The organism is Brevundimonas sp. (assembly GCF_041911375.1).
Taxonomy (GTDB): domain Bacteria; phylum Pseudomonadota; class Alphaproteobacteria; order Caulobacterales; family Caulobacteraceae; genus Brevundimonas.
On record NZ_JAYRPA010000013.1, the window covers coordinates 1 to 57,671 of the forward strand.

42 protein-coding genes (1 of these 42 running past the window's edge) are annotated in these 57,671 nt (G+C 67.5%); 27 read left to right on the forward strand and 15 right to left on the reverse strand.

The annotated features are described in order from the left end of the window. Both ACE3PU_RS01900 and ACE3PU_RS01905 read right to left on the reverse strand, forming a co-directional pair. On the reverse strand, window positions 1-1,050 hold a 1,050-nt coding region (locus ACE3PU_RS01900), incomplete at its 3' end, for an AAA family ATPase (protein WP_374386077.1). Window positions 1,051-1,102: 52 nt separating this feature from the next. Beyond that, window positions 1,103-1,957, reverse strand: coding sequence for an outer membrane protein assembly factor BamD (locus tag ACE3PU_RS01905; RefSeq protein ID WP_374386079.1), 855 nt, complete (start codon window positions 1,955-1,957; stop codon window positions 1,103-1,105). 189 nt (window positions 1,958-2,146) lie between these two features. Between ACE3PU_RS01905 and ACE3PU_RS01910 the strand changes: the two genes are divergently transcribed. Beyond that, window positions 2,147-3,082, forward strand: a complete 936-nt coding sequence (locus ACE3PU_RS01910) for a ribose-phosphate pyrophosphokinase (protein WP_374386081.1) — start codon at window positions 2,147-2,149, stop codon at window positions 3,080-3,082. 83 nt (window positions 3,083-3,165) lie between these two features. Then, window positions 3,166-4,251 carry a hypothetical protein gene (locus tag ACE3PU_RS01915; protein ID WP_374386083.1) on the forward strand — a complete coding sequence of 362 codons (1,086 nt, stop codon included), beginning with the start codon at window positions 3,166-3,168 and terminating at the stop codon, window positions 4,249-4,251. Window positions 4,252-4,302: 51 nt separating this feature from the next. On the opposite strand, the gene ACE3PU_RS01920 is transcribed toward ACE3PU_RS01915, so the two are convergent. Further along, a complete protein-coding gene (locus ACE3PU_RS01920) occupies window positions 4,303-6,087 on the reverse strand; it encodes an IlvD/Edd family dehydratase (protein ID WP_374386085.1) in 1,785 nt (594 codons plus the stop codon). A gap of 66 nt (window positions 6,088-6,153) precedes the next feature. After that, entirely contained in the window at window positions 6,154-6,894 is a 741-nt protein-coding gene (locus ACE3PU_RS01925) for a FadR/GntR family transcriptional regulator (RefSeq protein ID WP_374386087.1), read from the reverse strand. A gap of 148 nt (window positions 6,895-7,042) precedes the next feature. On the opposite strand from ACE3PU_RS01925, the gene ACE3PU_RS01930 reads away from it, so the two are divergent. The 3 genes from ACE3PU_RS01930 to ACE3PU_RS01940 are packed head-to-tail and all read left to right on the forward strand — an operon-like array spanning window position 7,043 to window position 14,246. Then, window positions 7,043-9,469, forward strand: coding sequence for a glycoside hydrolase family 3 N-terminal domain-containing protein (locus ACE3PU_RS01930; protein WP_374386089.1), 2,427 nt, complete (start codon window positions 7,043-7,045; stop codon window positions 9,467-9,469). 5 nt (window positions 9,470-9,474) lie between these two features. Further along, window positions 9,475-11,406 (forward strand): sialate O-acetylesterase, encoded by a 1,932-nt coding sequence (locus ACE3PU_RS01935; RefSeq protein ID WP_374386091.1) that lies wholly within the window; start codon window positions 9,475-9,477, stop codon window positions 11,404-11,406. After that, entirely contained in the window at window positions 11,406-14,246 is a 2,841-nt protein-coding gene (locus ACE3PU_RS01940) for a glycosyl hydrolase 115 family protein (RefSeq protein WP_374386093.1), read from the forward strand. Before ACE3PU_RS01935 ends, ACE3PU_RS01940 begins: the two co-directional genes overlap by 1 nt. 36 nt (window positions 14,247-14,282) lie before the next feature. Here ACE3PU_RS01940 and ACE3PU_RS01945 read toward each other — a convergent pair whose 3' ends face one another. Next, window positions 14,283-15,974 carry a glycoside hydrolase family 43 protein gene (locus tag ACE3PU_RS01945; protein ID WP_374386095.1) on the reverse strand — a complete coding sequence of 564 codons (1,692 nt, stop codon included), beginning with the start codon at window positions 15,972-15,974 and terminating at the stop codon, window positions 14,283-14,285. 83 nt (window positions 15,975-16,057) lie between these two features. Here ACE3PU_RS01945 and ACE3PU_RS01950 point away from each other — a divergent pair, with 83 nt between their 5' ends. From ACE3PU_RS01950 to ACE3PU_RS01985, 8 genes are all read left to right on the forward strand, one after another. Continuing rightward, window positions 16,058-17,197, forward strand: a complete 1,140-nt coding sequence (locus tag ACE3PU_RS01950) for an endo-1,4-beta-xylanase (protein ID WP_374386097.1) — start codon at window positions 16,058-16,060, stop codon at window positions 17,195-17,197. 86 nt (window positions 17,198-17,283) lie between these two features. Beyond that, window positions 17,284-18,444, forward strand: coding sequence for a fumarylacetoacetate hydrolase family protein (locus tag ACE3PU_RS01955; RefSeq protein ID WP_374386099.1), 1,161 nt, complete (start codon window positions 17,284-17,286; stop codon window positions 18,442-18,444). Then, window positions 18,441-19,199, forward strand: coding sequence for an SDR family NAD(P)-dependent oxidoreductase (locus ACE3PU_RS01960; RefSeq protein ID WP_374386101.1), 759 nt, complete (start codon window positions 18,441-18,443; stop codon window positions 19,197-19,199). Before ACE3PU_RS01955 ends, ACE3PU_RS01960 begins: the two co-directional genes overlap by 4 nt. A 52-nt stretch (window positions 19,200-19,251) precedes the next feature. Further along, window positions 19,252-20,685 (forward strand): sugar porter family MFS transporter, encoded by a 1,434-nt coding sequence (locus ACE3PU_RS01965; protein ID WP_374386103.1) that lies wholly within the window; start codon window positions 19,252-19,254, stop codon window positions 20,683-20,685. A 75-nt stretch (window positions 20,686-20,760) separates the two neighbouring features. Next, on the forward strand, window positions 20,761-22,203 hold the full coding sequence (locus tag ACE3PU_RS01970; protein ID WP_374386105.1) for an aldehyde dehydrogenase family protein: 1,443 nt from the start codon (window positions 20,761-20,763) through the stop codon (window positions 22,201-22,203). A 6-nt stretch (window positions 22,204-22,209) separates the two neighbouring features. Further along, entirely contained in the window at window positions 22,210-23,064 is an 855-nt protein-coding gene (locus tag ACE3PU_RS01975) for an SMP-30/gluconolactonase/LRE family protein (RefSeq protein ID WP_374386107.1), read from the forward strand. Beyond that, window positions 23,061-23,924 (forward strand): aldose 1-epimerase, encoded by an 864-nt coding sequence (locus ACE3PU_RS01980; protein WP_374386109.1) that lies wholly within the window; start codon window positions 23,061-23,063, stop codon window positions 23,922-23,924. Before ACE3PU_RS01975 ends, ACE3PU_RS01980 begins: the two co-directional genes overlap by 4 nt. Window positions 23,925-24,011: 87 nt before the next feature. Next, window positions 24,012-25,103 (forward strand): LacI family DNA-binding transcriptional regulator, encoded by a 1,092-nt coding sequence (locus ACE3PU_RS01985; protein WP_374386112.1) that lies wholly within the window; start codon window positions 24,012-24,014, stop codon window positions 25,101-25,103. Between the two features lie 236 nt (window positions 25,104-25,339). Here ACE3PU_RS01985 and ACE3PU_RS01990 read toward each other — a convergent pair whose 3' ends face one another. After that, window positions 25,340-28,561 (reverse strand): TonB-dependent receptor, encoded by a 3,222-nt coding sequence (locus tag ACE3PU_RS01990; RefSeq protein ID WP_374386114.1) that lies wholly within the window; start codon window positions 28,559-28,561, stop codon window positions 25,340-25,342. Between the two features lie 183 nt (window positions 28,562-28,744). Here ACE3PU_RS01990 and ACE3PU_RS01995 point away from each other — a divergent pair, with 183 nt between their 5' ends. From ACE3PU_RS01995 to ACE3PU_RS02015, 5 genes are all read left to right on the forward strand, one after another. After that, window positions 28,745-30,259 (forward strand): tryptophan halogenase family protein, encoded by a 1,515-nt coding sequence (locus ACE3PU_RS01995; RefSeq protein ID WP_374386116.1) that lies wholly within the window; start codon window positions 28,745-28,747, stop codon window positions 30,257-30,259. Further along, entirely contained in the window at window positions 30,259-31,764 is a 1,506-nt protein-coding gene (locus tag ACE3PU_RS02000) for a tryptophan halogenase family protein (protein WP_374386118.1), read from the forward strand. The genes ACE3PU_RS01995 and ACE3PU_RS02000 overlap by 1 nt, the downstream gene beginning before the upstream one ends. Next, window positions 31,761-32,780 carry a cupin-like domain-containing protein gene (locus ACE3PU_RS02005; protein WP_374386120.1) on the forward strand — a complete coding sequence of 340 codons (1,020 nt, stop codon included), beginning with the start codon at window positions 31,761-31,763 and terminating at the stop codon, window positions 32,778-32,780. Before ACE3PU_RS02000 ends, ACE3PU_RS02005 begins: the two co-directional genes overlap by 4 nt. 71 nt (window positions 32,781-32,851) lie before the next feature. Next, window positions 32,852-33,436, forward strand: coding sequence for a hypothetical protein (locus ACE3PU_RS02010; RefSeq protein WP_374386122.1), 585 nt, complete (start codon window positions 32,852-32,854; stop codon window positions 33,434-33,436). Next, entirely contained in the window at window positions 33,433-35,283 is a 1,851-nt protein-coding gene (locus tag ACE3PU_RS02015) for a glycoside hydrolase family 9 protein (RefSeq protein ID WP_374386124.1), read from the forward strand. The genes ACE3PU_RS02010 and ACE3PU_RS02015 overlap by 4 nt, the downstream gene beginning before the upstream one ends. On the opposite strand, the gene ACE3PU_RS02020 is transcribed toward ACE3PU_RS02015, so the two are convergent. The 6 genes from ACE3PU_RS02020 to ACE3PU_RS02045 all read right to left on the reverse strand — a co-directional run bounded on the left by ACE3PU_RS02020 (window position 35,259) and on the right by ACE3PU_RS02045 (window position 41,275). Then, complete coding sequence (locus ACE3PU_RS02020) at window positions 35,259-36,776, reverse strand: tryptophan halogenase family protein (RefSeq protein ID WP_374386126.1); 1,518 nt, start codon at window positions 36,774-36,776, stop codon at window positions 35,259-35,261. The genes ACE3PU_RS02015 and ACE3PU_RS02020 overlap by 25 nt on opposite strands. A gap of 76 nt (window positions 36,777-36,852) precedes the next feature. Continuing rightward, window positions 36,853-37,710 (reverse strand): 2,3,4,5-tetrahydropyridine-2,6-dicarboxylate N-succinyltransferase, encoded by an 858-nt coding sequence (dapD, locus tag ACE3PU_RS02025; RefSeq protein ID WP_374386128.1) that lies wholly within the window; start codon window positions 37,708-37,710, stop codon window positions 36,853-36,855. Next, on the reverse strand, window positions 37,707-38,369 hold the full coding sequence (locus tag ACE3PU_RS02030) for a pyrimidine 5'-nucleotidase (protein ID WP_374386130.1): 663 nt from the start codon (window positions 38,367-38,369) through the stop codon (window positions 37,707-37,709). Before ACE3PU_RS02030 ends, dapD begins: the two co-directional genes overlap by 4 nt. Continuing rightward, on the reverse strand, window positions 38,366-39,295 hold the full coding sequence (argB, locus tag ACE3PU_RS02035) for an acetylglutamate kinase (protein WP_374386132.1): 930 nt from the start codon (window positions 39,293-39,295) through the stop codon (window positions 38,366-38,368). The genes ACE3PU_RS02030 and argB overlap by 4 nt, the downstream gene beginning before the upstream one ends. Before the next feature lie 99 nt (window positions 39,296-39,394). After that, a complete protein-coding gene (gene galE, locus ACE3PU_RS02040) occupies window positions 39,395-40,384 on the reverse strand; it encodes a UDP-glucose 4-epimerase GalE (RefSeq protein WP_374386134.1) in 990 nt (329 codons plus the stop codon). 102 nt (window positions 40,385-40,486) lie between these two features. After that, window positions 40,487-41,275, reverse strand: coding sequence for a sulfotransferase family protein (locus tag ACE3PU_RS02045; RefSeq protein WP_374386136.1), 789 nt, complete (start codon window positions 41,273-41,275; stop codon window positions 40,487-40,489). A gap of 498 nt (window positions 41,276-41,773) precedes the next feature. On the opposite strand from ACE3PU_RS02045, the gene ACE3PU_RS02050 reads away from it, so the two are divergent. Further along, the gene (locus tag ACE3PU_RS02050; RefSeq protein ID WP_374386138.1) at window positions 41,774-42,883 is read left to right on the forward strand and encodes a methyltransferase domain-containing protein; all 1,110 of its coding nucleotides are present in this window, start codon (window positions 41,774-41,776) and stop codon (window positions 42,881-42,883) included. A 683-nt stretch (window positions 42,884-43,566) separates the two neighbouring features. Further along, window positions 43,567-44,439 carry a hypothetical protein gene (locus ACE3PU_RS02055; protein WP_374386139.1) on the forward strand — a complete coding sequence of 291 codons (873 nt, stop codon included), beginning with the start codon at window positions 43,567-43,569 and terminating at the stop codon, window positions 44,437-44,439. A 6-nt stretch (window positions 44,440-44,445) separates the two neighbouring features. Here ACE3PU_RS02055 and ACE3PU_RS02060 read toward each other — a convergent pair whose 3' ends face one another. Further along, window positions 44,446-45,177 carry a hypothetical protein gene (locus tag ACE3PU_RS02060; RefSeq protein ID WP_374386141.1) on the reverse strand — a complete coding sequence of 244 codons (732 nt, stop codon included), beginning with the start codon at window positions 45,175-45,177 and terminating at the stop codon, window positions 44,446-44,448. Next, window positions 45,177-47,633 carry a glycosyltransferase gene (locus ACE3PU_RS02065; RefSeq protein WP_374386143.1) on the reverse strand — a complete coding sequence of 819 codons (2,457 nt, stop codon included), beginning with the start codon at window positions 47,631-47,633 and terminating at the stop codon, window positions 45,177-45,179. Before ACE3PU_RS02065 ends, ACE3PU_RS02060 begins: the two co-directional genes overlap by 1 nt. Window positions 47,634-47,746: 113 nt before the next feature. Here ACE3PU_RS02065 and ACE3PU_RS02070 point away from each other — a divergent pair, with 113 nt between their 5' ends. Next, the gene (locus ACE3PU_RS02070; RefSeq protein ID WP_374386145.1) at window positions 47,747-50,233 is read left to right on the forward strand and encodes a glycosyltransferase family 2 protein; all 2,487 of its coding nucleotides are present in this window, start codon (window positions 47,747-47,749) and stop codon (window positions 50,231-50,233) included. A 62-nt stretch (window positions 50,234-50,295) separates the two neighbouring features. Here the strand turns inward: ACE3PU_RS02070 and ACE3PU_RS02075 are convergent, their stop codons facing one another. Next, window positions 50,296-51,030: a sulfotransferase gene (locus ACE3PU_RS02075; RefSeq protein ID WP_374386147.1), complete on the reverse strand. Its 735-nt coding sequence runs from the start codon at window positions 51,028-51,030 to the stop codon at window positions 50,296-50,298. 410 nt (window positions 51,031-51,440) lie between these two features. Between ACE3PU_RS02075 and ACE3PU_RS02080 the strand changes: the two genes are divergently transcribed. The 6 genes from ACE3PU_RS02080 to ACE3PU_RS02105 all read left to right on the forward strand — a co-directional run. Further along, a complete protein-coding gene (locus ACE3PU_RS02080; RefSeq protein WP_374386149.1) occupies window positions 51,441-52,853 on the forward strand; it encodes a hypothetical protein in 1,413 nt (470 codons plus the stop codon). 104 nt (window positions 52,854-52,957) lie between these two features. Continuing rightward, complete coding sequence (locus tag ACE3PU_RS02085) at window positions 52,958-53,650, forward strand: hypothetical protein (RefSeq protein WP_374386151.1); 693 nt, start codon at window positions 52,958-52,960, stop codon at window positions 53,648-53,650. Continuing rightward, a complete protein-coding gene (locus ACE3PU_RS02090; protein WP_374386153.1) occupies window positions 53,647-54,561 on the forward strand; it encodes a glycosyltransferase family 2 protein in 915 nt (304 codons plus the stop codon). Before ACE3PU_RS02085 ends, ACE3PU_RS02090 begins: the two co-directional genes overlap by 4 nt. Before the next feature lie 46 nt (window positions 54,562-54,607). Continuing rightward, entirely contained in the window at window positions 54,608-56,383 is a 1,776-nt protein-coding gene (locus ACE3PU_RS02095) for a GspE/PulE family protein (protein ID WP_374386155.1), read from the forward strand. Continuing rightward, a complete protein-coding gene (locus ACE3PU_RS02100) occupies window positions 56,380-57,585 on the forward strand; it encodes a type II secretion system F family protein (protein ID WP_374386157.1) in 1,206 nt (401 codons plus the stop codon). Before ACE3PU_RS02095 ends, ACE3PU_RS02100 begins: the two co-directional genes overlap by 4 nt. Beyond that, on the forward strand, window positions 57,585-57,671 hold the start of the coding sequence (locus ACE3PU_RS02105; protein WP_374386159.1) for a prepilin-type N-terminal cleavage/methylation domain-containing protein. It continues 333 nt past the right edge of the window; 87 of the gene's 420 nt are visible here — the first part of the coding sequence; the start codon lies at window positions 57,585-57,587; its stop codon lies beyond the right edge, outside the window. The genes ACE3PU_RS02100 and ACE3PU_RS02105 overlap by 1 nt, the downstream gene beginning before the upstream one ends.

Here is a 57,671-nt window from a genome sequence, read left to right on the forward strand (position 1 = left end):
CCCCGCATCGAGGTCCGCAAGATCGGCAAGCATGGTGTCCCGCAGCATGGCAAGGTCGTCGACAGGCACGGAGAATTTCCGCGCCGCCGCGCGCAGGGCGAACAGCCGCTCCTCGGCCTTGTCCAGCCGGCCCGGCTCGTATTCGAAGGCGTCGGCCGCGGCGTCCACGGCGGCCACGGCCTCGGCGGCCTCGACCATCGTGCGGTCGATGGCGTCGACGGCGGCGGACAGCTTCTGGATCACCGGGTGGTCGCCCTCGGCGCCGGCCTGGCCGGCCCGCTGGCGGGCGTGTTCGACGGCGCGCAGGGCGGCGCCCAGCTTCTGGCTCAGCTTGTCGCCGCCCAGCTGGGTGCGCGCGTCGGCCAGGTCGGCGATGGCCTTCTCGGCCGCGCCCAGCAGGGCCCGCTCGCCGGCCAGCTCGGTCTCCTCGTCGGCGCGGGGGTCCAGCGCGTCCAGCTCGGCCAGGTTCAGGGCGATCTCCTCAGCGCGGGCCGCCGCATCGGCCGCCTCGGCCTTCAGCTCGGCCAGCCGCGCCTCGGCCGCCTTCAGCTTGGCCGACGCCGCCGCGACCCCGTCCAGCTGCGGCTTCAGGCCGCCATAGGCGTCCAGCAGGCCGCGGTGAGTGCGCCAGTCCAGCAGGCCGACGGTCTCGTGCTGGCCGTGCACCTCGACCAAGGCGGCGCCGATCTCGCGCAGGGCCGTCACGCCGGCCGGCTGGTCGTTGACATAGGCCCGGCTGCGGCCGTCGGCCGACAGCACCCGGCGCAGGATCAGCTCCCCGCCGGGCTCGACCTCGAAGCCCCGCTCGGCGATCAGGGCCATCAGGTCGGGATCGTCGGGGGCGGTGAACACCGCCGTCGCCACGGCCTGCTTGGCCCCGCTGCGCACCAAGCCCGCGTCGCCCCGCCCGCCCAGCGCCAGGCCCAGCGCATCCAGGATGATCGACTTGCCCGCGCCCGTCTCGCCGGTCAGCACCGTGAGTCCGCCCTCGACCTCGAGATCGAGCGCGTCGACCAGGACGACGTCACGGATGGATAGGGCGGTCAGCATGGGCTCGAAACGATTCGCTTGGCCCGATCCTAGCGGGGTTCGCCCGCCGGCATCAGCCCGGGATGATGCGCTGCAGCCAGCTTTCGCGCCGGGCTTCCGGCGCCGTCTCCGGCCGTTGGCCGTTCTCGGTCAGCAGGGCGTAGGCCTCGGCGTACCAGGGGCTGCCGGGGTAGTTGTAACCCAGCACCGCGCCGTTGCGCGTCGCCTCTTCCTTCAGCCCCAGCTGCAGGTTGACCTCGACCAGACGGTACAGGGCCTCGGGCGTGTGCGAGGTGCGCTGGAAGTCCGGGTTGGCGATGACGGCCTTGTAGCGGTTGATGGCCGCCAGCGGCTGGTTGGCGCGCTGGTAGTAGCGGCCGATGTTCATCTCCTTGCCGGCCAGCTGGTCGTTGACCATGTCGATCTTGACCGCGGCGTCGGTGGCGTAGGGCGTGTTCGGATAGCGGCGGGCCACGTCGCGCAGGCCGGTCAGGGCGGCGTTGGCGTAGCCCTGGTCGCGGCCCACGTCGGTGATCTGCTCGAAGTTGCACACCGCGCGCATATAGAAGGCGTAGGCCGCCGACGGATTGCCCGGGAACAGCTGGATGAAGCGGTCGGCCGCGGCGATGGCCTCGGCGTAGTTGTTGTTCTGATAGTAGGCGTAGACCTGCATCAGGATGGAGCGGCGGGCCCAGTCCGAATAGGGGTGCTGGCGCTCCACCTCCTGGAAATAGTCCACGGCGTCGGCCCAGCGGTTCTGCTGCAGCCGCTCGTAGCCGGTGTTGTAGAGCGCCTCCACCGGGCGCTCCTCATAGGCCAGGCGCGGCCGCTCGCGGCCGGCGCAACCCGAAATCGTCAGAGCGGCGGTCGCGGCGGCCAACAGCACCAGGCCGGAACGAAACTTGGAAGCGAACAAGGACGACCTCATGACGAGCGTACGGCGCGCACCCCGGCGGCCTCTGAAACGAACGCGGCGATCTCTAGCACCCGTGACCGGGACGCGCCATGCCGACAAAAACACCGTCCATGACTTGCCCCGCCCGGCCTCGCTGGTAAAGAGCGCGCCAACCGACGTCCGTCATTGGGGGTTGGATGACGGCGAAAGGATGACCGGCCGATGAAGCTGCTCTCAGGCAACTCCAACCGCGCGCTGTCCCAGGCCATCGCCGACCACCTGGACGCCCCCCTGACCAAGGCCCAGGTCAAGCGTTTCGCCGACAACGAGGTCTTCGCCGTCATCGAGGAGAACGTCCGCGGCGAGGACGTCTTCATCCTTCAGTCGACCAGCTATCCGGCCAACGACAACCTGATGGAGCTGCTGATCATCACCGACGCCCTGGTGCGGGCCTCGGCGAAGCGGATCACGGCGGTGATGCCCTATTTCGGCTATGCGCGTCAGGACCGGAAGACCGGCGGGCGCACCCCGATCTCGGCCAAGCTGGTGGCCAACCTGATCACCCGCGCCGGCGCCGACCGGGTGCTGACGATGGACCTGCACGCCGGCCAGATCCAGGGCTTCTTCGACATCCCGACCGACAATCTGGTGGCCACGCCGGTGCTGGCGCAGGACATCAAGGAAAACTATCCGCGTGGCGACGACCTGATGATCGTCTCGCCCGACGTCGGCGGCGTGGTGCGCGCCCGGTCGCTGGCCAGCCGCCTGGACGCCGACTTGGCCATCGTCGACAAACGCCGCCCCAAGGCCGGCGAAAGCGAGGTCATGAACATCATCGGCGACGTGTCCGGCCGTCGCTGCATCCTGTTCGACGACATCGTGGATTCGGGCGGGACCCTGGTGAACGCCGCCAAGGCGCTGATCGATCAGGGCGCCACAGAGGTGTCGGCCTACATCAGCCACGGCGTTCTCTCGGGCCCTGCGGTCCAGCGCATCACCGACGGACCGCTGAAGGAACTGGTGATCACCAATTCCATCGAACAACCCCACGAAGTTTTGAACTGCCCGAAAATCCGAACGGTTTCAGTGGCGCCGCTTATCGGTGAAGCTATCCGACGGATCGCTAACGAAGAATCGGTTTCGAAGCTGTTCGATTAACCCTCGGGTAACCATACGGTTCGCCTTATAAGCGCCAAGAGTTGCGGTGCTCCTGCGTCCGTGTCTGCCCAGAGGATTGTTTCATGAAATCGGCCCCCCTGCGCCGCAGCCTTTCGCTCGTCGCCCTTGCTGCGGCCGCCATTCTCGCGGGCTGCGAGAGCGGACCCTCGGCGGCTGAACTGGAGGCGCAGCGTCTGGCGGCCGAAGCCGCCGCCCGCCGCCCGCCGCCCATCGCCCTGAATGACGGCGTGGCCCAGGCGGCCGCCATCTATGTCGCCTATCTGCGCGAAGTGTCCGCCATCCCGCCGGGCGGCTTCGACAGCGCCGAAGCGGTTCAGGCGGCGATCCGCAAGGGCGCCTCCTACGATCCCGCCCAGCTGTCGCGCGGCCTGATCGCCTATGGCGCGGTCCTGGCCCTGCAGTCGCCCGAGTTCGTCGCCGGCGTGCGGCAGTATGCGGTCGATCCGGTCCAGCGCCAGCAGATCGTGGCCCAGATCGTGGCCGATCCCGCATACGCCGCCACCTTCCCCGGCGCTGACGCCGCCGCCGGCCTGATCAGCGAGGCCATCGGCAAGGACGCCCTTCAGGTTCGGGTGATCGGCGAGGCGATCGAGCAGGACGCCTACACCATCCAGGAACGCGCCGATCCGCGCCGCCGCTGGGCCGTGGCCCACATCCAGAACCGCGAGGAGCGGCTGGAAGGCGCCAAGACCCTGTCGGCTGCGCCCATGCTGCCGTCGGCCGAGGAATCGGCGCGGCTGCTGACCGCGGCCACCTCCGGCACGGGCCTGGGCGTCACCGCTTCACGCAAGTCGCCGCCCTACACGCCTCCCGTGACCCGCTCGCTGGCCATCGCGGCCCTGGCCGCCCTGGGCGCCGGCGGCGACGAGGCTCGCGTCAACACCGAGGCGCTGACGGTGGAGACGAGCAACGAGTTCTGCCTGAGCATGTCCAAGCTGATGCTGTACCAATGCCTGGCCGCGTCGCGACCCAGCTACGAGGACATGTTCTGCCTGGGTCGCCACGTCGTCCGCGACATCGCCAGCTGCGCCACGACAGCGGTTCTGGCGCCGGTCATCACGGTGGGTGATCCGGAAGAGACCGCCACCCGCACGTCCGTGGCCGTCACCCCGGTGCAGACCCCCGCTCCGACGTCGCAACCCAACTGATCGGTCGCGGGGAACGGCGACAGGCCGCCCTCCCCGCTCCCGGCGCGGTGCTCAGTGATTGTCTCTGGGCAGACCCAGGGTGTCGACGATGCGGTGATATTTGACGGCGGGTTCCAGCACGGCGCCGGTCCCCAGCTCGCCGACCATCGACCGCTGGATCTCCTGCCAGGGCGTCTGGGACGCCGGATATTTGTAGCCGCCCGCCGCGTCGAAGGCCCGGCGACGTTCTGCCAGTTCGTCGGCGTCGATCAACACGTCGACCTTGCGCGTCTTCAGGTCGATGCGCAGGCGGTCGCCGGTCTTCAACAGGGCGATGTTTCCGCCGGTCGCCGCTTCCGGCGAGGCGTTCAGGATGGACGGGCTGCCCGAGGTGCCCGACTGGCGGCCGTCACCGATGCACGGCAAGGCGTGGACACCCTGTTTGATCAGGTATGAGGGCGGACGCATGTTCACCACCTCGGCCGCGCCGGGGTGACCGACCGGCCCCGCCCCGCGCATCACCAGAATGCTGTCGGTGGTGATCGCCTCGGCCGGGTCGTCGATACGGTGGTGGTAGTCCTCCGGCCCGTCGAACACGACCACCGTGCCCTCGAAGGCCTCCGGATCGGACGGATCGGACAGGTAGCGGTCACGGAACTCGGGCGAGATCACGCTGGTCTTCATCACCGCGCTGTCGAAGACATTGCCCGACAGCACCAGGAAGCCGGCGTCCTCCACCAGGGCGTCGTCGAAGGTGCGGATGACGTCGGGCAGGACGATCCCGGCCTCGCGACAGTTGTCGCCCATCGTCCGGCCGTTCACCGTCAGGGCGTCCTCGTGGATCAGGCCGTGCTTCATCAGCTGGGCCACCACCGCCGGCACGCCGCCCGCCTGATGATAGTCCTCGCCCAGATATTTGCCCGCCGGCTGCAGGTTCACCAGCAGCGGCACCTTGTGTCCGACGGCTTCCCAGGTCTGCAGCGGCAGGTCGATCCCGGCGTGACGGGCCAGGGCGGTCAGGTGAATAGGGGCGTTGGTCGAGCCGCCGATCGCGGAGTTGACCACGATGGCGTTCTCGAACGCCTCGCGCGTCAGGATTTTCGACGGCTTCAGGTCCTCGCGCACCATGTCGACGATGCGAAGGCCGGTCTTGTAGGCGACCTGCGGCCGCTCGCGATAGGGCGCGGGAATGGCCGCCGATCCGGGCAGGCTCATGCCCAGGGCCTCGGCCAGGCTGTTCATGGTCGTGGCCGTGCCCATGGTGTTGCAGTAGCCGACCGATGGCGCGGAGGTGGCCACCAGGTCGATGAACTGCTCGTAGTCGATCTCGCCGGCCGCCATCATCTCGCGGGCCTTCCAGATGATGGTGCCCGAGCCGACCCGCTCGCCCTTGTGCCAGCCGTTCAGCATCGGCCCGACCGACAGGGCGATGGCGGGGATGTCCACGGTCGCCGCCGCCATCAGGCAGGCCGGGGTGGTCTTGTCGCAGCCGATGGTCAGCACCACGCCGTCCAGCGGATAGCCGTACAGCAGCTCCACCAGCCCTATATAGGCCAGGTTGCGGTCAAGCCCCGCGGTCGGCCGCTTGCCCGTCTCCTGGATCGGATGGACGGGAAACTCCAGCGCGACGCCGCCCGCCTCGCGTATGCCTTCGCGCACCCGCTTAGCTAGATCGATATGGTGCCGGTTGCAGGGGCTGAGGTCCGACCCGGTCTGGGCGATGCCGATGATCGGCTTGCCCGAGCGCAGCTCCTCCAGCGTCAGGCCGTAGTTCAGGTAGCGTTCCAGATAGAGCGCCGTCATGTCCGGGTTCGACGGATTGTCGAACCACGCACGGGAACGCAGAGGCTTGGTCATGAGTCACTCGGGAAGCGAATATTACTCAGACAAATAGACGCTCCCCGCGCGCCTTGGCAATGCCGCCTAGCGATCCTCCAGGGCGTCGGCCGCCTGGGCGCGTGAATTGGCCACCAGCACGTCCATCGCCTGCCGCGCGCCGCCTGCGTCCCCCGCCGCGATGGCGTCGAAGACGGCCCAGTGTTCCGGCATCGGATCCGGCGGCAGCTTGTGCTTTCGGCTCTTGTAGAAGGTGGTCCAGCGCACGCCCGCGCCGATGGTCGAGGCCAGGCTGGCCAGCGGAGCGTTGCCGGTCGCATCCAGCACCAGCTGGTGAAAGTCGCGGTCGGCCGACTGACCGGCCTCGCTCTTCAGGCCGGCGCGCTCCATGATCTGCAGGGCTTCGCGCATGGCTTCGACCTGAGCGCCTGTCCGGCGCTCGGCGGCCAGGGCGGCGGCGGCCGGCTCGACGATCATCCGCAGCTCGAACAGACCCTCGACCAGGGCCCGCGCCGGCTCCGCCTCGAAGAACCAGGCCAGCACGTCGGGATCCAGCAGGTTCCAGCGGTTCATCTCGGTGACGCGCGTGCCGACCCGAGGGCGGCTCTCGACCAGGCCCTTGGCGGCCAGGATCCGTACGGCCTCACGATAGGCGCTGCGCGACACCTGCAACCGCTCGCTGAACTCGATTTCGTTGCTGAGGATGTCGCCCGGCTGGTGGCGGCCGGACACGATCTCGACGCCAAGTTGATGGGCGATGGAGCCGTGCAGCCGTTCCTTGCCCGCCTTGCGGCGACCCGGCCGCGCCTGAACTGGAGATGCTGACATCGAAACCTTCCGTGAGTCGCGCACATCTAGCACGGTGCGACACACGGCGCCGATTGACGGCTGGAGCATATCCGACCTATCGTTAATGGTAGCGCTATCATCGCTGGACGGGCTTTCCGAACCGGCGGGGCATAAGGGAGAGAAGACCATGACCATCGCCGACGGCCGCACCATCACGCTTGCCCGCCGCACCTTCGTCACCGGCCTCCTCGGCGCCGTCGCCGCCGCGCCGCTGGCCGGACCGGCGCGCGCGCAGGCCGGTCGGCCCGAGGCGGGCGCCCTCTACAAGGACGCCGCTCAACCCGTGGCCGCGCGGGTCGAGGACCTGCTCCGCCGCATGACGCTGGAAGAAAAGGTCGCCCAGATGGTCGGCATCTGGGAGAAGAAGGGCGACATCCAGGCGGCCAACGGCGACTTCGCGCCGGAGAAGGCGTCCCGGGCCTTCCCGCACGGCCTGGGCCAGATCTCCCGTCCCTCCGACTTCCGCGGCGTCGATCCCAGCCAAAACGGGGCGGCCGGCGCCTCGGGCGAGGCGGTCAACCGCGACGCGCGCCAGACCGCCGACTACATCAACGCGGCCCAGCGCTGGGCGGTCGAACAGACCCGCCTGGGCATCCCGATCATCATGCACGAGGAATCGCTGCACGGTTACACCGCTCGCAACGCCACCAGCTTTCCGCAGTCGATCGCCCTGGCCTCCACCTGGGACCCCGAGTTGGTCACGCGCGTCTTCTCGGTGGCGGCGCGCGAGATGCGGGCGCGCGGCGCTCAGCTGGCGCTGGCCCCCGTGGTCGACGTGGCGCGCGATCCGCGCTGGGGCCGGATCGAGGAGACCTATGGCGAGGATCCGCACCTGGTCTCCGAAATGGGCCTGGCCGCCATCCGCGGCTTCCAGGGCGAGACCCTGCCGCTGGCGCCGGACAAGGTGCTGGTCACGCTGAAGCACATGACCGGCCACGGCCAGCCGGAGAACGGCACCAACGTCGGCCCGGCCGACATCTCCGAACGGACCCTGCGCGAGAACTTCTTCCCGCCGTTCGAGCGGGCGGTGACCGAACTGCCGGTGCAGGCGGTGATGGCGTCGTACAACGAGATCGACGGCCTGCCGTCGCACGCCAACCGCTGGCTGCTGCACGACGTCCTGCGCGGCGAGTGGGGCTACAAGGGCTCGGTGGTCTCGGACTATTTCGCCATTCGCGAACTGAACAGCCGCCACAAGATGTTCGGCTCCATTCAGGAGGCGGCGGTGCGCGCGCTGGACGCCGGCGTCGACATCGAACTGCCGGACGGCGAGGGCTACAATCACCTGCCGGAACTGGTGCGATCGGGGAAGGTGAGCGAGGCCCAGATTGACGAGGCGGTGCGCCGCCTGCTGACCATGAAGTTCCTGTCGGGCGTGTTCGAAAGCCCCTACGTCGATGCGGCGGCGGCGGAATCCAAGGAGGCCACGCCGGACGCCATCGCCCTGGCGCGCGAGACGGCGCAGCGGGCGATGGTCCTGCTGAAGAACGACAGGGGCGTCCTGCCGCTGCGAGCCGACCGCATCCGCAAGCTGGCCGTGCTGGGGACCCACGCGCGCGACACGCCGATCGGCGGCTATTCCGAGGTGCCGCGTCACGTCGTCAGCGTTCTGGAAGGCCTTCAGGCCGAGGGCCGCGGCAAGTTCGAGGTGGTCTATTCGGAGGCCGTTCGGATCACCGAGAGCCGCGTCTGGGCCGCCGACGAGGTCAAGCTGGTCGATCCGGCCGTCAACGCCCGCCTGATCGAAAAGGCCGTGGCCGACGCCCGCGACGCCGACGTGATCGTCATGGTCCTGGGCGACAACGAACAGACCAGCCGCGAGGCCTGGGCCGACAACCACCTGGGCGACCGCGACTCCATAGACCTGCTGGGCCAGCAGAACGATCTGGCGCGGGCGATCTTCGCCCTGAACAAGCCGACGGTGGTGCTGCTGCTGAACGGCCGGCCGCTGTCGGTGAACTATCTGGCCGAGAACGCGCCGGCCCTGATCGAGGGCTGGTATCTGGGCCAGGAGACCGGCCACGCCGTCGCCGACGTGCTGTTCGGCCGGGTCAGCCCCGGCGGCAAGCTGCCGGTGTCGATCGCGCGGTCGGTCGGCCAGTTGCCCATCTTCTACAACCACAAGCCCACGTCGCGGCGCGGCTATCTGTTCGACACCACCGCGCCGCTCTATCCGTTCGGCTACGGCCTCAGCTACACCACCTTCGAGATGTCCGAACCGCGCCTGTCGCGCGCCTCGATCGGCATGGGCCAGAGCGTTCAGGTGTCGGTCGACGTCCGCAACACCGGCCGGATGAAGGGCGACGAGGTGGTCCAGCTCTACATCCGCGACGACCAGGCCTCGGTCACCCGTCCGGTCAAGGAGCTGAAGCACTTCAAGCGGGTGACGCTGGAGCCGGGCGCCCGCACCACCGTGACCTTCGAGGTCAAGCCGTCCGACCTGTGGTTCTGGAACATCGACATGAAGCGCGTCGTCGAACCGGGGACCTTCACGCTCAGCGCCGGGCCGAACTCGGCGGATCTGAAGTCCACGACCCTGACCGTGACGGAGTAGGACCGATGCAGCGCCCTGTCGTCGCCGCCGTGACCCTGCTGCTGGCGGCGACGCCGGCGTTCGCCCAGAGCTCCGCCGCACCCAGGCTGGCGGCCATCTTTTCCGACCACGCCGTGCTGCAGCGCGACCGGCCGATCCCGGTCTGGGGCGACGGTACGCCGGGAGCGGCCCTGACCGTCGAGCTGGACGGCCGTGCGGTGCGGACCGCTGCGGACGCGGACGGCCGCTGGCGTGTGGAGCTGCCGGCCCATGCGGCGGGCGGCCCCTACGTCTTGCGCGTCCGCGACGCCGCCGGCGGCGAAGCCACGGCCGGCGACATTCTGGTCGGGGACGTCTGGTTGTGCTCGGGCCAGTCGAACATGGAGCTGCCGGTCGAACGCTCCCTCAACGCGCCCAGCGTGATCGGCGCGGCCGGCGACGACGGCATCCGGCTGGTGACGGTGCAGAAGGACTTCGACGTCGCGCCGCTGGAGGCGTTCCGCAATCCGCTGGGCTGGGCGGCGGCGTCGCCCGCCTCGGTCGGAAGCTTCTCGGCCGTCTGCTATTATTTCGCGCAGGACCTGCGGCGCGACCACGCCGTGCCCATGGGCCTGATCAGCAGCAGCTGGGGCGGGTCCAACATCGAGACCTGGATGTCGCCGAAGGCGCTTGCGGCGCAGGGCTATGGAGATCAGTTGTCGATCCTGTCGGAGATGGCGACCGATCCCGTCGCGGCCCAGGGCCGCTGGGGCCTGAGATGGCAGGCGTGGTGGGACGGTCTGGCGAGAGACAGGCCCTGGTCGCCGGATGACGCGGGCCAATGGACGCCGGTTCCGGCGATGGAGCCGTGGGAGCGCTGGGGCGTCCCGGCGCTGGCGAGCTACAACGGCATGGTCTGGTACCGGCTGGACATCGATCTGACGGCCGAGCAGGCGGCGGCGGGGCGGTCCCTGTCGCTGGGATATGTCGACGAGGCGGACCAGACCTGGGTCAACGGCGTGGCGGTCGGGGCGTCCGGGTCGGGCGACCGGCTGTATGCCCTGCCCGCCGGCCTGCTGAAGGCCGGACGCAACACCGTGGTCGTCAACGCCTATGACACCTGGGAGGTCGGCGGCCTGTACGGGCCGGCCGAGAAGCGGGCGCTGGTGCTGGCGGACGGCGGGCGCGTGCCGCTGGACCCGGCCGGCTGGCGCTATCGCTTGGCCAGTGATGTGACCGCCGCTCCCCCGCGGGGGCCGTGGTCGTCCACCTCGGGCCTGACGACCATCGGCAACGCCATGATCGCGCCGCTCCACGACTACGCGATGCGGGGCGCCCTCTGGTACCAGGGCGAGTCCAACACCGGCGCCGGCAGGGAGTACCAGGCGCTGCTGAGCGGGCTGATGGCCGACTGGCGCGAGCGGTTCGGGGCGGACCTGTCCTTTCTGGTGGTCCAGCTGGCCAACTTCGGCGCGCCGCCGACCGCGCCCGGCCCCTCCGGCTGGGCCGAACTGCGCGAGAGCCAGCGGCTGGCCGTGGCGGCGGACGACAATGCCGGCCTGGCGGTGGCCATCGAACTGGGCGACCGCTGGGACATCCATCCGGCCCAGAAGCAGGAGCTGGGCCGGCGCCTGGCGCGGGCGGCGCGGCATGTCGTCTATGGCGATCCGGCGCCGCCGTCGGGACCGGTCCCCGCGTCCGTGCGGCGCGAGGGCGACGAGATCGTGGTGGCCTTCGATGATGTGACCGGGACGCTGAAGACGCTGAGCGGCGCCCAGGCGATCGGCTTCGAGCTGTGCGACGGCGAGGACTGCCGCTACGCCCCTTCGGCCGTGGCGTCGGGCGCCGAGGTGCGGCTGGCCGCGCCGGCCGGCACGACGGTGTCGGAAGTGCGCTTCTGCTGGGCCGACAGTCCGGTCTGCAATCTCTACGACGCGGCGGGCCTGCCAGCGGGTCCGTTCCGGATCGACGTGCCCTGATGCCGCTCCATCGGCTGAAGCTTGCAGCCGCGACGGCCGCCCTGGCCCTCTGCGCGGGCGATCCCGCCGCCGCCTGCGAAGGACCGGTCGCGGTGTGCGCCCAACCGTCAGCCGTCGCCGCGCCGCTGATCGTCGGGGGCCGGCCGGCGCGGGTGCTGACCGATCCGGGCGACTGGCCCGGCGTGATCCGCGCCGCCCACGACTTGCAGTCGGACCTGGCCCGCGTCTCGGGCGGCGGCGCGCCCACGGCGGACAGCCCGGTCGTGCTGGTGGGAACGGCGGGACGCAACGCCGTCATAGACCGGCTGATCGCCCAGGGCCGGCTGCCTGCGCCGACCGGCTGGGACGGCTACGTCCAGGCGGTGGTCGACCAGCCGGTAGAGGGGACGCCGCGCGCCCTTGTGATCGCCGGGGCCGACAAGCGGGGGACGATCTACGGCGCCTACGACATTTCGGAACGGGCGGGCGTGTCGCCCTGGGCGTGGTGGGCGGATGTCCCGGTTGCGGTGCGTCGCGATCTCTCCCTGACGCCGGGCGAACGCAGCGACGCGCCGGCCGTCCGCTATCGCGGCATCTTCCTGAACGACGAGGAGCCGGCGCTGGGCGACTGGGTCCGGCAGACGTTCGGCGGCTTCAACCACGCCTTCTACGAGAAGGTGTTCGAGCTGATCCTGCGGCTGAAGGGCAACTTCCTGTGGCCGGCCATGTGGGGCAAGGCGTTCTACGACGACGACCCGCTGAACGCCGTGATGGCCGACGAATACGGGGTCGTCGTCGGCACGTCGCACCACGAGCCCCTGGCCCGCGCCCATGTCGAATGGGAGCGTTACGGCGGCGGCGGCGCCTGGGACTGGCGGACCAACCGCGAGGGACTGAGCGACTTCTGGCGCGACGGCATGAGACGCCGCGGGACCACCGAGAGCCTGGTCACCATCGGCATGCGCGGCGACGGCGACGAGGCCATCAGCGAGGACACGGCCATTCCACTGCTTGAGGACATCGTCCGTTCGCAGCGTCAGATCATCGAAACCGTCACCGGAAAGCCCGCCGCCGAGACCCCTCAGGTCTGGGCCCTCTACAAGGAGGTCCAGGACTACTACGACGAAGGCATGCGGGTCCCGGACGACGTGACCCTGCTGTTCGCCGACGACAACTGGGGCAACATCCGCCGCCTGCCGGGGCCGGCCGAACGAGCCGGGGGATCGGGGGTCTATTTCCACTTCGACTACGTGGGCGGACCGCGGAACTACAAGTGGCTGAACACGACGCAGAATGCGCGCACGTGGGAGCAGATGCGGCTGGCGTGGCAGGCGGGGGCGGACCGGCTGTGGGTGGTCAACGTCGGCGACCTGAAGCCGATGGAGGTCCCCATCGACTTCTTCCTGGACCAGGCCTGGGACCCGGAGGCGATGACGGTCGAGCGGATGGCCGGCTGGTCGCGCGACTGGGCGCAGGCCCAGTTCGGCGAAGCCCAGGCGGACGAGATCGCCGAACTGATCGACCTCTACACCCGCTACAACAGCCGCCGGAAACCCGAGTTGATCGGGCCGGACACCTTCAGCCTGATCAACCACGACGAGGCCGACCGGATCGAGGCGGAATGGGCCGAACTGGCGGCGCGGGCGGACAAGGTGCGCGCGAGCCTGCCTGCGGACTTCGACGACGCCTTCGTCCAGCTGGTCTGGTTCCCGATCCACGCCAGCGGCAATGTCACGGCCTTGCACATCGAGACGGGTCGCAACCAGCTCTACGCCGCCCAGGGCCGTTGGCAGGCGGCGCGGACGGCGGCCGAGGCCGTGCGTGCTCGCTTCGCCCGGGATGAAGAGCTGGAGGCGATCTACCACGGGCTGAAGGGCGGCAAGTGGGATCGCATGATGGCCCAGACCCACATCAGCTACGACAACTGGCAGCAGCCGGACCAAGACGTTTTGCCCGCGCTGGAAACGGCGCGACCCGAACGCGGCGCTCGCCTGGGCGTTGCGGCGGAAGGCCGTGCGGAACCGCTGACACCCGGCGCGCAGACGGCCCTGCCCGAGCTTTCGCCCTATGGCCCGGCACGCTGGATCGAGGTCTTCGACCGGGGTGATCAACCCGCCGATTTCCGCGTACAGACCGGCGCCCCCTGGCTGAAGCCGTCGCGCACGACCGGACAGGCCGGGGCCACGACGCGGATCCTGTTGTCCGCCGACTGGGCGGCCGTCCCGGCGGGACGCCATGAGGTTCCGGTCACGATCTCCGGCCCGGATGGGACGGTTGTCGTCACCGCCGTGGTGAACAAGCCCGCCCAGGTCCCGGCCGCCGGACGCTTCATCCAGACCGATGGCGCGGTTGCGGTCGAGGCCGTCGATTACGCCCGCGCCGTGGACGGCCCCCAGGTCGCCTGGCAGGTCGCGCCCGGCCTGGGCCGCACGGGATCGGCGATGATCACGGCCTCGTCCGACGCAGTCGGTCTGACGCCCGGCGGCGACGGACCCCGGCTGGAGTACGACATCCACCTGACCGAGGCGGGCGAGGCCGAGGTGCAGCTGTGGCTTTCGCCGACGCTGGATTTCCGCGGGCGTGACGGCCTGCGCTACGCGGTGTCGATCGACGACCGCCCGGCCCAGGTGGTGACGCTGGACCTGCGTGCAGCCGGGAACGGTGAGAACGCCGACTGGGATCGCGCCGTCTCGGACAATGTGGCGCGCACGGTGTCGCGCCACCGGATCGCGACGCCGGGGCCGCATACGGTCAAGGTCTGGTTGGTCGATTCCGGCCTGGTGTTCCAGCGGCTGGTGGTGGCGACGAAGCCCCTGCCCGACAGCTATATGGGACCGCCGGACAGCGTGAGGGCGGACTAGAAACCTCCCCCTCCTGGCCGGAGAGGGAGGCTGGCCTTACTTCGTCTCCGACTGGGCGAAGGGACCGAAGACGGCGCCGACGAAGCCGCCGGCCGTGCGGGTGCTGAGCAGCTTGCCGTCCGCGTTCGCCAGGATGGTGGACCAGTCGCCGTCTCCTTGCGCGACCGCGAAGTCGTAGGCGTCGCCGCGTCCGCCGATGCGGAACCGGATCGGCCCCTCCCCCGTCAACGGCCGGCTGGCCAGCAGTTCGCCCGCGCTCGCTTGGTCGGGCCCGGCGCGCCGGCGCAGTTCGACGACGACGGCGCCGGCGCGACGCACGGCCGACAGGGCGTACCAGAAGTCGTCGCTTTGCAGGACGGCCAGGCCGGCGCGGTCGCCCTCGCGCGCGGGCGCGGCGCGCAGCACCGTCTGGGCTTCCGCATCCTGGTGCTGCTGGCGACGGCCCAGGAAGGACGGATTGGCGTTGTCGCCCAGGCCGACCGGCCGCGCCTTCAGCGTCAGGGCGCCGGGATGGGACGTCAGATCGAACCAGGTCTCGCGCGGATTGCGCAGCATCATCCAGTAGGGCGGCAGGGCGGGCCCGTCGAACTCGTCCGCCACCTCGAAATCGCCATTGGTGGGCATGGCCGGCACGGGTTGAACCGGCAGGTTCGGCCGCTCTCCGACGTAGGGGATGACCTCGCCCGGCTTCAGGATGACGGGCCAGTCGCCGGACCAGTCGACCGGCAGCAGGAAGGTCTCGCGTCCGGTGTTGTAGAAGTCGCCCTCATAGGGCCGCACCGCCAGGAAGGTCGCCGCCCAAGAGCCGTCGGGCAGTTGCACCAGATCGGCGTGCCCGGCCGAGGTGACGGGGTTGGGCCGGTCGCGCGGCAGGTCGCGCTGGGTCAGGATCGGATTGCCGGACCAGGGCTCGTAGTGGCCGTCGGGCTTGCGCGACCGCAGCACGACCTGGGAGTGGCCCTCGGCCGTGCCGCCTTCGGCGCAGACCAGATAGTACCAGTCGCCCTTGCGGATGATGTGCGGCCCCTCGATCCAGATGGGGTTGGTCGAGGGGTCCACCCCGCCGTCCACCAGCACCTTGCGCGGCCCGAAGGTCTTCTTCTCGACGGGATCGAAGCGCTGGATCCAGATGGCGCGGTGGCCCTCATAGCGCGGCGTTCCCTCCGGCGGGCCGTTGTTCACGATCCAGGCCGTCCCGTCGGTGTCGAAGAACAGGCCCGGATCGATGCCGCCCTTCAGATCCGGCAACCAGACGGGATCGGACCAGGGACCGGCCGGATCGCTGGCGGTGATCAGGAAGTTGTCGCCGCAATCGACGCAGGTGTTCAGGATGTAGAAGGTCCCGTCCCGATGCTCGATCGTCGGGGCGAACACGCCGCGCGACAGGCCCAGGGTTCCGAAATCCAGCTGGTCCGGCCGGTCGATGGCGTTGCCGATCTGGGTCCAGCTGACCAGGTCGCGGCTGTGAAAGACCGGGATGCCGGGGAAGTAGGAGAAGGTCGAGGTGACCAGATAGTAGTCGTCGCCGACGCGGGTGATCGAAGGATCTGGGTAGAAGCCCTGCAGGATCGGGTTGCGGTACTGGTCCGCCGTCGGCGCCGGACCCTGATGCGCCGCGTCGCTTCCGCGATAGACGAAGCGATCGAACACCGCCTCCTGCGCCGTCGCGCCGCCCGCGATCGCCGCCAGGGCGAGGGCCGCGATGGCCGCGCTGCCTGTCCTTCTCATCCGATTGTCCTCCCGCGTTTATTTTTCACTTGTCTGAGTTTTTGCATTCGGCTCTTGTTAGCGCAACCATAAGGAGGAAGACGATGACCCAGGGCCTGACCCGTCGCGGCCTGATGGCCGCCGCCGGCGCCGCCGCGATCGCTCCGGCCGCCGCGCCGGCCTTCGCCGCCGAGCCGAGCCTGAACGACCTGGCGCGCGCCAACGGCCGCTTCTTCGGCAGCGCGGTCGGCGCAGGCGACGCGGGCGTGACCGCCTCCCTGGGCGACCAGACCTATCGCCATCTGCTGACGCGCGAGTGCGGCCTCTTGGTCTGCGAGAACGAGATGAAGTGGTACGTGCTGCGGCCCGACTCCGAAACCTTCGACTTCTCGCGCGCCGACCGCATCGCCGACTTCGCGCGCCAGAACGGCATGGACCTGCGCGGCCACACCCTGCTGTGGCACCATCCGCAGTGGTTCCCGGCCTGGGTGGCGACCCACGACTTCGGACCCCGGCCCGCCACGGCGGCCGAGGCCATGGTGGTCGACCACATCCAGCGCGTCGCCGGGCGTTATCCGCAGATCCGCTCGTGGGACGTGGTGAACGAGACGGTGGACGCCGACACCGGCGAACTGCGCGAGACGCCGCTGTCGCGCGCCATGGGCCAGTCGGTCCTGGACGTGGCCTTCCACGCCGCGCGCGAGGCCGCGCCCCAGGCGCAGCTGGTCTATAACGACTACATGAGCTGGGAAGCCGGCCACGAGAACCACCGGGCCGGGGTGCTGCGCCTGCTGGAGGGCTTCAAGGCGCGTGGCGTCCCCATCGACGCCCTGGGCGTGCAGAGCCACATCGGCTCGGGCAACAGCGACAACTCGGTCGGCTTCGACACCGCCCAGGAGCGTGAGTGGGGCGCCTTCATGGACGAGGTCGTGGGCATGGGGCTGGAGGTCGTGATCACCGAGTTCGATGTGCACGACAAGAACCTGCCCGCCGACATCCCCTCGCGCGATGCGGCCGTCGCCGAACTGGGGCGACGGTATCTGGATCAGATGCTGGCCTATCCCCAGACGACGGGCGTGGTCGCCTGGGGCATGGCGGATTCCCACACCTGGCTTCAGGGCAATTGGCCCCGCGCCGACCGCCTGCCCAAGCGGCCCACCCCCTATGACGCCGAAGGCCGGGCCAAGCCGCTGCGGGCGGCCATCGCGGACGCCTTCCGCGCAGCGCCCGCGAGACCCGCATAAGCCACCCTTGACGGTCGGCCGTCCGGCCACGATGATAGCGCTAACACTCAAGAACCGCTCCGCATTGACGGAGCTGGCGGGGGGAAATGACGACGCTACTCCACGATCTGCCTGCCGATTGGCGCGAGGGAGTCTTCCTCGGTCGGCTGGGCCTGGCTGAGGGACCGACGCCGGTCCTGGTGCGCAAGGGGCGGGTGCACGACATTTCGGCCTGGGCGCCGACCTCGGCCCAGGCGGCGGCCCGCCCGGACCTGGCCGATGCGCCGGGCCGGGACCTGGGCGATCTGGAGACGCTAGCGCTCGGTCCCGCGTGGAGCGACGCAGGCGTCACGCCGCGCCTGCTGTCGCCGGTCGACCTGCAATGCATCAAGGCCTCGGGCGTGACCTTCGCGATCTCGGCCGTGGAGCGCGTCATCGAGGAGCGCGCGCGCGGCGACGCCGACAAGGCGCTGGCCATTCGCGAGGCCCTGGCCGATCGCGTCGGCGCCGATCTTTCGGCCGTAAAGCCCGGCTCGGAACAGGCCTACGCCCTGAAGGACGCCCTGATCGCCGACGGCCTGTGGTCCCAGTATCTGGAGGTCGCCATCGGCAAGGACGCCGAGATCTTCACCAAGGCGCCGGTCCTGGCCTCGGTGGGCTGGGGCGATCTGGTCGGGGTCCGTCCCGACAGCGCCTGGAACAACCCCGAACCCGAGGTCGCGATCCTGTGCGATCCGACGGGCCGCCCCGTCGGCGCGGCGCTGGGCAACGACGTCAACCTGCGCGACATCGAGGGCCGATCCGCGCTGCTGCTGGGCAAGGCCAAGGACAACAACGCCTCGGCCGCCCTGGGCCCATTCGTGCGCCTGTTCGACGCCGGCTTCGGCATGGACGACGTGCGCGACGCGACGGTGTCGCTGGAGGTGCGCGGCGAAGACGGCTTCGTGCTGGAGGGTTCGTCCTCGATGCGGCTGATCAGCCGCGACCCGCTGGACCTGGTCGGCCAGACGCTGAACGAGAACCATCAGTATCCGGACGGCTTCATCCTGTACCTCGGCACCATGTTCGCGCCGATCAAGGACCGCGACGCGCCGGGCCAGGGCTTCACCCACAAGCCGGGCGACGTGGTGACCGTCTCGTCCGAGCGCCTGGGCACGCTGCGCAACCGCGTGACCACCACCGACCGGGCCCCGCCGTGGACCCTGGGCGTGGTCGAACTGATGTACAATCTGGCCGGTCGCGGCCTTCTGAAGGAGCGATCGATTTGAGCGCCGCCGTCTACCCCTCGCTGAAGGACAAGCTGGTCGTCGTCACAGGAGGCGGCTCGGGCATCGGGGCCGGCTTCACCGAGGCCTTCGCCCGCCAGGGCGCGCGCGTCGTCTTCCTGGATGTCGCCGTCGAGGATTCCCAGGCGCTGGCCGCCGCGCTGTCCGGCCTGTCGCCCGCGCCGGTGTTCAAGCGCTGCGACCTGACCGACATCGCCGCCCTGCAGGCCTGTTTCGGCGAGATCGCGGCCGAGTACGGCGAAGTGGACGTGCTGATCAACAACGCCGCCAACGACGACCGCCACAGCCTGACCGAGGTCACGCCCGCCTACTGGGACGACCGGCTGAACGTAAATCTTCGCCACCTCTATTTCGCCGCCCAGGCCGTGGCGCCGAAGATGCGCGCGCGGGGGGCCGGCGTTATCATCAATCTGGGCTCCATCTCCTGGCACCTGGGCCTGCCCGACCTGTCGCTGTACGAGACAGCCAAGGCCGGCATCGAAGGCATGACCCGCGCCCTGGCGCGCGAGCTGGGCGTCGACGGCGTGCGCGTCGTCTGCATCGTGCCCGGCAACGTCCAGACCCCGCGGCAAATGAAGTGGTACACGCCCGAGGGCGAGGCCGAGATCGTCGCCGCCCAATGCCTGAAGGGACGGCTGCAGCCGTCGGACGTCGCGGCGCTGGGCCTGTTCCTGGCCTCGGACGATGCACGTTTTATTACAGGCCACGAATATTTCGTGGACGCAGGCTGGCGTTAAGGTTTCCTAGGATTTTCACGCCCGCGTCAGACGGGCTTCGGGAGGGTATTCAATGGCAGGACCGACGGGGGGCTCCGGCCCCGACATCGCGGGGAGCGACCGCGTCAACATGGCCTTCATCGCCCTGATCGTGGCGGTCGCCACCATCGGCGGCTTCATGTTCGGCTATGATTCCGGCGTGATCAACGGGACCCAGGACGGGCTGGAGGCGGCCTTCAACCTTTCGGCCCTGGGGACCGGCTTCAACGTCGGCGCCATCCTGCTGGGCTGTGCGGTCGGCGCCTTCATCGCGGGTCGCCTGGCGGACGCCATCGGCCGTCGCACGGTGATGCAGATCGCCGCCGTCCTGTTCATCATCTCGGCCGTCTGGGCTGGAGCAGCCGACAGCTCGGCCCACTTCATCATCGCCCGCTTCATCGGCGGCCTGGGCGTGGGCGCGGCCTCGGTGCTGTCGCCGGCCTACATCTCCGAAGTGACTCCCGCCTCGATCCGCGGCCGGCTGTCGTCGGTGCAGCAGATCATGATCATCACCGGCCTGACCGGCGCCTTCCTGGCCAACTACATCCTGGCGGCGACCGCGGGCGGATCGACCGCCGAGTTCTGGATGGGCTTCCCCGCCTGGCGCTGGATGTTCTGGCTTCAGGTCATCCCCGCCGCCATCTATCTGCTGGCCCTGCTGGTGATCCCGGAAAGCCCGCGATACCTGGTCGTCAAGAAGAAGGACGCCCATGCCGAGGCCGTGCTGACCAAGCTGTTCGGCCCCGGCGCCGGCGCGCGCAAGGTGCAGGAAATCCGCGCCTCCCTGGCCGCCGACCACAAGCCCAAGTTCTCCGACCTGCTGGACCCCGCCACCAAGAAGGTGCGTCCCATCGTCTGGGCCGGTCTGATCCTGGCCGTCTTCCAGCAGCTGGTCGGAATCAACATCGTCTTCTACTACGGCGCCGTGCTGTGGCAGTCGGTGGGCTTCTCCGAGAACGACGCCCTGCAGATCAACATCCTGTCCGGCGTCCTGTCGATCGCCGCCTGTCTGGCCGCCATCGGCCTGATCGACAAGATCGGGCGCAAGCCTCTGCTGCTGATCGGTTCGGCCGGCATGTTCGTGACCCTGTCGATCATGGCCTGGTGCTTCTCGCGCGCCGGCCTGGTCGACGGCTCGCTGCACCTGGACGACGCCACCGGCCTGATCGCCCTGATCGCCGCCAACGCCTATGTCGTCTTCTTCAACTTCAGCTGGGGCCCGGTCATGTGGGTCATGCTGGGCGAGATGTTCCCCAACCAGATGCGCGGTTCGGCCCTGGCCGTCGCCGGCTTCGCCCAGTGGATCGCCAACTTCGCCATCTCGGTCAGCTTCCCGGCCATGGCCGCGGGCCTGGGCCTGGTGGTGACGTACGGCTTCTACGCCGTCAGCGCCCTGATCTCCTTCTTCCTGGTCCAGGCCTGGCTGAAGGAAACCCGCGGTCGGGAACTGGAAGACATGACGGGCTGACCTATCTAATAGTCTGAGTTATCCCTCACGGGCGGCGCTCCCCCGCCGCCCGTTTCCACATCGAAAGGACGCGCCATGACCGACACGCTTGAACTCTCCCACTGGATCGGCGGCGAGAAGGTCGCGGCCGACCGCCCCGGCGAAAGCCACAACCCCTCGGACACGCGCGACATCGTGGCCCGCATTCCCAAGGGCGGCGCCGCCGAGGTCGATCAGGCCGTGTCCGCCGCGACCGACGCCTTCGAAGCTTGGTCCGAGGCGTCGCCCGAGGTGCGCTTCGACGTGCTGGACAAGGCCGGGTCGCTGATCATGGAGCGACGCGAGCAGATCGGCCGCCTGCTGTCGCGCGAGGAAGGCAAGACCGTCCCCGAGGGCATCGGCGAGACCGTCCGCGCCGCGCGCATCCTGAAGTATTTCGCCGGCGAGGCCCTGCGCATGCACGGCCAGAACCTGGCCTCCACCCGTCCCGGCGTCGAGGTCCAGACCTATCGCCAGGCCGTCGGCGTGTTCGGCTTGATCACGCCGTGGAACTTCCCCATCGCCATTCCCGCGTGGAAGATCGCCCCGGCCATCGCCTTCGGCAACACCGTGGTCATCAAGCCCGCCGGCCCGACGCCGGCGACCGCCGAAGCCCTGATCGCGGTCCTGCACGAGGCCGGCCTGCCCAAGGGCGTGGTCAACATGATCATCGGCGACGGCGACGTCGGCCGCGCCATCGTCGCCCATAAGGACGTCACCGGAATCAGCTTCACCGGCTCTCAGGGCGTGGGCGCGGGCGTGGCCGAAGGCGCCGTCAAGCGTCAGGCTCGGGTGCAGCTGGAAATGGGCGGCAAGAACCCGCTCATCGTGCTGGACGACGCCGATCTGGATCGCGCAGTGAATATCGCCCTGGACGGCTCCTTCTTCGCCACCGGTCAGCGCTGCACCGCCTCCAGCCGCCTGATCGTTCAGGACGGCATCCACGACAAGTTCGTCGCCGCCCTGGCCGAGAAGGTCGCGGCCCTGCGTGTCGGCGACGCCCTGGATTCCAACACCCAGATGGGACCGGCCGTCAGCGAGAGCCAGCGCGACGTCTCCTACAAGTACATCGACGTCGCCCGCGAAACCGGCGGCCGCATCGTCACCGGCGGCGAGCGGCTGAACCTGGAAAAGCCGGGCTGGTACGTCCAGCCGACCCTGATCGCCGACACCCTGCCCGACATGCGCATCAACAACGAGGAAGTGTTCGGCCCGGTCGCCTCGACCATCCGGGTCAAGTCCTACGAAGAGGCGCTGGCGGTCGCCAACGGGGTCGAGTTCGGCCTGTCGGCGGGGATCGTCACCAGCTCGCTGAAGCACGCGCGCGACTTCCAGCGCCGCGCCAAGGCCGGCATGACCATGGTCAACCTGCCCACCGCGGGCGTGGATTACCATGTGCCCTTCGGCGGCTCGAAGAGGTCGTCCTACGGGTCGCGGGAACAGGGCTTTGCGGCAGTCGAGTTCTACACCCAGATCAAGACCAGCTATTCGGCGGGGTAGATCCGGATGAGCGACGCCGAACTGGTCTGGGACGTCCAGGCGGAGCTGGGCGAGGGCCCGGTCTGGGATGCTGCCCGCAAGGCGGTGTGGTTCGTCGACATCAAGGGTCGGCGGCTGCATCGCTACACTCCCGCGACCGGCGACAAGGCGTCGTGGGACGCCCCGGATCAGATCGGTTTCGCCCTGCCCGCCGAGGACGGCGCTCTGGTCTGCGGCGTGCGCGGCGGCCTGTATCGCTTCACGCCGGAGACGGGCGCCTTCGCCATGATCCTGCCGGTCGAGCGCGACCGGCCGCAGAACCGGCTGAACGACGGCTTCGTCGCGCCGGACGGTTCGCTGTGGTTCGGCTCCATGGACGACAGTGAAGAGGTCAGGACCGGCGCCCTCTATCGCTGGGCGGGCGGCGAACTGACGCGGCACGACGACGGCTATGGCGTCACCAACGGGCCGTGCCTCAGCCCCGACGGCAGGACCCTCTATCACCACGACACGCTGGAAAAGACGGTCCTGGCGTTCGATCACGACGACGGCGCCCTGTCGAACCGGCGGGTTTTCGCCGTGACCGAGGACGGCTTCGCTGACGGCCCCAGCATGGACGCCGACGGCGTGCTGCACGTCGGCCTGTTCAACGGCTGGGGCCTGGCGCGCTTCTCGCCGGAGGGCCAGCGCATCGGCACGATCCGCCTGCCCGTCCAGACCGTGACCAAGGCGGCCTTCGGGGGCGAGGACCTGCGCGACCTCTATTGCACCACCGCCTGGCTGGGGAACGCCGACAAGCGGGCCGATCAGCCGACGCTGGGCGGCCTCTATCGCCTGCGGGTCGAGACGCCGGGCCTGCCGCAGAACCTGATCCGGCTGTGATCCGCCTGGAAGCGGGCGACTGGCGCGCAGAACTTGAGCCGCGCCTTGGCGGCGCCGTCCTGAGCCTGACGTTTCGCGGCCGCCCGATCCTGCGTCCAACGCCCGAAGGGGCGGACGACCCGCTTCAGACCGCCTGCTTTCCCCTGGTCCCCTATGCGAACCGCATCCGCCGAGGCCGCTTCCGCTTCGACGGCCAGGCCCGCGCCGTCGGCGCCACGCCGGGGTTCGAGCCGCACGCCCTGCACGGCGTCGGCTGGCGGACGGCCTGGACGGCGGAGCAGGTCGATGCGCACGCCGCCGTCCTGACGCTGCGCCATGACGCCGGCGCCGACTGGCCCTGGGCCTTCGACGCCGAGCAGCGGCTGGTCCTGTCGGACGACGGCCTGTCGATCGTGCTGTCGCTGACCAACCGCGATGATCGCGCCGCCCCGGCGGGCGTGGGCCTGCATCCCTACTTCCACCGGCCGCCCGACGCCCGGCTGACCCTGGCCGCCCCGCGCGTCTGGTTGACCGACGACCTGATCCCGCGAGCCCTGGCGCCCGCGGACGCCCTGTTCGACTGGAGCGGGGGCCCCAGCGTCGCCGACGCCCCCTTCGTCGACAACGCCTTTGACGGCTGGACCGGAGAGGCGCGGCTGGCGTCCTCGAACGGCGGCGCGGTGATCGCTGCGCCGGGCGTCGACCGCGTCCATGTCTATGCCCCGCAGGGCGCCGACTTCGTCTGCATCGAGCCCGTCACCCATCGCCCCGACGCCCTGAACGCCCCCGATGGAGAACCGTCCGGCCTGGTCGTCCTCCAGCCGGGTCAGAGCCTTTCCCTTTCGATGAGGATCGGCGCCCCGCCCGAGCCCCGCGCCTGAAGCCCACGCCTGCGGCCCCTTCCCCCTTCGGCCGCAGGGCCTTAGGCAGGATGTTCGCGGCGCCGGTTGCGCCATTGGAGGATCAGCGTGCAACGCAAGTCGACCAGGCGGAAAGGCGGCGGCCGGACGATCGACGACGTCGCGCGTCACGCCGGCGTCTCGCCCATGACCGTGTCGCGCGTCATCAACGGCGAACGCAACGTCCGCGAGGCCACCCGCCTGCGCGTCACCGAAGCCATCCGCGAACTGGGCTACGCCCCCAACCAGGCCGCACGCAGTCTGGCCAGCGCCCAGACGCTGAAGATCGGCCTGCTCTACAGCAACCCGTCGGCCGCCTATCTCAGCGAGTTCCTGCTGGGCGGGCTGGATCAGTGCAGCCGCGCCGGCGCCCAGCTGGTGGTCGAGAAGTGCGAGCCCGAGGTCGGCGAGACCGTCGCCATCGAACGGATGCTGACCGCCGGCGTCGACGGCGTGCTGCTGCCGCCGCCGCTGTGCGACTCGGCCTTCGTCGTTGACCGGCTGGAGGCGGCCGGCCTGCCCGCCGTCGCCGTGGCCTCCGGCGAACCCCTGCCCAGCGTGTCGGCCATCCGCATCGACGACGAGGCCGCGGCCGAGGCCATGACGCGCCATCTCATTGGCCTGGGGCACCGCCGCATCGCTTTCGTGCGCGGCCACCCGAACCAGACCGCCAGCGCGCTGCGCTTCAAGGGCTACGCCAAGGCGCTGAAGGCCCACGGGATCGAGGTGGACGACCGGTTGGTGGCCCAGGGCTATTTCACCTACCACTCGGGGCTGGACGCGGCCGATCAGCTGCTGACCCTGCGCCACCGGCCGACCGCCATCTTCGCCAGCAACGACGACATGGCCGCCGCCGCTATCGCCGTCGCCCACCGCCAGGGCCTGGACGTGCCGCGCGACCTGACCATCGTCGGCTTCGACGACACGGCCCTCGCCAGCACCGTCTGGCCGCCCCTGACCACCATCCGCCAGCCCGTCGCCGAGATGTCGCGCGAGGCCGTCAGCGTGCTGGTCGACGCCATCCGCCGCAAGGCCGACGGCCAGCCCGCCGTGGCGGGGCGCGAACTGATGGGCTTCGCCCTGATCCGTCGCCAGTCCGACGGCCATCCGCCGGCCGAGCCGGGGACGCCGCCGGTAAAGGGCCGCAAGGCGGCGCCGTGACGCCGTGGCTTCCCGACGCCTGAGACGGCTTTCCCGTCCTGGCGCTGGTGAAGCGCGAGCCGTTCTTCAATGAAATCCGTCCCGCCGGACGGCTGGTGGCGACGCGCCGCTCACGCCGGATATGGCGGCCGTGACCCCCGCCGTCGCCGCCGTCCGCGACCCCAGACCTCGGCGCAAAAAAAGGGGACGCATCGCGCAAGCGACGCGTCCCTGGGAGGGATGGAGTACCGGCCGTCCTAGAAGGTGGCGCGGGCGATCAGGGTGAAGCGACGGTCGTTCATGAACCACGAGCGCGGCGCGCGCAGCAGGTCGTTGTTCAGGACCTGGCTGGTGCGGGTGATCTCGTTGGTCAGGTTCACCGCCTGCAGGCCGACCTTCCAGTTGTCGTTGACGGTGTAGAAGATCGACCCGTCCAGCTGGCCCGTGTCCTCGTTCATGATCGGCGCATAGGGGACGATGACGTCGCGCGGCGTGATCAGGAACTCCGAACGCCAGGCGTAGGCCAGGCGCGCCGAGATCCGGCCCTTCTCGTAGAAGCCCGCGAGGTTGACCGTGTGCTTCGACAGGTTCTGGAGCGGCAGCAGGCTGGTGTCGACGTTGGACACTCGGCCGGCCGCCACGTCCGGATCGGTCGACGACAGGGTGCTCTGCGCCACGCCTTCGGAGTCGATGTAGGTGTAGTTGGCGTTGACGCCGAAGCCGTCGAACGGGGCGGGCAGGAAGTCATAGGTCTGCTGATAGGCGACCTCGAAGCCCTTGATCTTGCCGGTTTCGTCCGAGTTCACCGGCGTCGTCACCACCGAGTCGAAGGTGGCGCCGTTGTTGGTGAAGCTCAGGCGCTGGACGCCGTTGGTGATGACGTCTTCCAGCTCCTTGTAGAACAGCGACAGGGTCAGCTGGCCCACATCGGCGAAGTACCATTCCACCGAGGCGTCGTAGTTGGTCGAGAAGATCGGCTTCAGATAGGGATTGCCCACCGAGAAGCGGCCCGTCGGACGACCGTCGACGATGTCCTGCGCGTTCGCCGACAGCGAGATGTTGTAATAGTTGCGCGTCAGACCCAGGTCCGGCGGCGTGATCGCCTGCGAAAGGCCCAGGCGGAACTGCAGCCCGTTGCCCACCTCCAGCTTGGCGTTGAAGCTCGGCAGGAAGTAGTCGTACTCGATCTCGGCCGACGTCTCCTCACGGGCGCCGTTGGCGAAGTCCCGCGCCCCTTGCCGGACCTCCGGCGCCAGTCCGCAGAACGGGGTCAGTTCCTGCCCGGGCGGAACCGGCTCCAGGCAGGTCTCCTCGGTCGGGAAGGTGCCCAGGTTGAAGGCCGTGAAGCCTTGCGCCGCCCGCTCGGTCTTCACATAGCGGATGCCGTAGTTGCCGCTCAGGTTCCAGCCGTTGTCGAACTCCTTGCCGTAGCGGAGCATGACGTAGAAGGCCGTGGTGTCTTCCTGGATCGGGTTGATTTCCTGCGGCAGGAAACCGTCGGCGTCCGCGTCGCAACGCAGGCCGAGCGGCACCCAGTTCTGGGGACAGGCCGCGCCGTCGGCGTTGCGCGAGCGCCATTCGTCGCCATAGGCCAAGGCGTAGTCCGTATAGGCCTGATAGTTGTCGATGATGTTCTGGTTGTAGAACAGGCGGGGCTGGTCTCCGGTCGGGACCGGCGCCTCTCCGCGCATGAAGTTGTCGAACGAGAAGATCTCGTTGTAGTCCATGGGGTTGAAGCCGGTCGTCCCCGGCGCCCCATCGGTTTGCGGCACGCCGTCGACCAGATCACTGAGCCAAACGGGACCATTGTCGCCCCACTGCTCGGACAGAACACCCCAGTTGTAGGTCGTGAAGCGCGCGACCTGATCGCGCTTGTTGTAGCGCGCGCCGAAGCGGATCGAGCGGATCCAGTCCTGATCGAACGAATAGTCCGCGTCGATGCGGAAGGCGTCGGACTGGCCCTCGCTCATCTCCTTGTGGTCCATCGCCGCGCGCGAGAAGCTGTTGTACGGCGAGGAGAAGTTGGCGTTGTCGCCGCGATAGTATCCGGGGCAGGCGGCGGTCGCCGGCCCGTCGCAGGGCGCGCCGTTCAGGAACGGCGGCAGGAAGGTCACCACGGGGACGTCAGACCCGCGGATCTGGATCGCGGCGTTCTGGTAGGTGGAGTTCCACAGACCCGCGTCGAGATTGTCCAACTCGGAATCGACGTGCTGGTAGTCGAAGTTCAGCGACAGCCGATCCGTCGGGGTCCACTTGAAGTTGAAGCCGTAGTCCGTCGTGACCGACTGCTGATAGACGTCGCGGCGCTGGTTGTTGCTCTGCAGGCCGTTGATCGGCGTGCGGGGATCGGGCCCGTTCTGGTCCGCGCGCCAGCCGGTGACGCCGGTGATGATGCCGTTGGTGAACAGGCCGTCCTCGCCGAAATCCAGGGTCGTGCCGACCTGGGCCTGCGAGTCGCCGTTGGAGGTGACGTTGTCCGTCGCGATCTCCATCGCGTGTTCGGTCCAGGCCTGTGTCGCATCGGAGCGCAGGAACTGCGCCGTGGCGATCATGGTGCGATCGTTGCTGCGCCACTGGCCCGCGGCCGCATAGCCGCGCCGTTCGCGATCAAAGGTCTGCGACCGGAAGGCGGCGCCGCGCGGGAACCAGACGTCGGCCACCTCGGTCGCGCCGTCGGTCGGCACGACGTCGCCGTTGGAATAGAGGGTGCGCGGGCCGTAGTTGGAGATCTGCTGGCCGTCGCCGCGCGACTTCAGCTGCGAATAGACGGCGTTCAGCATCAGGCCGAACTCGCCGAAGCTGGTTTCCCAGCGATCGCTGATCAGGCCCGAGAAGGTCGGCGTGACCTCTTCGACGAAGTCGCCGTAGCTGGCCTCCGATGAGAAGGCGACGACGCGGCCGGGGCTGTCGAAGGGCACCCGGGTGCGCAGATTGACCGTGCCGGCGATGCCGCCTTCGATCAGGTCCGCCGAGGGGTTCTTGAACACGTCCACGCCGCCCATCAGTTCGGCGGGCACGTCGGCGAAGCTGAGCGAGCGCCCGTTGTTGGCGGTGAAGGTGTCCCGTCCGTTCAGCTCGGACCGCACGAAGGTCAGGCCGCGCACGACCACGCCCGAGCCTTCGACCGAGAAGTGGTCGGGGTCGACGCCGGCGGCGAAGCGGTCGATCGCCACGCCGGGCACGCGCTGCAGGGCCTCGGTGACGGAACGGTCCGGCAGGGCCCCGATGTCCTCCGAGGAGATGGAATCGACGAAGACGTCGGCGCTCTGCTTGATCGCCTGGCTGGAGCGCAGGCTGGAGCGGATGCCGGTGACCACCACTTCCTCGACCTCGGCGGCCTGGGAATCGTCGGTCTGATCCTGGGCCAGCGCCGGAAGCGCGGCGGCGCTGACCGCCGCGACGGCGATCAGGGAAACGCCTCCCTTGAGGAAGCTCCCTCTCGTGAACGCAGGACGAATTGCGGGCGTGACGACACGCATGATGTTTAACCTCCCCAAGTCAGCATTTCTTTTGTTAGCGCTACCATCAGGCAGCAGGGAAATGTCTGAGTAATCTGGATATCGCAGTCTTTCAGATCGCGCAAGCCCGTTGATTTCGTCGGTCTGTGAGCGGAAGGTCAGGCCGAAAAACGCCCCGGAGAGGGCCAGGGGGAGGCAGTCAAAATGGCGAACGGACCGGTCCGCGACATCGTCATCGTCGGCGGCGGAACCGCGGGATGGATGGCGGCGGCGGCCCTGTCGCGGCTGTCCGGCAACGGGGTCACGCGGGTGATTCTGGTCGAGTCCGACGCCATCGGCACCGTCGGGGTCGGAGAGGCGACCATTCCCCCGATCCGCACCTTCAACGCCATGCTGGGCCTGGACGAGGCCGACTTCGTTCGCGAGACGCGCGGGACCTTCAAGCTGGGGATCGAGTTCGTCGGCTGGACCCGGCCCGAGCACGCCTACATGCATCCGTTCGGCGCCTTCGGCGCGGATCTGGAAGGCGTGAAGTTCCACCAGGCCTGGCGTCGCCTTCACGACCAGGGTCTGGCCGGGCCGTTCGGCGACTACAACATCTGCGAAGCGGCCGCTCGCATGGGGCGGTTCGGACCCGGCGATCCGCGCAGTCCGGTCACCCGCACGACCTGGGCCTATCATTTCGACGCGGGCCTCTACGCCGCCTATCTGCGCCGCTACAGCGAGGCGCGCGGCGTGGTTCGTCATGAGGGCCGGGTGGTCTCGGTCGAGCAGCGGCCCGAGGACGGCTTTCTCAGCGCGGTCGTGCTGGAAGACGGGCGACGGCTGGAGGGCGACCTGTTCATCGACTGCTCGGGCTTCGGCGGACTTCTGATCGAACAGACGCTGAAGGCGGGCTACGAGGACTGGAGCCGCTGGCTGCCGTGCGACAGCGCCGTCGCCGCACCCTGCGCCCATCGAAATCCGGGCGTGCTGGAGCCCTACACCCGCGCGACGGCCCGGGCGGCGGGCTGGCGGTGGCGCATTCCGCTGCAGCACCGCGTCGGCAACGGCTATGTCTATTCCAGCGCCCACGTCTCGGACGAAGACGCGCGCGCCCAGCTGCTGAACGGCCTCGAGGGCGAGCCGCTGGCCGAGCCGCGGCGCCTGACCTTCACCACCGGTCGCCGAAAGCAGGCGTGGATCAAGAACTGCGTCGCCCTGGGCCTGGCCTCCGGCTTCCTGGAGCCTCTGGAATCGACCAGCATCCATCTGATCCAGGCGGGCGTCACCAAGCTTCTGGCGCTGTTCCCGGACCGCGGCTTCGACCCGCGCGACATCGCCGAATACAACCGCCTGACCAATCTGCAGATCGAACAGGTCCGTGACTTCATCATCCTGCACTACAAGGCCAACGGCCGCGTCGGCGAACCGTTGTGGGACCACTGTCGCGCCATGACGGTTCCCGAAAGCCTGGAGCGTCGCATGAACCTGTTCCGCCACAAGGGCCGCCTTTTCCGGCACGAGGACGAACTGTTCGCCGAATCCAGCTGGCTGGCCGTCCTGCTGGGCCAGGCGGTGACGCCCGAGGGCCACGACCCGCTGGCCGACGCCCTGCCCCTGCCGGCGCTGGACGCCGCCGCGCGCGAGATCCGCGATCGTGTCCGCGCGGCCGCCGCCGCCATGCCGCCCCAGGCCGAAGTGATCGCGCGCTTCTGCGCCGCGCCGGAGGCCGCGTGATGGACGACCTGCGCATCCGCAAGATCGTCATCGTCGGCGGCGGGACCGCCGGCTGGATGACCGCCGCCGCCCTGGGCAAGCTGCTGGGCCCGGACTACGCCGAAATCGTCGTCGTCGAATCCGACGAGATCGGCATCGTCGGCGTCGGCGAGGCGACCATTCCCCAGATCGGCATGTTCAACCGGATGCTGGGCCTGGACGAGGACGACTTCGTCCGGAAGACCAAGGGCAGCTTCAAGCTGGGCATCCAGTTCGTCGACTGGGGCCGCAAGGGCCAGACCTACTTCCATCCGTTCGGCCCGTTCGGCGTGGACATGGAAGGCGTCTCCTTCCACGCCTTCTGGCTGCGACTGGCGCAGGCCGGCGCGCCGCACCCCATCACCGACTATTCGCTACAGGCCGTCGCGGCCGAGGACGACCGCTTCATGCGCGCCATCGACGCCGGCCCCAAGTCGCCGCTGTCCAAGATCGCCTACGCCTTCCATTTCGACGCCGGCCTTTACGCCCGTTTCCTGCGCCAGTTCGCCGAGACGCGCGGCGTGCGTCGCCAGGAAGGCAAGATCGTTCGCGTCGACCAGCGCGCGACCGACGGCTTCATCGAGGCGGTGGCGCTGGAAAGCGGAGAGCGGATCGAGGGCGAGCTGTTCATCGACTGCTCGGGTTTCCGCGGCCTGCTGATCGAACAGACGCTGAAGGCCGGCTACGAGGACTGGAGCCACTGGCTGCCGTGCGACCGGGCGGTGGCCGCGCCCTGCGAAAGCGCGCCGGTCCTGACGCCCTACACCCGCTCCACCGCCCGCGACGCCGGCTGGCAGTGGCGTATCCCGCTGCAGCACCGCACGGGCAACGGCCACGTCTATTCCAGCCGTCATATCTCCGACGACGAGGCGGCGAGCGTCCTGCTGTCCAATCTGGACGGACAGCCGCTGGCGGACCCTCGCTTCCTGCGGTTCATCACCGGACGGCGCAAACGGGCCTGGGTCAAGAACTGCATCGCCCTGGGCCTGGCGTCCGGCTTCATCGAGCCGCTGGAATCGACCAGCATCCACCTGATCCAGAGCGGCATCGCCAAGCTGCTTCAGATGTTCCCGGACCGAACCTTCCCCCAGGCCGACATCGATCGCTTCAACCGCACCACCCAGCTGGAGATGGAGCAGGTCCGCGACTTCATCATCCTGCATTACAATCTCAGCGAACGAGACGACACGGCCTTCTGGCGCCACTGCCGCGACATGGACGTGCCGGAATCGCTCAAGGAGAAATACCGCCTGTTCGAGACGACCGGCCGCATCTTCCGCGAGAACGACGAACTGTTCAACGACACCAGTTGGTTCGCGGTGATGATCGGCCAGGGGATGCGGCCCAAGCGCTTCGATCCGGTCGCCGAGGTGCTGTCGCTGCAGGAGACCGAGCGGCGGCTGGCCGAGGTTCGGCGGGTCATGCGCACCTGCGCCGACAAGATGCCCGGGCACGCCGAGTTCATTCGCCGGAACTGCGCCGCATGAACCCGCCGGTCCGCCTGGGCCGCCCGCTGCCGGAGATGGCGGCCGCCACGCCCGCCGACGTTCTCGCCTGCGCGGCGGAGGGGCGGCCCATGGTGCTGCGCGGCCTGGTTCGCGACTGGCCGGCGGTCCAGGCGGCGCGCGAGAACCGACTGGCCGACTATCTGCGGAGCCTCGACCGAGGCGGGGTCGGCGATGTCATCCTGGGCGGCCCCGAGATCGAGGGGCGGCCCTTCTACAACGCGGACCTTTCGGGGCTGAACTTCGAACGCGCGCGTCGGCCCCTCACGGCGCTGCTGACGGCGCTGGAGACTGTGGCGGACCAGGCGCGTCCGCCCACCCTGTACATGGGCTCGGCCCCTGCCTCGGCCCTGCTGCCCGACTTCCCCGCCGCCAACCCGGCGCCCGGGACGCCCGCGGGCGTCGAGCCCCGGCTGTGGATCGGCAACGCCACCACCATCCAGACCCACCACGATCACGCCGACAACATCGCCTGCGCCGTCGGCGGCCAGCGCGTCTTCACCCTGTTCCCGCCCGAACAGGTGGCCAACCTCTATGTGGGCCCGCTCGATTTCACACCGGCCGGCCAGCCCATCAGTCTGGTGCAGTTCGATCGCGGCGACTGGCGAAGCGACTGGCCCAGGTTCGACGCCGCCGCCGAGGCCGCCCGACACGCGGTGCTGGAGCCGGGCGACGCCGTCTACATCCCGTCGCTCTGGTGGCATCACGTCCAAGCCACGGCGACGTTGAGCATGCTGGTCAATTACTGGTGGACCGTGGGGCCGGTCGGGGCCCCCTCGCCGTTCGACGCCCTGGTGCTGACGATCGGCGCCCTGGGCGACCTGCCGCCGGAGCGGCGACGCGCCTGGGCCGCCCTCTTTGACCATTATGTCTTCGAGACGGACGCCCGAACCCACGCCCACCTGCCGCCCCAGCGGCGCGGCGTCCTGGGGGAATCGACCCCGGCGATGCTTGACCGTATCAAGCGGTTCGTGATGAACGGCCTGGCGCGTCGCTGAGGCCTTGCCAAACATCCGATGATTGTCTGAGTATTCGATATCAGCGCGGGAGACGCTGGTTGGGAGGCGACATGTTCAACAAATTTCTCGGGGCGGCCGCCGCCGTCCTGCTTGCAATCATCCCCTCGACCGCGCCCCAGGCGCAGGACGACGACATCCTCAAGAACCTCATCAACAACCCCAACGTCGCCAGTTGGCAGGTGCTGGGCGTCAGCCGTCCGCCCCGGCCCCAGCGCGCCGAGGGCGTTCTGGGCGAGCGGGCGATCCGCATCGCGGCGCGCCGCTCGGACCAGCCCTGGACCATCGCTGCGCAGATGCCCGTCACCGGGGCCGTCAAACAGGGCGACACCGTGCTGCTCGCCGTCTGGGCCCGCCTGGCGGTCGCCCCGCCCGGCGCCGAGACCAGCCGCCTGCCGCTGCGTGTGCAGGAGAGCACGCCGCCCTACGGCGCCCTGGCCGAAGACGCTGCGACCGTGGGATCGACCTGGACCATGATCTACGCCTCGGGCGTCGCCACGAAGGACTACGCCCCCGGCGCGGCCAACCTGGCGGTTCACCTGGCGGGCGCCGACCAGACCGTGGAGCTGGGGCCGGCGCTGCTGCTGAACTTCGGCCAGAACTACGACGCGTCCAAACTGCCCCGGAACACGCCATGAAGATCGCCCTGTCCGCCTGTGTCGCCGCCGCGGCCCTGATCGCCGCCGCGCTGCCCGTCCAGGCGGCGGACCGTCCCGCCATCCGCCTGAACCAGGCGGGGTACGAGGCGGACCATCGCATCGGCATGACGATCGTGGCCGACGCGGCGACCCCGCTTCCGTGGCGGGTGATGGATGAGGCCGGGACGGTCCGGGCCGAAGGTCAAACGCGGCCGTTCGGCGCCGATGCGGCGTCCGGCGAGCGGGTTCATCAGATCCGCATCGACGCCCTCCCCGCGGGCGACTACAGCGTCGCCGTCGATGGCCACCGGCGCGCCTTCAGCGTCGCGCCGCGCCCCTTCGCGACGCTGAAGCGGGACGCCCTGGCCTACTTCTACCAGAACCGCGCCGGGGTCCCGATCCTGGCCCGGCACGTCGAACGTCCCGACCTGGCGCGCGCCGCCGGCCATGCCGAAGAGGTGGTGACCTGCTTCTCCGGACGCGACCAGCTGGGCGCCGACTGGCCGGGCTGCGACTATCGGCTGAATGTCACCGGCGGCTGGTACGACGCCGGCGACCACGGCAAGTACGTCGTCAACGGCGGCATCGCGGTCTGGACCCTGGTCGACGCCTATGAGCGCGGACGCCGGCAGGACCTCGCGCCCTTCGCGGACGGCGCCGCCGACATCCCGGAGGCCGGCGACGGCGTGGACGATCTGCTGAACGAGGCGCGCTACGAGCTGGAGTTCCTGCTGGCGATGCAGCTTCCCGAAGGCGCGCGGACAGCGGTGCTGATCGACGGCGCGCCCCGCGTGATCGACGCCGGCGGCCTGGTCCATCACAAGGTCGCCGACCGCGCCTGGACGGCCCTGCCGATGGCGCCGGCCGACGATCCGCAGCCCCGGCTGCTCTATCCGCCCAGCACCGCCGCGACGCTGAACCTGGCCGCGGTCGCCGGCCAGTGCGCCCGGGTGTGGCGGGACGTCGATCCCGCATTCGCCGATCGCTGCCTGACCGCCGCACGGCGCGCCTACGCCGCCGCCAAGGCCCATCCCGGGCTGCTCGCCGACAACCGCTTCGACGGCAGCGGCGCCTATGGCGACGACCAGGTCGCGGACGAATTCTATTGGGCGGCGGCCGAGCTGTGGGCCGCGACCGGCGAGGCGGCCTATGCGGCCGACGCGCGCGCCTCCGCCTACTGGCTGGGCGGACCGGGCGCGGGCGCGTCGTCGACGGGCGACATCTCGTGGGGCCAGGTCGGCGCGCTGGGGACCATCACCCTGGCCGCCGCACCGGAGCTCTCTGAAGCCGAGCGCCGCACCGCGCGCGACAATCTGACCGCGACGGCGCGCGCCTATCTGGCCGAGGGCGAGACCCAGGGCTACGCCTTGCCGCGCGGCGGCGACCGGTTTGAATGGGGCTCCAACGGCGCCCTGATGAACCGCGCCATGATCCTGGGTCTGGCCCATGACTTCACCGGCGAGCCCGCATTCCGCCACGGCGTTGTGGACAGTCTGGACTATCTGCTGGGCCGCAACCCGCTGGACCAGTCCTATGTCTCGGGCTGGGGCGAACGGCCGATGCGTCATCCGCACCACCGCTTCTGGGCGGCTGGATCCGGCCCCGAATGGCCGGAGCCGCCGTCCGGCGCCCTGTCGGGCGGCCCCAACAACACCGCCATGTCCGACGAGATCGCCAAGCCGATGCAGGGCCATTGCGCCCCGCTGGCCTGCTGGGCCGATCACATCGATTCCTATGCGCTGAACGAGGTCGCCATCAACTGGAACGCGCCGCTGGTCTGGGTCGCGGCCTTCGTCGATCCCGCGCCCGCGCCCCAGACGGCTCAGACGGCTTCGGCCGCGCAGTAGCGGGCGATGTAGGCGTCCTGCGTCGGCAGGCTGTCGGCGGCCCGCCGGATGGTTTCGCGCATCCGCTGCAGTCCCGCGCGCAGACGGGCCGGGTCTTCCGCGGCCACCAGCGGATGCGCCCGCCCCGGCGTCACGTGCTGGCCCAGGAAGACGGCGACCCAGGAGGGATGCTGGAACAGGCCTTCGCGATAGTCCTGGACCACGCCCTTCTCGCGGAACAGCGCGATCTTCTCGGCCAGGCTGTCGGGCGGCGCCGTCTCGCGCACGGCCCGCCACAGCGGGGAATCGTCCCTTAGGCTCGTGTGGTAGTGCAGGATGATGAAGTCGCGGATCCGTTCGTACTGCAGGTCCATCTGGCGATTGAATTCGCGCGCCGCCGCCGCGTCGCGGGCGTGGGCGGGCCACAGCTCGGTCAGCTTGGTGATCGCGGCCTGGATCAGATAGATGCTGGTCGACTCCAGCGGCTCGATGAATCCTGAGGCCAGCCCCACCGAGACGCAGTTGGCCACCCAGTTCCGGGTCCGCTGACCGGCCAGGAAGCGCAGATGGTTGGCCTCCTTCAGCGCCTCGCCTTCCAGCAGCCCCCTCAGCCGCGCCTCGGCCGCGTCGGCGTCCAGGAAGGCGCTGGAATAGACATAGCCGTTGCCGATCCGATGCTGCAGCGGGATGCGGAACCGCCAGCCGGCCTCCAGCGCCACGGCCTGGGTATAGGCCCGCCTGGGCGCATCGCTGGCGCACGGCAGGGCCACGGCGCGGTCGCACGGCAGCCAGTGCGACCAGTCGGTGTAGCCCGCCTTCAGCGTCTGTTCGATCAGCAGCCCCCGGAAACCGGAGCAGTCGATAAAGAAGTCCCCGGCGATCTCTCGCCCGTCCTCCAGCGTCACCGACCGGATCGTCCCGTCCTCCGGCACCTGCGCGACCGAGGCGATCCGGCCGTCGATGCGGATCACCCCCCGCGCCTCCGCGAACCGCCGCAGATAGGAGGCGTAGAGGCCGGCGTCGAAATGATAGGCGTAGTCATAGGTCGACAGGACCGACCGCATGTCGTCGACGGGCGGCGCGAACCGCCCTTCCCGCGCCGCGACGATCGGCAGGGCGTAGTCGTCGATCGCGCCGACCTGCTCCGCCCCGCCGCCGTGCAGCCAGTAGTGATGGAAGGGCGCCGCCCCGCCCAGCGCGCCATAGTCGCCGAACGGGTGATAATAGGTGTCGCCCGCTCGGCCCCAGTCGTCGAAGCGGATGGCCAGCTTGAAACTCGCCTGGGTCGCCCGCATGAAGTCGGCTTCGTCGATGCCGAGCCTGGCGTTGAAATCGCGGATGTGCGGCAGGGTCGACTCGCCCACGCCCACCGTGCCGATCTCGCTGGATTCGACCAGCGTCACCCGCACGCCCGTGGGGGCCACCAGCACGGCCAGCGCGGCCGCGCTCATCCAGCCGGCGGTCCCGCCGCCGACGATGACGACGTCTTCGATCCGCGCCCTGCCTTCCGTCACGCCCGCCCCATTTGTCCGACCTTTTTCAATCTATGACCCAGCTTCACGGCGGGGCCAAGTCGGACGGGCGCGGGGATCAGTCGCGCAGCAGCTCGTTCACCCCGGTCTTGGCCCGCGTCTGGGCGTCGACGCGCTTGACGATGACGGCGCAGTACAGCGACGGCCCGCCGTTGGCGTCCGGCAGGGATCCCGGCACCACGACCGAATATGCCGGCACCTCGCCCCGGAAGACTTCGCCGGTCGCGCGGTCCACGATCTTGGTCGAGGCCGACAGATAGACGCCCATGGCCAGGACCGCGCCCTCACGCACGATCACGCCCTCGGCCACCTCGGCGCGGGCGCCGACGAAGCAGCCGTCCTCGATGATGGTCGGACTGGCCTGCAGCGGCTCCAGCACGCCGCCGATCCCGGCGCCGCCCGACAGGTGCACGTTCTTGCCGATCTGGGCGCAGGAGCCGACCGTGGCCCAGGCGTCGACCATCGAGCCCTCGTCGACATAGGCGCCGATGTTCACGAACGAAGGCATCAGCACCACGTTGCGGCCGACATAGGCGCCCTTCCTGACGATGGCGCCGGGCACCGAGCGGAAGCCGGCGGCCTGATAGTCGCCGGCCGCCCAGTCGCCGAACTTGTTGGGCACCTTGTCCCAGAAGGGGCCGACGCCCGGCGCGTGGCTGGTGGGGCCGCGGTCGCCCGCGCGCATGATCTGGTTGTCGTTCAGGCGGAAGGACAGCAGCACCGCCTTCTTCAGCCACTGGTGCGTGGTCCAGACGCCGTCGTCGCCGCGCGAGGCGACGCGTGCCTGGCCCGAGTCCAGCAGCTCCAGCGCCGTCTCCACCGCATCGCGCACCTCGCCGTGCGTGGCGGTCGAGACCTCGGCCCGGTTCTCCCAGGCGGCCTCGATGACGGTTTCCAGATGCGACAGGTCGGTCATGCGGGGGCGTCCTTGAAGGTCAGGTCGGAAAGGAAGTCGAGCAGGTCGGGCGCCTGGTGGTCGATGTGGTCGCCCAGCGGCTTGCCGCGCCCGTCGCCGATCAGCACCGTGGCCATGCCCAGCGCCTTGGCGGGCTCCAGATTGCGCGGCGTGTCCTCGAAGAAGGCGGCGCTGCGCGGCTCGAAGTCGAAGCGCTCGATCATGCGCCGGAAGACGGACGGCGCCGGCTTGGGCGTCAGGTCCCCGTCCTCGATGGCGAAGACGCCTTCGAAACAGTGGGCGATGCCCAGCCGGTCCAGCACCCGGCCGGCGTAGTCGCGCGCGCCGTTGGTGAAGACGAACCGCCGGCCGGGCAGGCGCATCAGCTGTTCGGCCAGGCGCGGATTGGGCTCCAGCCCGTCCAGCGGCACGTCATGGACCATCTCCAGGAAATGCTCCGGCTCGATGGTGTAGTTGGCCATCAGCCCCGCCAGGGTCGTGCCGTGCTCGTCCAGGAACTGGCGCTGCAGCACGCTGGCCTCTTCGGGCTCCAGGCCCACGGCCTCGACCACATAGGCGTTGATCCGCGCCTGGACGAGGTTCAGCAACCCCTGCTCGGGCGGGTACAGGGTGTCGTCCATGTCGAACACCCAGGCCGCGACGTGGCTCAGATCGTTCAAGACGCCTTCACCAGGGTGCCGGCGCCGAATTCGGTGAACAGCTCCACCAGCATCGCGTGCGGGCGGCGGCCGTCCAGGATGACCACGGCCTCCACCCCGGCGCGAACGGCGGCCATGGCCGTCTCCAGCTTGGGGATCATGCCGCCGGTGGCGACGCCCGTGTCGATCAGCCCTTGCGCCTCTTCCAGCGTCATCTGGCGGATGATCTCGCCGTCAGCGCCCTTCACCCCCGGCACGTCGGTCAGCAGCAGCATTCGCTTGGCGCCCAGCGACCCGGCCACGGCGCCCGCCACGGTGTCGGCGTTGACGTTATAGGTCTGGCCGTCCTCGGCCACCCCGATGGGGGCGATGACCGGCACCCAGTCCTCGGTCTCCGAGGCGATCAGGCCCTTGATCAGCTTGGGGTCGACCTTGGTCGGTTCGCCGACGAAGCCCAGATCGACCTCGTGCTCGATCATGCTGTCGGGGTCGCGCTTGGTGCGGCGGGTCTTCTCGACCGTCAGCAGGCCGGCGTCCTTGCCAGACAGGCCCACGCCGCGCACGTCGGCCTCCTTGCCGGCCATGGTGATCCAGTGGGCGATCTCCTTGTTCACGGCGCCGGACAGGACCATTTCGGCCACTTCCATCGTCGCCGGATCGGTGACCCTCAGCCCGTCGACGAAGGCGGACTTCACCCCCGCCTTGTCCAGCATGGCGCTGATCTGCGGCCCGCCGCCGTGCACCACGACCGGGTTCACCCCCATCAGCTTCAGCAACACCACATCCGCGGCGAACTGCTTGGCCACCGCGCTCTCGCCCATGGCGTGGCCGCCATATTTGATGACCACGGTCTCGCGATCATAGACCTGGATATAGGGCAGCGCCTCGGCGAGCGTCTTCGCCGTCTCCCAGCTGCGTTCCTCGGACTGGCGTTCGGTTTCGTTCATCACGCGCGCGAGATAGCGGGGGATGAGAAGGAAGTCACGGAGTAAGGCCGCTCTTCAAGTGGGAACAGCCGGCGCCTGAACCTGCCAGGCCATTCCTCGTCATGCGGCGCCCGCGCTGTCGCGCTCCGACACATGCCAGCGCCATGCGGTTGCAATGATATCGTCAAGGCTTCGCTGCGGACGCCACCCTAGAACCTCTCGGGCCTTGCGGTTGTCCGCCACCAGGCACGGCGCGTCCCCTGGCCGACGAGCCGCCCCCTCGATAGGGAATGGCTGGTTGGTGCCTCGGCGGATCGTTTCAACCAACTCCTTGACTGTCGTACCTGTCCCCGTGCCGAGATTGAACGCCGTCGTTTGTCCACCATCCAACAGGTAGCGCAGAGCCCTGACGTGCGCGTCCGCGAGGTCCATCACATGGATGTAATCGCGGATCGCGGTGCCATCCCGGGTTTCATAGTCCTCGCCGAACACCTTGAACCCCGTCCGAAACCCCAACGCCGTCTGCAAGGCGAGCGGGATCGCATGGGTCTCAGGATGGTGACGCTCTCCTATTCGCCCCTCTTCGTCAGCTCCGGCGGCATTGAAGTAACGCAGCCAGGCTGAGCGGAACCCCGCATAGGTCGAATAGTCCGCCAAGACCTGCTCGATCATCAACTTGGACCGACCATAAGGGTTGAGCGGGACCTGGACATGGTCTTCCGCCATCGGCAGCGTCATCGGCTCACCGTAGGTGGCGCACGTCGACGAAAACACCATGCATTCGACGCCCGCCCGGCGCGCTGCCTCGATCAGAGTGATGGCTCCAGCCACATTGTTCTCATAGAAGCGACCCGGCTCCCGTACAGATTCACCTACCTCGATCAAGGCTGCGAAATGGAGCACAGCCTTAGGCTGGTGCCGGCTCATGACCTCCTCGAGCCGATCCGCGTCACGGATATCGCCCTTCTCCAGCGGACCCCACTGCACGAAAGCGGCGTGGCCGTTCGAGAGGTTGTCATAGACGACGGGCTTGAACCCCGCTTCCGACAGAGCGAGGCACGTGTGCGAACCAACATAGCCGGCGCCGCCGGTGACAAGAATTGTATCCACTCTGGACCACCTCCTATGATGCGCCATCTCATCGGCAAGCCGAATTCGCCTTAAGCCGCCTATACGGCCAATCACTGGGGGCGCGGCCTAATCCGACCGTCTTTACGGGAACAAGCTGCAAGCCTCATCGAACTTCCAGCGAAGTTCATCCAAGTTATCCTGGATCGCCGCGTCGTGGCTGAAGTTCACCAATCCGCTGAGGCAATCCCAAGCGTGTGTGGTCCAGGGATGAAGATCGATGTCAGACGTCGTCTGACGAACCAGCTCCGGTGACAAGAACTCGTCAACGGGGGACGGCTGGTCGAGATGGTCGAGTTCAAGCCCCAGCCCTAGTTTCGTATCGATTTGTCTCACCTGATCGCGCCACCCGCCGAGAAACGCTCGCCAATGCACGAAGTGCCGCGGCAGGTCCCGACTGGACCTTTCCGCGTCGAGCACATGACGCAACCAGAGGCGGCCGCCTTCCTCTAGCCTCATGTCATTACGAGCCGCCAAGGAGGTCGCCACCTCAACAGGGGAGCGCAGCGGGCAGATGACCTTTATGCGGTAGCCGACGTCCTCCAAGAGCCCAGACCAGAACGGGAGGAAACGGCAGATACGCGGATCCTTGAGCACGATCAGGGAAGCATCCTGGAACTCGTCGACCAAGCATGCCCGCGCTTCGTCCACCAAGTTCGGTTCAGCTTCGAGTGCTGCGCTGAGGTTGAAAGGTCGCCAATCTCTCCAGCTTGATCCGCCCGCCGCCAGCAAACGGTCGTGCAAAAGCATCAGCGGCTGGCTTTCCCAGAACCCCTTGGGGTTGTCTTCAGCCGCCGGCATCAAGGTCCGAGGCGAGGCGGCGCCCAGAAGCGACAGCGCGCCGGTTACAGACGACGTGCCGCTACGATGCATGCCCAGCACGACAATCGCCCTCTTATCCCCCATCAGCGCCCCTGCTGGCTAATCAACTGAGAAGTGATCTGAGGCGTTACACCCAAGTCTCCTGCCACGCACCGTCCTTGCTCGTTCATCGTTTGGCGGATAACGCGAGCTGCAGCCGAAGTCACGTTATGATGCGATGCGTGCACAGAGTTCGCGCATTGCCGTGGACCGCCACGCTAACGAAGAGCATCGCGAGGGCGGGATAGCTCACGAACATCCGAGGCAGCCTCGTCGCTCCTGATAATTCCCGAAATCACCGCATTGCTTGGCCCAGTCGGGCCATCGACTAGTACCACGGCTGGCGCCTTCGTGGTCGAGCAGACCAAAAGAGCTGGATTGATACGCTGCACCGCACCGCTTTTCGCTTCATCAACCTAAGGCTGCTCTAGCGAAAACTAAAAGTTGACGCCGTCAGCACTCCGGCGTTAGGCCGCTGGGAGCCGCTTCGGGAGCATTGAGGGTAAGTCAATGAGCGATAGCTATCCGGTTGATTCGACCAGTTCTGAAAACGCTGCCTTCGTCACGGCCGCCTACAGACAGTTCCTTGGTCGCCAGCCAGACCCAGCCGGGCTTGAAGACTGGATCGCTCGGCTTGATGAAGGAATGCCTCTTGATGTGTTCAGAGGACACATCATCGCCAGTCAAGAGTTCCACACGCGATCTGACGAGGAACAACTTGCGGCGCTTAGCGTAGTCGGCGAAGGAAGCCCCCGCCGTTTCTGCCTTGATGATGTGGAAACCGTCAATGCTGCCTTGAACACACCCGCCTTCAAAAACAGTGTTCAAGGAGGAACGTTTAATCTCCCCTCCAACTTTGACCCATGGCTTGATCCTCGCAGCGACGCTTATCGCGAGCAACAACTCCAGCTATGGAGAACCATCACACAGCGACAGTCGTACAATCCCGCTGTAGACGAGGACACGCCCGAAGTCTCTCATGCCGATGTGTTCTTTCGACCGGCATTCTATGGAACGGGAGATACATTTGTGGCGGGCGATCACCTCATGGCCCTTGGCCACATGTTGCGTCAGGGTGGCCTACGAGCCGGCAGCCGCGCGTTGGAATATGGCGCCGGTTTCGGGCAGATTGCCTTAGCATTCGCGAGGACGGGCGTACATGTAGACACGGTCGACATCAACCCCGCCTTCAGCGCGGCCGTTTCACAACTTGGCGAACGGTATAACGTAGAACTCAAAGGTCATGTAGGTGTATTTGGCGACAACCCGCGCGGTGAGGACTCTTTCTATGATCTGGTCTATTTTTACGAAAGCTTCCACCACTGTTTCGACTTTTTCAATGTCATACCAAGGCTACGTCGCATGCTGAAGCCTGGCGGTAGGGTAATGATGGCGGGAGAGCCTATCATGACCTCCCAATCCCCCCTGCTGCCCTACCCTTGGGGCGTACGGCTTGATGGAGAAAATGTCTGCATAATGCGGCAGCGCGGTTGGATGGAATTGGGATTCCAAGAAGATTTCTTGGTGTCGTGCTTCAAATCAGAGGGATTCAAGCATACGAAATACCCCCTCGATTTGTACCACTACTGCACTATTCACTCATTTGAATTACATGTTTAGATATTCGCGACTATATATTACTCCATTTGCAACTCTTCGTCAATTGAGCACGCGACGGTGCTGGGCTGCAAGTCAAAAAGTGTGAACCATCGCGAATGATGGACTGAGTAATGAGGAACCCATAGTTGACGCGTTCCAACAAAACCTTCCATGGAGATGCAACCTCGCTGCGGCGGCGCCTCGGAGACCATGCGGGGCGATAGATCTGGTCCATGACGTGCTCGCAGAATGCGAGCCATTCCGCTCGTCAGTCTAAGCTCACCGGAGATCGAGCCCCATATCTGGGGAAAGTCCTCGCAATGATGTTTCAGAAGCGCATGCCAGCCCCGAACTTATCGAGGTTCTTGCAAGTTAAGTTTCCTGCGGATACTGCGCTACCTTAGCACGCCATATTAGGGCGCGCCCTCCTTCCACGACGTCCAGTCCGCATCTGCGTGCTGGGTGGGCGGCCGCCCTCATAATGAGCCTGCATTGAGCCAATAAACACTCTGCTCAAGCGCTTCTGCAATTGCCTTTCAAGAGGTGACTCTGACCGTTGGTCAGATCGATCGCATCGGCAGGAATAAATCGTTCCCGAACAAACAAAACATTGGGGCCCGCTTTGATCATCAGCGATTTCTGCTAAGCCCGCATGACTGTCCGACGGACCCGTCCGGCGGGCCTCTCACATGTTGGAGCATGCCTTGACCACCACCTTCGTTCAGACCTCCGACGCCTTCAAGTACGCCGAGATGGTGGGGCTCACCTCACGATCCGTAACCGCGTACGCGGCGGCCAAGGGTCTGCAGTACGAAATGTTCCTCGGCATCAAGAAGGGCGCTCACCCGTGGCAGGCGACGTTCAACCGCGTCTTCATCCTTGATGAAATGATCGAGCGAGGCGTGACAGGGTGGGTGTGCTATATGGACGCCGATGCTTGGATCGAGGATCAATCGTTCGATCTAGAGCGCTATCTCGATGCACATGCGGATCGCGCCGCCATATTCACGTCATCCCTGGCGTCAGATAATTGGTGGGACGTTAACGCCGGCGTATTCTTCTTGAACCTGTCCAATGAAGTGGGCGTGAGGTTCGCTAAGGAATGGAAGGCGCGCTGCCTCGAGGCGTGGCCACGCATCGAGCATGTGACGAACTTCCCCCAAGGCGGTCCTGACGATCAGTCCATCCTGCACGAAATTCTGGCCGCTTCGTCCGAGTATGAGGCCGCAATCTGGGTAGAATCCCCCGACCTGATCAACTCAGCCTGGGCGACCTTCATTCGCCAGCACCTGCGTTCGAACTCCACCGATCTTCGTTCCCGTGTCGCCCACATTCGGGAGGAGATTTCCCGTATCCTGGATTCAGGATCAGCGAACGAGGGAACCGCCTTGGGCGGAAGCGCCTTGGACATCGTGGCGGGGCTGTACGAGGGCATCCTAGGCCGCCCTGCGGATGGCGGATCCGAGAACCCATATATTAAAACCGTGGAACGGCGAGGCGTTCGCGATGGCGTCTCCACAGTCGCGAACTACATGATCAATAGCGACGAGTTTCGCTCAAAGCTCACGCCCGGCTAGGGGGTTTCAGTTCGTCGAGTCCAAGCTTTTGTGGATGACCGCCATCTTCGGATAGACGGCCCCGTGTGAGAAAGGCTGGTTGAACACGGTCGCGAACGCGATGTCTGCACCAAGCTCTTGCAGCCCACCTAGCTCCGGCGCCGAGAACTCGGGCAGTTGGCCGGTTTTGAACCAGTTGTCGATCACGTCACTGGTTTTGTGCGTGGTCGGCAGCTGGTCCTCGTAATAGGGGGACTGCCACTGCAGATCTTCAATAATGTAAAGACCTCCAGGGCGAAGCTTCGGAAATAAGACCTTAAAGGCAAGCTGTTGATGGAAAGAGGCGTGAGACCCATCGTCAATGATGAGATCGAACAGCCCCAAAGCCGCCGCCTTCTCGAGATCCGACGCTACCCCGCTGTCGCCGCGAACGAAAGTGAAGCGTGGGTGCTCGACCCATGAGAAGTCGCTGATGTCGAAGCCCCGCACCTGGGCTTCGGGGAAGAACTTCAGCCACATGTCGACCGAGGGCGCGGTACGGACGACCCGATCAACATCGCCGCCCACCTCTGGCCCCCCCGCCATTAGGCCGATCTCCAGCATGTTCGTCAGGCTGTGCCGGTGCGGCTGGAGCAGCATGTCATAAATGCGGGTGTAATGGTGGGGAGAAGGATGACCGGATGTGCCCTTATCGGAGCCGGAGGCATTCGCCAGGTCCGTAAGGCTTACCGTTTCGTTCTTCCAACCCACCGCGGTCATCAGCTGTCCAATCCTGGCAGACGTCCACCACCCAAAGCGATCGCCTCCATGAGATTGGCGCGCGAAAGCAAATCGTCTGTATCACATATCATGAAACCAAAGACACCCAAGCCGCCCTTTCGGGTGTCCCGTCCATTCGTCGTGGCAGCGAAGTCATCGTAAGCCCCTCCGTGAAGACCGACCACGAGTTCTCCCGAGGCCTGCGCATCGACGGGCACGTTCACAACACACCAAAGGTTCTGCTGAGGAGCGAGCATTCCCTCCTCGGCCGTGACGCCGCCCAACGCGATGCGATAGGGTTGTGAACGCGCGCTTAGCCCAAGCAGGCGCACATAAAGACGCTTTGGCTTGCCGATGGAGTCAGGTTCAAAGCGTAATTTGAGGACGCCCCCCTCGGGCTTGGTCCAATTGCCCCAGTCGTCTGGGAACCACCAACCAGTTCCGCTGCGGAAACGTTCGCCCGATTCCATTGTCCTATGGATGGCTAACGCCTCGGTTCGGTTGAGAGGGTAGTAGCGTCCCAGCGTCGGCACGTGAGAGGCAGGCAGTGCGTCCCTCTCCCCAGCGGTGAACCAACTCAGGAGGCGCTGTTCGATGTCCTCTCCCAACTCCCGCCATGGTCGCGGTTGGAAGTTCGAAAGGATGTTCTGCTCTCGCTCCCTCCGGTAGGGGAGGTCGAACATCAGCCGCTCCAGCTTCTGTATGAACTCGGCCTGGTCCCCGACCCGGAAATAGTCGGCGAAGTCACCGCCGGCCTCAGGCAGTGACGACGAGTCTGACAAGAGCGCGGCCTTGCCGTAACAGAAGGATTCCGTCACCGGCAGCCCCCATCCCTCATAGGTGCTCGGATAGAGGGTGAAAGCGCTCGCCTTGTAGAGGTTAGCCAAGTCGGGATCGGAGACCCCTGAGACAATCATCACCTTGCTCTGCAGGTCCTTGTCTGCCTCGAGCTTGGAGAAGACGGCGTCGTTCAGCCAGCCGCGGTTGCCGACGCAGACCAACTTCAGCACATCAGACGCGCCACGCCGGCGGATCAAGTCCTGCCACGCCTTGAACGCGCTGAGGTGGTTCTTTCTGGACTCAATCGTCGAGACGAAAAGCACATACTGCCCCTCGACCAAACCATATCGCGACAAGGTTTGGGCGGTAGGGACGGATATGGTCGGCTTCCGAAAATCCGCGTTCAGGCGAACGACGTGAATATTCTGGGGTTCGAGGGCATACCCAAGTTGCTCGGCGACCGTAATCAGATCTCGTTTCGAAGCTTCCGAGTTAGTCAGGAAGTGATCCGCGTGAGCGAACACCCCGAGGGCCCAACTGATAAAATCCTGCGTCAGCTCCTTTACGCAATGCTCCGGCGTCATGACAGGAATCATGTCGTGAACGAAGGGAACGTATCGGACGCCGTACAGCTCCTTGGCGCGTCGGACGTGGAGAAAATAGTTCTGGAGCCACCAAGAGGTTCCCAGATTTACAAGGCAGGCGCCTTCCTGAAACCGGAACTCAGGTGAGAGCTCGGTGACTGCTCTCAGAGACTTGACCACACTGGACCAATTCTCATCCGCCACATCTCCGCTTTCCAGCGAAAGTTGACACAGCCTCAGGAAGATATCGGCGGGAACCTCTGACCATAGGTCACGATTCTTCGAAAAGGTGCAGACGGCGACGTTTGATCCACCGCCTTCTCTTGTAAGGAGATTGGAGATCACCTCTATCTGGACGCGCTGAATGCCAGTCGGAAGGCGGGCGACATTAAAGAAGCCCACGAGGTCGGAAACGTCAAAAACTATCTGAAGGCCGTCCGAAGCGCGTGTCGGATTGTCCCCACGCTGGCCGAGCTTAGCCTCGATTGATCGTATGCTTTCGGCCAAGGCTTGTATGGAGGCCGAATTGGCCGCCCGCAAAGACGGCTCCAAGCGCGCGATCGCAGCGTCCAGCTGCGCAGAGATTGACATGTGGTCGCTGCCGGTCGTCAAGGATGAACCCCACCTCTTCGCTAGACGTCCCGCCCGCTCGGTATCGACGTCAACGCCCTGCGAGATGAGCTCCATAACGGCCTCTAGGGGATAGCGCTGACTTGGATCGATTTCAGCGGCGTCGAGGTAGTGCCCCGCCGCCTCTGGAAGACGCTTCTCGAGGCGCCGCAGGTGTCCCATCTGCACGTGAGTGTCGTAAACACGAGGCTCCAACTTCAGCGCCTGCCGATAAGCCTGTTCGGCGCCGACCAGATCTCCAGCCTCTTTGCGAGCGTGACCCAACTGCACCCAAATATCGGCGCGCTCCGGCTTGAGCTTCAGGGCCTCGCCATATGATTCCGCCGCTCCCAGCCAGTTTTGCGCATCGCGAGCGGCGTCCCCGGCCTTGATATAGGGCCTGGCGCTCGGTTTCTTGAAAAGCGATTTAGCTAGCAAGTTCACAGCCTCAGTCGTGCGCAGTCGAATAGCGGCGTTCTCCACGTGGGTCGCTGCAAGTCAATCCGCTTCGGGGTAATTTCGGTGTAGGTGCGAAAGGTTTTGGCTACACACCGGCCAATGCTAGGCGGAGCGCAGCAGAGGGGCAAGGTTCGAAGATGCATGGCGAGAAGTCCACTGGCGCACACGCGCCCGCCACGCGGGAGGATGTCGTCGCCATCTACGCCTTCGCACTCGGGCGCACACCGGATGAAGAGGCGGTGCAGGCTTTCATTGGCCACGATCTGCCATTCGTCATCGGCGTCTTCTTCGATGGACCCGAGTTTCGAGATCGCGTGAGTTCACCCCTCGCCGAACGGCGACCGCCAGCGGGCGGTCTGTTCGCCGAGGACGTGCCGGCTTGGGTGCGAACCTGGCTTGCCGATCGGCTGCCGGTTTCAGCGGCCGCGGCCGAAAGGCTTCGGGAAGAGAGATTCTGGCCAGCGGTTTACCAAACGCTGTTCACAGATCAGAACTTCCAGGCGTGGTCGGGCCTCAGCCCCGTCCGCCCGTTTACCTCGGATGCGTGGGACGGGTTGACCTACATCACCGACAACGCAGGGCTCTTCAGAAGAAGCGCTGAGGTCGAGAACGTCGACGCCGACTGGGTCCAGGGTTGGGCTGTGGACAGGCAGGCGTTCGACCGGGCCCTACGGGTTGAGCTTTGGGTGGATGGGCGGTTCGTGTCCTCGACCATTGCCGACGGTTTCCGGCGCGATCTGCAGGATCGATTTGGAGGAAGCGGCGCCTTCGAGTTCAGATTGCCTCACCCCGGCTTCCCGAACCGGCGCACGGCCTCGTTGGAAATCCGCGACGCAGAGACGGGTCGCAGTCTAGCGACAGCGACCCAAACCGGCCTGCCGAACGGGTCAGAGGCCTACGATGCGCTCGTGTCAGAAGTCCGAAAGCTGCGCGAGTCGCTCGACCGTATCCAATCGGCCCTGCCGACAGCGATATCTCGGCTCGGCTTCCCGCTGTCGGAGTATGGAGAGTACGCCGCCGCCTATGGATGCGCTGGAGGCGCTGAGCTGTCGGGCGGCGAAGGGCGGCGCGTCCTGGTGTCGCTCATGGCCGAGGGGGCGGGGCCGGACGAGGTTGAAGACGCCGTTCGGTCAGTCCTCGACCAGACGCACCAGCGCTGGGCGGTGGAAGTGACCGGGCTTGATGCGCACGGCGAGCAGCAATTGCGTTCCCTCAGGTTCCGCTTGGCGGGAATGGGACTTCCTGCGGATCAGATATCGGCAGCAGGCGAGGACGCGAACCGGACATACGATATCTGCCTCCTCATGCCGGCGGCCAGCCTCTTGGCGCCGACGGCTCTGGCGAGTTTTTCGTCCGCCTTCGAAGACGAGGCTGTAATGGCCGTCTACGCCGACTCCGATGTCTTCGCCCCTGGGGGCGAAGCGGCTCGTCGGCACGACCCACAGCTCAGGCCGGACTTCGACTTCGATCTGTTATGCCAGTGGCCCTACGTCGGAGACTGCGTCGCCTTCAGGGCCGGCGCAGCGCCCGCCGAACTCCATGATCGGCTGGTCCCGGCGGCGACGGTTCTGCGCCTGGCGGAAGAGGGGGGACGGATTGCGCATATCCCTGCCGTCTTGACCTCGCATCGCGCTCGCCCCCCGGTAGACGCCGTCATCTGGCGGGACCATGTCCGAAAGGTTCTGGGCGATGCGCCAGGATTGTCGATCGAGCTGGGTCACGACATTTTCGGGGCGGACGTGGAGGGCGCCGTTCGCGTGAAGCGCCGTCCGGCGTCACGGGTGGTGAGCGTGATCGTGCCGACGCGCAACGCCTTGGAGCTTCTCAAGCCGTGCTTGGACAGCGTTCTGAGATCGGCGGCGGACAACGCCGTCGCGCTGGACCTCATCGTGATAGACCACGCGAGCGACGACGCTCAGACGCGCGCCTACTTGAACGACTTGCAGGATCAGAGCCTGGTCCGCGTCCTGCCGTACGACGGGCCGTTCAACTGGGCGCTGATGAACAACCTGGCGGTCGAGCAGGCCCTCGGCCAGGTGCTCGTTTTCCTGAACAACGACACCGTCGTCATCAGTCCGGACTGGCTGGATGAACTGGCGTCCCAGGCCGAGCGGGCGGACGTCGGCTGCGTCGGCGCTCGCCTTCTCTATGAGGACGGCTCGATCCAGCACGCGGGCTTCATTGCACGAGACCGAGAAGCCAACTTCCTCATCCATGACGGCGTCGGCGCGCCCGCCGCGAACCCGGGCTATATGGGCCGACACGCCCTGACCCATCAGGCCGTCGCCGTGACCGGGGCCTGCCTGGCGATCGAAACCAAGAAGTTCCTGGCCGTCGGCGGCTTCGACGCGGCGCATTTCCCGGTCGAAGGCAACGACGTCGACCTGTGCCTGCGCGCCTGGAGCCAGGGCCTCAAGACCCTCTACGACCCCCACGTCTCGCTTTACCATCTCGAGTCCAAGAGCCGAGGTTTCAGCCGGGACGGCGAGCGCCTGAAGGTGGCCGAGGCGGCGGGTCGCCTGCTCTGGCGACGCTGGGGCGAACGTTTCCGCCGAGATCCCTTCTTCAATCCCCGCTTCGATCGAGAAGCTCGTCCCTTCACGCGCCTGCGGCCGTGGCCCTGACAGGTTCATGGCGTCTGCGACGCCGAAGCGATCGCGGCGACGGTTTAGGGACGGCCCTTCGGTTAATCGAACGCCAAGCCCGTCAGGGCGCGCAGTTCTTCTAGATCGTCGCGATAGAGCGCGTTCAGATACGCCCTGTCGTCCTCTCCGATCACCTCCGTGTCGGCCGAGACGTTTCGCCGTTCAGGGGGAACCGCACCCAGAGGCGGAACCCCCAGGAAGTCGGTCACCCGCGCCAGCGTCGCCTCGGGCTGCGCCGACAGATCGTCCTGGCGCAGGATCAGCAGCCGCTCCCAGCCGAACAACGACGCCAGGTGCTTCAGCTGGCGGGCGTAGAAGCCGCGCTCCACATAGCTGAACCAGCGCGTCGCCATCGACTGAGCGCCTTCGTTCAGGATCCGCACCCGCCCCTCGCGGATCGCCTCGCCGAACGGCAGCGGTTCCTGCCCGCGACCGCGAATCATCTTCCAGTGCGAGTAGGCCCGCTCCGCCGGATCGCGCAGCAGGATGATGAACCGCATCTGCGGATTATAGGCCAGCATCCGGTATTGCGCCGGGGTCCAGAACAGGGTGACGGGCGTCGCGTCGCCCCTCAGTCGCCCGTCATCGTCCGCATAGGCCTGGTGCAGGATGTCGTAATCGGGCGTCCGCCAGTCCACGCCCGTCTCCCGGTCAAAGAAATGGCTCTCCTTGTCCCGCCCCATCGACAGGGCTGGATGCCGCCTCAGATAGGCGTCCAGGGCCGTGGTGCCGCATTTCTGCGCGCCGGCGATAGAAAACCCTAGCCGTTGGGACAAAGCATCACTCGATCAGGACACGGACATCGCCGCTCGCCGAACTACCGCAGGCGGTCACATTCCAAAAGAAGATTGTGACGCATAGATGTCGAAGCGTAACAATAAGAAACGCCCATCGATGTTCAGCGAGGCTATATGGCGCCGGATAAGCAGCGGTCCGACCACTCTTTGAAGCCGCTTGTTATAACTTCGTTAGGAAGCCCTAAGATCAGCGAGGGTCGAAGAAAATTAATAGTGGCGTGACGATGTTTCTTGGTCAAACAAGGTCTTGACGGCCCGAAGCGCGCGAGGGTAGGTATCAACTGCCGTGGGCGCAGCCTGTTCCCTTTCCGGGTTCCGAACTGTGACCGAAAGGCGTTCACTTGTTGGCTCGTCCACATCAAACGGTTTCACTGGGGACCCTATCCAAAATGACTAAGAAGCTTTTCCTCGCGGCCGCCTCGGTTGCCGCCCTCTCGTTCGCCGGCGCCGCCCAAGCCGGTTCGATCTCGGGCTATTTCGGCACCGACGTGACCGGCAACCAGTTCTCGGCTGCGACGGGCTCGGGCTCGAGCGCTGTCGCTGCTGTGACCTATCAGATTGCTTCGGAGCGCAACGTCACGGCGGCTGCTCCGGTCACGGGCACCATGGTCGCCACCAACACCCTGACCACTCCGATCGTCATCGGCAGCGGCGCCGCCACCCGTGACTACCTTGTCGAGTTCACCATCAACGGCGCCACCGTCGCTTCGACTGGTTTGGCGCTGGCGACCGGCCCGACCGCTCTGCCGACCGCCGCTACGCTGGTGAGCAACAACAATGGCGTCGTGACCTTCCTCGTTTCGGTTCCGGGCGGCTCCACCGTTGAGTCGTTCTCGCTGTCGGCGAACGTCAGCCAAAGCGCCAAAAACCCGATCACGGTTGCGAGCACCGTCACGGCTGTCATCGGCGGCAGCAACATCGTTGTTGACACGGCCTCCTCGACGGTTGCTTCGACCTATTCGCCGTACCTGAAGCCGATCTCGGCGACGTCGAACTCGCTGACGGCTGAACTGGCCACCACGCCTGGCGGCGACGACTATGTCACCATCGCTGGCTCGGGTACCGCCGAACTGGCTTCGGACTTCGAAGTGGTCAACACCGGCGAATACAACACCGATCTCGCTGGCACCGACGCCACCCCGGCTAACGTGCTCGGCGCTGCGACCCTGACCGTTCGGGGACCGGTGATCAACTCCGACGTGACCGTCAATTTCGACCCGGCGACCGGCACGGCGGCGGCTACCTCGCCCGCCAACACCTCGGTTCGCAACCTCACGGCCGGTCAGGCTCAAGCGTTCGCTGCTGGCTCCACCGATCTGGACATCATCAACAACGGTGCTGACGAGTTCGTGGCTGGCACCTACACCGTGACCTGGGCACCCACGGTTCAAACGGGCTTCACCGCTCCGGCCGCTTCGACGACCGACGCCGGCACGATCGAGCTGGAAGGCACCAACTTCACGGCGCCTTGGGTTTCGGGCACCGGCCTGGCCACCAGCGTGATCCGCGTCAGCAACAGCAACAGCTCGGACTCCGCCCCGGTCACCATCCGCATGATCAGCGGCACGCAAGTCGTCAACGGCGTCGCCACGCCGTTCGTCAGCACGGCCGCTCCGCTGGTTCTGAGCGGCGTGCCGGCTAACGGCGACCTGCAAGTCACCAGCGCTCAACTGGTGGCTCAGTTCGGCAACTTCACCCGCGCCGACTTCCGCGTCACGATCAACCAGGAAGACACCGGCCTGGTTGCCAAGCTGCGCAACACCCGCGACGGCCAAACCTTCGAGCAATCGCTGGCCGACTAAGTCCAGGCTCACGCCTGAACTGGGAAAGGGAGGGCTTCGGCCCTCCCTTTTTCTTTGCGCGACGCCGGGTTAAGTCGCCTTACCGTCGGCAAGCCGAGATCCTCATGCCATCTGCCCCTCCCGCCGCGCCCGTCGCCGTCATCGGCATGCATCGGTCCGGCACGTCCTGCCTGGCGGGCTGCCTTGAGGACCTGGGCCTGAACCTGGGCGAGGTGAACACCGCCGCCCCGCACAACAAGAAGGGCAATCGCGAGAACCCGCGCTTCTGGCCCATCCATGACGCCGTCCTGGCCCGGGTCGGCGCCGCATGGGATGATCCGCCCGGCGAACCGATCGCCTGGACGCGGGACGAGATCGCCGCCCTCAGGGCCGTTCTGGCCGATTATGACGCCCTGCCTCGACCCTGGGGCTTCAAGGACCCGCGCGCCACCCTGCTGCTGGACGGCTGGTTCGAGGCCCTGCCCGAGCTGCGGCTGACCGCCTCCATTCGCCATCCCCTGGCCGTCGCGGGCTCCCTGGCCGCCCGCAACGGCTTCGACCGAGAGCGCAGCCTGCAAATCTGGTCGGCCTATAACCGCGCCGTCCTGCGCTGGCGCGACCTGACCGGCCTGGCCGTTATCGACTATGACGCGCCCGACTATGAAGCCCGTGTCCGCACGGTCGCCGCCGCCCTGGGCCTGGATGCGACGGCGCCGATGCCTTTCCGCGCCGAGGAGCTGAACCACCAGCGCATCGCCGATCCCGCGCCGCCCTCGGTCGCCGACCTCTGGGCCGCCCTGCAGGACGCCGCACGATGAGCCGCCCGGCCCTGTCCATTGTCGTCATCGGCTTCGACATGGCGCGCGAACTGCCGCGCACCGTCACCTCCCTGCTGCCGCCCTACCAGCGCGGCGTGGCGCCTGACGAAGTCGAGATCATCGTCGTCGACAACGGCTCGACCCAGCCGTTGCGACGCGAGCTGTTTCCGGCCGAGGCGGACGTGCGGGTGTTGCGTGTCGATGAGGGCGGCGTATCGCCCTGCCGCGCCATCAACCAGGGCGTGGCCCTGGCCCGCGCCGAGCACGTCGCCCTGATGATTGACGGCGCCCGCATGGTCTCGCCCGGCATGATCCGCGCCGCCTTGGACGCCGCCGCCCTGCACTCCCGCGCCTTCGTCGCCACATTGGGCTTTCACCTGGGCCCCAAGGTCCAGCAGGTCTCAGTCGAGGAAGGCTACACCCGCGAGGTGGAGGACCGTCTGCTCGCCGATATCGGCTGGCCGCAAGGCGACGGCTATCGCCTGTTCGAAATCTGCGCCCTGGGCGAAAGCTATGCGATGGGCGTTCTGGTTCCGCCCACGGAGACCACCTTCTTCGTCATGAGGAAGGCGATGTTCCAGGCGATCGGCGGCTATGACGAGCGGTTCGTCCAACTGGGTGGCGGTCTCGCCAGTTTCGACTTCTTCCGCCGCGCCGTCGAAGCGGCTGGCGACGGCTTCATCATGCTGGTCGGCGAGGGCACCTTCCACCAGCTCCACTACGGCGCGACCACTCAGGCCGGCGGCGTACGTCGTGAGGTGGACCCCGGCGTGTCGCTGGGCGACCTGTACGGGCGGGAGTACGAATCGATCGTGGGCCAGCCCTATCGCCGGGTGGATCACATGCCGTTGCTGGTCGGACGGATCACCCACCCGTCCGTGCCGCGCCTGTTCTTCGCCACGGCGGGCTAAGGTCGCGACACGGTTCACAGCGCGCGCTATAAGCCGGAACGCCGTCTTGAGCTCAGAGTCCCTCTTGCCCGCCGACACCCTCGCCGAACCCGTCGCCATCCGCTTTCCCGCCCCGCCCGCGCCGCGCCGGCGACTGGGCGAGGAGCTGATCGCGCGCGGCATGATCCGCGAGGCGGACCTGGCCAACGCCCTGGCCCTGCAGGGGCAGAACGGCGGCCTTCTGGGCCTGAACCTGGTGCGGCTGGGCGCCGTGTCAGAGGCGCAGTTGCTGGAGGTGCTGTCCGAACAGCTGGACCTGCCGATCCTGCTGCCCGAGGACGGGCCGCGCCCCGACCAGGTCGCCGCCTTCCTGGCCGAGATCCGCTCTCCCCTGAACTGGTGGGCCGAGCACGAGGCCGTCGCCTGGCGCGAGGACGGGACCGAAGCCGCGCCCGGCCGCATCCTCTGCGCCGCCGTCCAGCCGCTGCAGCCCAGCCTGAGCGAACGCATCGGCCAGGGCGCGGCCGATCCTGTCGTCTTCATGCTGGCCCAGCGCTCGCTGATCGAGGCCCTGACGCAGGACCTGCACGCCGACGCCGCGCCCCTTCTGGACGGCGCCCTGGGCGGCGGGGCCGACGCCGCGCGCCTGCGCGAACTGGCGCAGGAGGCGCCGACCATCGACTTCGTCAACGCCGTCTTCGCCGAGGCCCTGACGCGCCGCGCCTCCGACGTGCACGTCGAGCCCTATGAGGACCGCTTCCTGGTGCGTATGCGCATCGACGGCGTCCTGACCACCGCCCGCGCCGCGCCGCGCGCCAATTTCGAAGCCGTGGCCTCGCGCATCAAGCTGCTCAGCGGCATGGACATCGGCGAGCGCCGCCTGCCCCAGGACGGCCGCCAGTCGGTGCGCGTCTCGGGCCAGGAGGTCGACCTGCGCGTCTCCACCCTGCCCTGCTCCTGGGGCGAATCGATCGTGCTGCGTCTGCTGGGCAAGACCAGCCGCCTGCCCGAACTGTCCGAACTGGGCGTCGGCGCCCAGCAGGAGAAGACCCTGCTGGAGCTGTCCGAACATCCCAACGGCGTCTTCCTGATCACCGGCCCGACGGGCTCGGGCAAGACCACCACCATCTATCGCCTGCTCAGCCACCTGAACGACGGCGAGCGCAAGATCATCACGGTGGAAGACCCGGTCGAGCTGGACCTGCCGGGCGTGATCCAGGTGCGGGTGCGCGCCGACATCGGCCTGACCTTCGCCGCCGGCCTGCGCTCGATCCTGCGCCAGGACCCGGATGTCATCATGGTCGGCGAAATCCGGGATCCCGAGACGGCCCGGATCGCCGTCCAGGCGGCCCTAACGGGCCACTTGGTCATTTCGACCGTCCACACCAACACGGCGCTGGCCGCCGTGCCGCGCCTGCTGGATCTGGGGATCGAGGACTATCTGCTGGCGGACGTTCTTCGCGGCGTCGCAGGCCAGCGGCTGGTGCGTCGGCTGTGCGACTGCGCCCGGCCGTCGACGGCCGAAGAGGCGGCGGTTCACGAGCAGTCGATCCCCGCCCATCTCCGTGTCGTCGCCGATGCGGAACCGGCCGCCTGGCGCGAGGCCGTCGGCTGTCCCCGCTGCGGCCAATCCGGCTACCGCGGCCGGATCGGGGCCTATGAGATCGCGCCGGCCTCTCCGGCCCTGATCCACGCCCTGCGCGCCTCGGCCGACGAGGACCAGTTGACCGCCATCGCGCGGCAGGACGGCTTCCTCAGCTTCGGCGACGACGCCTTCCTGAAGGCTCGTCGCGGCCTGACCACGTTGTCGGAGGTCCACCGCATCGTGGGCGGTGGAGAGTGACGGCCCAAACCTTCCAGTATCAGGCCATCGACCGTCAGGGCGCCCTATCCCGCGGCGTGCTCAGCGCCGCCGACGAGGCTTCCCTGGTGCGTCGCCTGTCGGCGGAAGGCCTGACCGTTCTCAAGGTCTCGCCCGCCGTCGCCCCGCGCGGCGAGGGCCAGAACCGCGCGCTGAAGCCGGGCGAGCGGGTGCTGGTGCTGCGCCAACTGGGCCTGATGCTGGAAGCCGGCGTCTCGCTGCTTGAGGCGCTGGAGACGGTCGCCCAGGGCATGCAGTCGCGCAAGGGGAGGGCCCAGTTCCAGGCCGCCATCGCCGCCTTGCGTCGGGGCGACTCGCTGGGCCAGGCGCTGGAGGAGCACGCCCCGGGCTTTCCAGACTATCTCTACGCCATGGCGCGCGTGGGCGAGGCCTCCGGCCGGATCGCCGAAGTGCTGAAACAGGCCGCCGAGCAGATGGCCTACGAGGATCGTCTGCGACGGGAGTTCGCAAACGCCATGACCTACCCGGCCTTTCTCCTGACGGCCGGGCTGGGCGCGGTCGCCTTCATCTTCACCCAGGTTGTGCCACGCTTCGGCGCCATGATCGGCGAAGATCGCAGTCGCGTCCCGACGATGTCGCGGTGGGTTCTGTCGGCGGGCGAATACGCCAACGCCCACATTGGCCTTGTGGGCGTCGTATTGGGGGCGCTGGTCGCCCTGGCGGTGGTCATCGCGACCAATCCCGCTATCAAGTCCCGCGCTTACACCCTCGCCCACGGTCTGCCCGTCGTCGGCGGCGTGATCCAGGCCCGGGAGATCGCGGCCTGGGCGCGCCTGACTTCGTTCGCCTTGACCAACGGCGTGCCGATCCTCTCGGCCGTCGCGCTGGCCCGCGCGGCCGTGCCGATCGGACCCTTCCGACAGGGGCTGAACCGGCTGGAAGGCGACCTGAAGGCCGGCCTGACGCTGGACGCCTCCCTGGCGGCACATACCAAGCTGGAGGCGATGGACCTGAGCCTGCTGCGCGCCGGCCAGCGCTCGGGCGCGATCGGCGCCATGTTCGGCTTCATGGCCGACAACTACGAGAACCGACTGCGCGACAGCATGAAGCGCATGACCTCGCTGCTGGAGCCGACGGCGATCGGCGCCATCTCGCTGATCGTCGGCTTCGTCGCCCTGTCGTTGGTCCTGGCCCTGTCCAGCGTCTACGAAGGCGTCGTGTGATGCGTCGTCCCCGCGAGGGTTTCAGCCTGATCGAGGCCCTGGTCGCGCTGAGCATCGCCGCCATGACCCTGACGGCCATCTTCGAG

Coding starts and splice junctions, on each gene's coding strand:
- ACE3PU_RS02050 (WP_374386138.1), top strand. CDS start 41,774: ATGAGCGATAGCTATCCGGTTGATTCGACCAGTTCTGAAAACGCTGCC.
- dapD (WP_374386128.1), bottom strand. CDS start 37,710: ATGACCGACCTGTCGCATCTGGAAACCGTCATCGAGGCCGCCTGGGAG.
- ACE3PU_RS02000 (WP_374386118.1), top strand. CDS start 30,259: ATGGACGACCTGCGCATCCGCAAGATCGTCATCGTCGGCGGCGGGACC.
- ACE3PU_RS01915 (WP_374386083.1), top strand. CDS start 3,166: ATGAAATCGGCCCCCCTGCGCCGCAGCCTTTCGCTCGTCGCCCTTGCT.
- ACE3PU_RS02045 (WP_374386136.1), bottom strand. CDS start 41,275: ATGCATCGTAGCGGCACGTCGTCTGTAACCGGCGCGCTGTCGCTTCTG.
- ACE3PU_RS02060 (WP_374386141.1), bottom strand. CDS start 45,177: ATGACCGCGGTGGGTTGGAAGAACGAAACGGTAAGCCTTACGGACCTG.
- ACE3PU_RS02090 (WP_374386153.1), top strand. CDS start 53,647: ATGAGCCGCCCGGCCCTGTCCATTGTCGTCATCGGCTTCGACATGGCG.
- ACE3PU_RS01950 (WP_374386097.1), top strand. CDS start 16,058: ATGACCCAGGGCCTGACCCGTCGCGGCCTGATGGCCGCCGCCGGCGCC.
- ACE3PU_RS01995 (WP_374386116.1), top strand. CDS start 28,745: ATGGCGAACGGACCGGTCCGCGACATCGTCATCGTCGGCGGCGGAACC.
- ACE3PU_RS01990 (WP_374386114.1), bottom strand. CDS start 28,561: ATGCGTGTCGTCACGCCCGCAATTCGTCCTGCGTTCACGAGAGGGAGC.
- ACE3PU_RS01910 (WP_374386081.1), top strand. CDS start 2,147: ATGAAGCTGCTCTCAGGCAACTCCAACCGCGCGCTGTCCCAGGCCATC.
- ACE3PU_RS02005 (WP_374386120.1), top strand. CDS start 31,761: ATGAACCCGCCGGTCCGCCTGGGCCGCCCGCTGCCGGAGATGGCGGCC.
- ACE3PU_RS01905 (WP_374386079.1), bottom strand. CDS start 1,957: ATGAGGTCGTCCTTGTTCGCTTCCAAGTTTCGTTCCGGCCTGGTGCTG.
- ACE3PU_RS01975 (WP_374386107.1), top strand. CDS start 22,210: ATGAGCGACGCCGAACTGGTCTGGGACGTCCAGGCGGAGCTGGGCGAG.
- ACE3PU_RS02010 (WP_374386122.1), top strand. CDS start 32,852: ATGTTCAACAAATTTCTCGGGGCGGCCGCCGCCGTCCTGCTTGCAATC.
- ACE3PU_RS02015 (WP_374386124.1), top strand. CDS start 33,433: ATGAAGATCGCCCTGTCCGCCTGTGTCGCCGCCGCGGCCCTGATCGCC.
- ACE3PU_RS01945 (WP_374386095.1), bottom strand. CDS start 15,974: ATGAGAAGGACAGGCAGCGCGGCCATCGCGGCCCTCGCCCTGGCGGCG.
- ACE3PU_RS01970 (WP_374386105.1), top strand. CDS start 20,761: ATGACCGACACGCTTGAACTCTCCCACTGGATCGGCGGCGAGAAGGTC.
- ACE3PU_RS01920 (WP_374386085.1), bottom strand. CDS start 6,087: ATGACCAAGCCTCTGCGTTCCCGTGCGTGGTTCGACAATCCGTCGAAC.
- ACE3PU_RS01935 (WP_374386091.1), top strand. CDS start 9,475: ATGCAGCGCCCTGTCGTCGCCGCCGTGACCCTGCTGCTGGCGGCGACG.
- ACE3PU_RS01925 (WP_374386087.1), bottom strand. CDS start 6,894: ATGTCAGCATCTCCAGTTCAGGCGCGGCCGGGTCGCCGCAAGGCGGGC.
- ACE3PU_RS01940 (WP_374386093.1), top strand. CDS start 11,406: ATGCCGCTCCATCGGCTGAAGCTTGCAGCCGCGACGGCCGCCCTGGCC.
- ACE3PU_RS02070 (WP_374386145.1), top strand. CDS start 47,747: ATGCATGGCGAGAAGTCCACTGGCGCACACGCGCCCGCCACGCGGGAG.
- ACE3PU_RS01965 (WP_374386103.1), top strand. CDS start 19,252: ATGGCAGGACCGACGGGGGGCTCCGGCCCCGACATCGCGGGGAGCGAC.
- ACE3PU_RS02080 (WP_374386149.1), top strand. CDS start 51,441: ATGACTAAGAAGCTTTTCCTCGCGGCCGCCTCGGTTGCCGCCCTCTCG.
- ACE3PU_RS01955 (WP_374386099.1), top strand. CDS start 17,284: ATGACGACGCTACTCCACGATCTGCCTGCCGATTGGCGCGAGGGAGTC.
- ACE3PU_RS01930 (WP_374386089.1), top strand. CDS start 7,043: ATGACCATCGCCGACGGCCGCACCATCACGCTTGCCCGCCGCACCTTC.
- argB (WP_374386132.1), bottom strand. CDS start 39,295: ATGAACGAAACCGAACGCCAGTCCGAGGAACGCAGCTGGGAGACGGCG.
- ACE3PU_RS02085 (WP_374386151.1), top strand. CDS start 52,958: ATGCCATCTGCCCCTCCCGCCGCGCCCGTCGCCGTCATCGGCATGCAT.